At 64.8% G+C, this 57,671-nt stretch carries 50 protein-coding genes and 1 tRNA gene (1 of these 51 running past the window's edge); 49 read left to right on the forward strand and 2 right to left on the reverse strand.

Features of this window, described 5'->3' with window-relative positions:
* From RT697_RS09275 to RT697_RS09330, 12 genes are all read left to right on the forward strand, one after another.
* The coding region (locus RT697_RS09275; protein WP_313698339.1) for an FAD-dependent oxidoreductase at positions 1–368 on the forward strand (368 nt) is incomplete at its 5' end.
* A 4-nt stretch (positions 369–372) separates the two neighbouring features.
* Positions 373–1,713, forward strand: coding sequence for an extracellular solute-binding protein (locus tag RT697_RS09280; protein ID WP_313698341.1), 1,341 nt, complete (start codon positions 373–375; stop codon positions 1,711–1,713).
* Positions 1,714–1,918: 205 nt separating this feature from the next.
* Positions 1,919–2,824 (forward strand): TcpQ domain-containing protein, encoded by a 906-nt coding sequence (locus RT697_RS09285; protein WP_313698342.1) that lies wholly within the window; start codon positions 1,919–1,921, stop codon positions 2,822–2,824.
* Positions 2,825–2,934: 110 nt separating this feature from the next.
* A complete protein-coding gene (locus RT697_RS09290; protein ID WP_313698343.1) occupies positions 2,935–4,446 on the forward strand; it encodes a hypothetical protein in 1,512 nt (503 codons plus the stop codon).
* A 2-nt stretch (positions 4,447–4,448) separates the two neighbouring features.
* The gene (locus tag RT697_RS09295; protein WP_313698344.1) at positions 4,449–5,807 is read left to right on the forward strand and encodes a hypothetical protein; all 1,359 of its coding nucleotides are present in this window, start codon (positions 4,449–4,451) and stop codon (positions 5,805–5,807) included.
* Positions 5,794–6,288: a hypothetical protein gene (locus RT697_RS09300; protein WP_313698345.1), complete on the forward strand. Its 495-nt coding sequence runs from the start codon at positions 5,794–5,796 to the stop codon at positions 6,286–6,288. The genes RT697_RS09295 and RT697_RS09300 overlap by 14 nt, the downstream gene beginning before the upstream one ends.
* Positions 6,285–8,057 (forward strand): ATPase, T2SS/T4P/T4SS family, encoded by a 1,773-nt coding sequence (locus tag RT697_RS09305; protein ID WP_313698346.1) that lies wholly within the window; start codon positions 6,285–6,287, stop codon positions 8,055–8,057. Before RT697_RS09300 ends, RT697_RS09305 begins: the two co-directional genes overlap by 4 nt.
* Positions 8,050–9,186, forward strand: coding sequence for a hypothetical protein (locus RT697_RS09310; protein ID WP_313698347.1), 1,137 nt, complete (start codon positions 8,050–8,052; stop codon positions 9,184–9,186). Before RT697_RS09305 ends, RT697_RS09310 begins: the two co-directional genes overlap by 8 nt.
* A gap of 61 nt (positions 9,187–9,247) precedes the next feature.
* Complete coding sequence (locus RT697_RS09315; protein WP_313698348.1) at positions 9,248–9,865, forward strand: type 4 pilus major pilin; 618 nt, start codon at positions 9,248–9,250, stop codon at positions 9,863–9,865.
* Positions 9,862–10,938 carry a prepilin gene (locus RT697_RS09320; protein WP_313698350.1) on the forward strand — a complete coding sequence of 359 codons (1,077 nt, stop codon included), beginning with the start codon at positions 9,862–9,864 and terminating at the stop codon, positions 10,936–10,938. Before RT697_RS09315 ends, RT697_RS09320 begins: the two co-directional genes overlap by 4 nt.
* A gap of 79 nt (positions 10,939–11,017) precedes the next feature.
* Positions 11,018–13,642, forward strand: a complete 2,625-nt coding sequence (gene alaS, locus RT697_RS09325; RefSeq protein WP_313698352.1) for an alanine--tRNA ligase — start codon at positions 11,018–11,020, stop codon at positions 13,640–13,642.
* Positions 13,642–13,911 carry a sulfurtransferase TusA family protein gene (locus RT697_RS09330; protein ID WP_313698354.1) on the forward strand — a complete coding sequence of 90 codons (270 nt, stop codon included), beginning with the start codon at positions 13,642–13,644 and terminating at the stop codon, positions 13,909–13,911. The genes alaS and RT697_RS09330 overlap by 1 nt, the downstream gene beginning before the upstream one ends.
* Positions 13,912–13,987: 76 nt before the next feature.
* Here the strand turns inward: RT697_RS09330 and RT697_RS09335 are convergent, their stop codons facing one another.
* Complete coding sequence (locus tag RT697_RS09335; protein WP_313698356.1) at positions 13,988–14,569, reverse strand: hypothetical protein; 582 nt, start codon at positions 14,567–14,569, stop codon at positions 13,988–13,990.
* A gap of 482 nt (positions 14,570–15,051) precedes the next feature.
* Here RT697_RS09335 and rpsP point away from each other — a divergent pair, with 482 nt between their 5' ends.
* From rpsP to RT697_RS09375, 8 genes are all read left to right on the forward strand, one after another.
* A complete protein-coding gene (gene rpsP, locus RT697_RS09340) occupies positions 15,052–15,312 on the forward strand; it encodes a 30S ribosomal protein S16 (protein ID WP_008165084.1) in 261 nt (86 codons plus the stop codon).
* Between the two features lie 124 nt (positions 15,313–15,436).
* Entirely contained in the window at positions 15,437–16,054 is a 618-nt protein-coding gene (rimM, locus tag RT697_RS09345; RefSeq protein ID WP_312432303.1) for a ribosome maturation factor RimM, read from the forward strand.
* Positions 16,054–16,932 carry a tRNA (guanosine(37)-N1)-methyltransferase TrmD gene (gene trmD / locus RT697_RS09350; protein ID WP_313698358.1) on the forward strand — a complete coding sequence of 293 codons (879 nt, stop codon included), beginning with the start codon at positions 16,054–16,056 and terminating at the stop codon, positions 16,930–16,932. The genes rimM and trmD overlap by 1 nt, the downstream gene beginning before the upstream one ends.
* A 105-nt stretch (positions 16,933–17,037) precedes the next feature.
* On the forward strand, positions 17,038–17,709 hold the full coding sequence (locus RT697_RS09355; RefSeq protein WP_313698360.1) for a helix-turn-helix domain-containing protein: 672 nt from the start codon (positions 17,038–17,040) through the stop codon (positions 17,707–17,709).
* 96 nt (positions 17,710–17,805) lie between these two features.
* Positions 17,806–18,561 (forward strand): ABC transporter substrate-binding protein, encoded by a 756-nt coding sequence (locus RT697_RS09360; protein WP_313698362.1) that lies wholly within the window; start codon positions 17,806–17,808, stop codon positions 18,559–18,561.
* A 145-nt stretch (positions 18,562–18,706) separates the two neighbouring features.
* Positions 18,707–19,360: an amino acid ABC transporter permease gene (locus tag RT697_RS09365; RefSeq protein WP_313698364.1), complete on the forward strand. Its 654-nt coding sequence runs from the start codon at positions 18,707–18,709 to the stop codon at positions 19,358–19,360.
* The gene (locus tag RT697_RS09370) at positions 19,357–20,088 is read left to right on the forward strand and encodes an amino acid ABC transporter ATP-binding protein (RefSeq protein ID WP_313698365.1); all 732 of its coding nucleotides are present in this window, start codon (positions 19,357–19,359) and stop codon (positions 20,086–20,088) included. The genes RT697_RS09365 and RT697_RS09370 overlap by 4 nt, the downstream gene beginning before the upstream one ends.
* Positions 20,089–20,101: 13 nt before the next feature.
* The gene (locus tag RT697_RS09375; protein WP_313698366.1) at positions 20,102–21,391 is read left to right on the forward strand and encodes an FAD-binding oxidoreductase; all 1,290 of its coding nucleotides are present in this window, start codon (positions 20,102–20,104) and stop codon (positions 21,389–21,391) included.
* Positions 21,392–21,490: 99 nt separating this feature from the next.
* On the opposite strand, the gene RT697_RS09380 is transcribed toward RT697_RS09375, so the two are convergent.
* On the reverse strand, positions 21,491–24,385 hold the full coding sequence (locus RT697_RS09380) for a valine--tRNA ligase (RefSeq protein ID WP_313698368.1): 2,895 nt from the start codon (positions 24,383–24,385) through the stop codon (positions 21,491–21,493).
* A gap of 321 nt (positions 24,386–24,706) precedes the next feature.
* On the opposite strand from RT697_RS09380, the gene ndk reads away from it, so the two are divergent.
* The 29 genes from ndk to RT697_RS09525 form a co-directional block, all read left to right on the forward strand.
* A complete protein-coding gene (gene ndk, locus RT697_RS09385) occupies positions 24,707–25,132 on the forward strand; it encodes a nucleoside-diphosphate kinase (protein WP_312432319.1) in 426 nt (141 codons plus the stop codon).
* A 44-nt stretch (positions 25,133–25,176) separates the two neighbouring features.
* Positions 25,177–26,331: a 23S rRNA (adenine(2503)-C(2))-methyltransferase RlmN gene (gene rlmN, locus RT697_RS09390; RefSeq protein WP_175125037.1), complete on the forward strand. Its 1,155-nt coding sequence runs from the start codon at positions 25,177–25,179 to the stop codon at positions 26,329–26,331.
* A complete protein-coding gene (locus RT697_RS09395) occupies positions 26,328–26,822 on the forward strand; it encodes a helix-turn-helix domain-containing protein (RefSeq protein ID WP_313698369.1) in 495 nt (164 codons plus the stop codon). The genes rlmN and RT697_RS09395 overlap by 4 nt, the downstream gene beginning before the upstream one ends.
* Positions 26,823–26,836: 14 nt before the next feature.
* Positions 26,837–28,123 (forward strand): flavodoxin-dependent (E)-4-hydroxy-3-methylbut-2-enyl-diphosphate synthase, encoded by a 1,287-nt coding sequence (gene ispG / locus RT697_RS09400; RefSeq protein WP_313698370.1) that lies wholly within the window; start codon positions 26,837–26,839, stop codon positions 28,121–28,123.
* Positions 28,124–28,177: 54 nt separating this feature from the next.
* A complete protein-coding gene (hisS, locus tag RT697_RS09405; RefSeq protein WP_312432325.1) occupies positions 28,178–29,464 on the forward strand; it encodes a histidine--tRNA ligase in 1,287 nt (428 codons plus the stop codon).
* A gap of 3 nt (positions 29,465–29,467) precedes the next feature.
* Positions 29,468–30,106: a tetratricopeptide repeat protein gene (locus tag RT697_RS09410; protein ID WP_313698371.1), complete on the forward strand. Its 639-nt coding sequence runs from the start codon at positions 29,468–29,470 to the stop codon at positions 30,104–30,106.
* Between the two features lie 5 nt (positions 30,107–30,111).
* Entirely contained in the window at positions 30,112–31,269 is a 1,158-nt protein-coding gene (bamB, locus tag RT697_RS09415) for an outer membrane protein assembly factor BamB (protein ID WP_313698372.1), read from the forward strand.
* A gap of 25 nt (positions 31,270–31,294) precedes the next feature.
* Positions 31,295–32,647 carry a ribosome biogenesis GTPase Der gene (gene der, locus RT697_RS09420; RefSeq protein WP_313698374.1) on the forward strand — a complete coding sequence of 451 codons (1,353 nt, stop codon included), beginning with the start codon at positions 31,295–31,297 and terminating at the stop codon, positions 32,645–32,647.
* A gap of 3 nt (positions 32,648–32,650) precedes the next feature.
* Positions 32,651–33,724, forward strand: a complete 1,074-nt coding sequence (gene hisC, locus RT697_RS09425) for a histidinol-phosphate transaminase (RefSeq protein WP_313698375.1) — start codon at positions 32,651–32,653, stop codon at positions 33,722–33,724.
* A gap of 156 nt (positions 33,725–33,880) precedes the next feature.
* Positions 33,881–34,117: an RNA chaperone Hfq gene (gene hfq / locus RT697_RS09430; RefSeq protein WP_006218585.1), complete on the forward strand. Its 237-nt coding sequence runs from the start codon at positions 33,881–33,883 to the stop codon at positions 34,115–34,117.
* Positions 34,118–34,201: 84 nt separating this feature from the next.
* Positions 34,202–35,308 (forward strand): GTPase HflX, encoded by a 1,107-nt coding sequence (gene hflX, locus RT697_RS09435; protein ID WP_175125030.1) that lies wholly within the window; start codon positions 34,202–34,204, stop codon positions 35,306–35,308.
* A complete protein-coding gene (gene hflK, locus RT697_RS09440; protein ID WP_313698377.1) occupies positions 35,274–36,572 on the forward strand; it encodes an FtsH protease activity modulator HflK in 1,299 nt (432 codons plus the stop codon). Before hflX ends, hflK begins: the two co-directional genes overlap by 35 nt.
* Positions 36,573–36,590: 18 nt before the next feature.
* Positions 36,591–37,493 (forward strand): protease modulator HflC, encoded by a 903-nt coding sequence (hflC, locus tag RT697_RS09445; protein ID WP_313698379.1) that lies wholly within the window; start codon positions 36,591–36,593, stop codon positions 37,491–37,493.
* Positions 37,494–37,759: 266 nt separating this feature from the next.
* Positions 37,760–38,917: an ATP phosphoribosyltransferase regulatory subunit gene (locus tag RT697_RS09450; RefSeq protein ID WP_313698419.1), complete on the forward strand. Its 1,158-nt coding sequence runs from the start codon at positions 37,760–37,762 to the stop codon at positions 38,915–38,917.
* Between the two features lie 76 nt (positions 38,918–38,993).
* Entirely contained in the window at positions 38,994–40,289 is a 1,296-nt protein-coding gene (locus tag RT697_RS09455) for an adenylosuccinate synthase (protein WP_050446295.1), read from the forward strand.
* Positions 40,290–40,370: 81 nt separating this feature from the next.
* On the forward strand, positions 40,371–40,913 hold the full coding sequence (locus RT697_RS09460) for a phosphoribosyltransferase (RefSeq protein ID WP_056571405.1): 543 nt from the start codon (positions 40,371–40,373) through the stop codon (positions 40,911–40,913).
* A gap of 256 nt (positions 40,914–41,169) precedes the next feature.
* The gene (gene rpsU, locus RT697_RS09465) at positions 41,170–41,382 is read left to right on the forward strand and encodes a 30S ribosomal protein S21 (RefSeq protein WP_006218592.1); all 213 of its coding nucleotides are present in this window, start codon (positions 41,170–41,172) and stop codon (positions 41,380–41,382) included.
* Between the two features lie 19 nt (positions 41,383–41,401).
* On the forward strand, positions 41,402–43,483 hold the full coding sequence (gene dnaG / locus RT697_RS09470) for a DNA primase (RefSeq protein WP_313698381.1): 2,082 nt from the start codon (positions 41,402–41,404) through the stop codon (positions 43,481–43,483).
* A gap of 738 nt (positions 43,484–44,221) precedes the next feature.
* Positions 44,222–46,489: an RNA polymerase sigma factor RpoD gene (gene rpoD / locus RT697_RS09475; RefSeq protein ID WP_313698383.1), complete on the forward strand. Its 2,268-nt coding sequence runs from the start codon at positions 44,222–44,224 to the stop codon at positions 46,487–46,489.
* 7 nt (positions 46,490–46,496) lie between these two features.
* A tRNA-Ile gene (locus tag RT697_RS09480) sits at positions 46,497–46,575 on the forward strand.
* A 524-nt stretch (positions 46,576–47,099) separates the two neighbouring features.
* The gene (locus RT697_RS09485; RefSeq protein WP_313698385.1) at positions 47,100–48,215 is read left to right on the forward strand and encodes a glycosyltransferase; all 1,116 of its coding nucleotides are present in this window, start codon (positions 47,100–47,102) and stop codon (positions 48,213–48,215) included.
* A 129-nt stretch (positions 48,216–48,344) separates the two neighbouring features.
* Complete coding sequence (locus RT697_RS09490) at positions 48,345–50,906, forward strand: autotransporter outer membrane beta-barrel domain-containing protein (RefSeq protein WP_313698387.1); 2,562 nt, start codon at positions 48,345–48,347, stop codon at positions 50,904–50,906.
* Positions 50,907–51,203: 297 nt separating this feature from the next.
* Positions 51,204–51,470, forward strand: a complete 267-nt coding sequence (locus tag RT697_RS09495) for a hypothetical protein (RefSeq protein ID WP_313698389.1) — start codon at positions 51,204–51,206, stop codon at positions 51,468–51,470.
* Positions 51,471–51,484: 14 nt separating this feature from the next.
* Positions 51,485–52,885 (forward strand): pilus assembly protein TadG-related protein, encoded by a 1,401-nt coding sequence (locus RT697_RS09500; RefSeq protein ID WP_313698391.1) that lies wholly within the window; start codon positions 51,485–51,487, stop codon positions 52,883–52,885.
* A complete protein-coding gene (locus RT697_RS09505) occupies positions 52,882–53,499 on the forward strand; it encodes a pilus assembly protein (protein WP_313698393.1) in 618 nt (205 codons plus the stop codon). Before RT697_RS09500 ends, RT697_RS09505 begins: the two co-directional genes overlap by 4 nt.
* A 32-nt stretch (positions 53,500–53,531) precedes the next feature.
* Complete coding sequence (locus tag RT697_RS09510; RefSeq protein WP_313698395.1) at positions 53,532–54,200, forward strand: hypothetical protein; 669 nt, start codon at positions 53,532–53,534, stop codon at positions 54,198–54,200.
* On the forward strand, positions 54,197–55,000 hold the full coding sequence (gene cpaB, locus RT697_RS09515; RefSeq protein WP_313698397.1) for a Flp pilus assembly protein CpaB: 804 nt from the start codon (positions 54,197–54,199) through the stop codon (positions 54,998–55,000). The genes RT697_RS09510 and cpaB overlap by 4 nt, the downstream gene beginning before the upstream one ends.
* 17 nt (positions 55,001–55,017) lie before the next feature.
* Complete coding sequence (locus RT697_RS09520) at positions 55,018–56,376, forward strand: pilus assembly protein N-terminal domain-containing protein (RefSeq protein ID WP_313698399.1); 1,359 nt, start codon at positions 55,018–55,020, stop codon at positions 56,374–56,376.
* A protein-coding gene (locus RT697_RS09525; protein WP_313698402.1) for an ATPase, T2SS/T4P/T4SS family crosses the window boundary here: on the forward strand, positions 56,363–57,671 show its 5' portion. 383 nt of this gene lie beyond the right edge of the window; only the first 1,309 of its 1,692 coding nucleotides appear in the window; the start codon lies at positions 56,363–56,365; its stop codon lies off the right edge, out of view. The genes RT697_RS09520 and RT697_RS09525 overlap by 14 nt, the downstream gene beginning before the upstream one ends.

A 57,671-nucleotide genomic window follows, 5' to 3' on the forward strand; every position in this document is an offset into this window, starting at 1 on the left:
GTCTGACCGACAGCAGCCACAAGATCGTTTTCTCGCGGCTGGGCGACCGGCTGCGCATGGCGGGCACGGCGGAACTTTCCGGCTATTCGCGTAGCCTGAATACCGGCCGTTGCGAGGCGCTGACCCGCCTCGCCAAAGAACTCTTTCCCGACGCGCTCGATTTCGAGCGCGTCAGCTATTGGTCGGGCCTGCGCCCGTCCACTCCCTCGAACGTGCCCATCATCGGCCGCAGCCGTATTCCGAATTTGTATATCAATACCGGACACGGTACGCTTGGCTGGACGATGGGTGTTGGCTCGGGCCGGGCATTGGCCGATCTGCTCAGTGGACGGCGGCCAGAACCGGAATTCCCTTTTCTTGGTCTGTGAACCTATGAAGAAACTGCAATTGGCGGGCGTTGCCCGCGCGATGTTCGCCAGCCGGCGTGCATGGGTGTTTGGCGCCGCGATGGCGATGGCCGGCGTGGCAAACGCCGCACCCGTCGAAATCCAGGTCTGGCACACCCTGACAGATGCAAACAAGGCCGAGTTCGAAAAGCTCGCCAAGCAATACAACAAGGAACAGGACGACGTCAAAGTGACGCTGCGCGGCTTCGCGTCGCCGAGCGCCCTGGAGCAAGAGGCGGTGTCCGCGGTCAAGGCCAAGAAGGGCCCGAACCTGCTGCAACTGTCCGATAACCATTCTCCCGAAGTGGTTGCCCAGCACAAAGCCGTGCTGCCGCTCTACGAACTGCTGGCCAAGTATCCGATCAAGGACCTGAACTGGTTCGTGCCGGCCACCAGCAGCTTCACCCGCGACAGCAAGGGCCGCCTGCTGGCCTTCCCGTGGATGGCCGAAGTGCCGGTGATGTTCTACAACACCGCCGCCTACAAGAAGGCCGGTCTCGATCCCAACAAGCCGGCACGCACCTGGACCGCGCTGCAGGCCGAACTGCTGAAGCTGCGCGACGTGGCCGATATCGACTGCCCGTACGCGTCCAGCGACCAGGTCGCGGTTCACCTCGAGAACCTGGCGCCGATCAACAACCAGCTGTTCACCAGCAACAACAACGGCCTGGACGCGGTCACCAAGAAATCCGCCGCGCCCGCCATGCAGTTCGACACGCTGTACATGCGCCACATCTCGCTGATGGTCAGCTGGAAGCGCTCGCTGCTGTTTACGGCGTACTCCGGCGACAGCACCTCCGACAAGCTGTTCGCCAAGGGCGAATGCGCCGTGCTGACGGCCAATTCGGGCGCGCTCGGCCAGTTCCTCGCCACCAAGTCGCTGTCCTTCGGCGTCTCGCCGCTGCCTTACTACGAGCAAGCCACCAAAGAGGGCGGCAAGCCCTTCGTCAGCGGTTCGGCGCTGTGGGCACTCGAAGGCCATCCGCAGGCTCAGGAAAAGGCCACCGCGCAGTTCCTGGCCTGGCTGTCCAAGCCGGTCGTCGCCGCCGAATGGCATCAGCGCACGGGTTACCTGCCGCTGACCGAAGCCGCCTTCCGCGCCTCCGACGTGTCGTTCTACAGCAAGATCCCGGGCGCGCAGGCGTTCGTGGCTTCGATGAGCGCCAAGCCCGTCCAGAACGCCCGCGGCTTCCGCATGGCCAACTACGAGCGCATCGAACCTGTGCTGAACAAGGAACTCACCGACGCCTTCGATGGCAAGGTGCCGCCCGTTTCCGCGCTCAACAACGCTGCCGCGCAGGCGCGCACCATCGCCACGCAGCGCTGATCGCACCCAGCAGCGGCGCGCATAGCGCCGCACGGCAGGACAAAGCCTGGTCTTCGGACCGGGCTTTTTTTTTCCAGATTTGTTGCGAGCGAGGGGTGGATGAATCCGTCCGTCCGTACATGCCAGTCTGGCGGCGCCACCGGCGCTCGGCCACCATGCCGTTCAAGCGTGTCGCTTCCGATGCGCGCTTTGTTCGCGGTGAGGCATGGTACGAATTTTCTTCCTGGCGGCCGGGCTGTCTTGCCTTGGCGCATGCACGTGGTCGGGCCCAGGCCCGGGCGCATCTTCCTGGCAGGCGGCCAATCCGTCCTCGCAAGGGTTCCGTTTCGACTGGCAACTATCCGGCGATCCCGCCGTCGCGCCGCTGCAGGTCTTTGACGACGGGCGCGAGACCTGGCTCCAGTTCCTGCCGGGCCAACCGTTGCCGGCCATCTTCGGTGCAGGCGTTGGCAGCGAACACCCGTTGCCATACGTGCGGCGCGATCCCTACGTCGTGGTCGCCGGCGCATGGCAAGCACTGCGCTTTCGCGGCGGCAGGCTGACCGCCCGGGCGCAGCGCACGCATCTTGCGGCGGACCTTCCCGGGTCCTTGACTCAATCTGCCTCGGGCAGGTCGCAAACCCAAGCGGCAGCCGTAGACTCATCGCAGCGTCCGGGGGCGGACTCCACCGCGCACACCAGGCTCGTCGCTGACGCGGCCCCGCGCCCGGAAGGCGGCGTGCTGGCCGGCGTTCAAGCGCCGAGCCGTCATGCCGCGCCGTCCGCCGCGCACGCGGGCGCCCCGTCCACCGACATGCACGTTGCCGCGCAGGCCGCCCCGTTCCGTGCCGCGCCGCCCGACGCCACGTTGCGCGCCGTGCTGGCGCGCTGGGCCGGCGCGTCTGGCTGGACGTTCGAACCCCAGCATTGGGCGGTGGACGTCGATATCCCGCTGGCCGCCTCGGCCGAATTCTCCGGCGACTTCAAGACGGCCGTGCGCGGGCTGCTCGGCGCCACCGAACTGGCCGATCGCCCCTTGCAACCCTGCTTCTACGGCAACCGCGTCCTGCGCGTCGTGCCGCTTGCGCAATCGTGCTCACGCGCGGCCACGCCCAAAGGAGCCGCGGCATGACAAGCTTTCCGTTTGCGTGCGCCACGCGCCTCTCAACACCCAGATCGCTCGCCTGCGCCGCACTCTCGTGCGTTATCGCTGGCTGCTCAGTGTCCGAGCAGGTCACGAACATGCAACGCGCCGCCAGCGGCCGGCATGCCGTGGTCGCTACCCGCCATCAGGCATATGCCGACGGTTTGTCCGATCGCCAGGCGCGCATCGCCGCGCAGGAAGTCTCCACGCCCTGGCTGGCGGGCAAGCCGCAACCGCTTGCGCGCGAGGTCGCGCTGCCTCCGGCATTGCGCGAAAACGTCAAAACCACGCTCATGCTGGCTGACGATGCGGACCTTCCCACGCTGGCGCAGCGCCTGACCGCCGCCACCGGCATCGCGGTACGGGTGCGCCCCGATGCGCTGCTTCCCCCCGACCAATTCCTGCCGCGCCTTGCGGTCAGCGGCGCGGTGGCCCAGGCCATGCCGGCACGTATTGAAGTGCGCGCGGAACCTCAACCGCTCGCCGATCTGCTCGATGCGTTGGCCGCGCGCTTTTCGGTGCACTGGCGCTACGAACACAACGCGCTCGAGTTCTACCGCACCGAAACCCGCGTGTTCGATCTGCGCGCCCTTACGCTCGCCAGCAAGGTCGACGTGCGGCTCGGCCGCTCGGGCAGCGCGGAAGGCGAGGGCTTTGAAAGCACCTCCAACACGACGCTGTCCGCGGGCGAGCACAACGCGCTGGCCATCCTGCGCGCAAACGTTCTTCCGTTCCTCACACGATCCGGCGTCATTGCAGAGCCGGTGCAAGGCGCGGCCGCGCTGGTGGTCACCGATACGCCGGACGCCCTGGACCGCGTCGCCCGCTATCTGGAACGCGAGAACAAGGCGTTGACCCGCCGCGTTCGCCTGCTTTTCGAGGAAATCACGCTTATCGCCAACTCGGAAGCCGGGGGCGGCCTCGACTGGAATGCCCTCTACGCGGCGGCAGGCGCCACGGCGCGGCTGGCCGTGCCCGGCGTGCCGGCCACCGGCGCGGGGTTGCTGCAGGCCGCATCGGGTGCGGGGCCATTCCAGGGCTCGCAGGCCATCGTGTCCGCCCTGAGCGCGATGGGCGCGGTCGTGCGGCACAGCAAGATCCCGGTCCTCACCTTGAACCGGCGGCCAGTCTCGCATGCCGTCAGGACCACCTTCTCCTACATCGATCGCGTGCAAAGCACCGCCGTGCCCGGCATGACCGCGTCCGGCGCAAACGGGTCGCTGCCGGCGGTCTCCATCAGCCAGAAAGAAGAAACGGTCGGCTCGTTCCTCACCCTGGTGCCGGACATCCAGGAAGACGGGCAGATCCTGCTTTCCATCGCCTATGACAACGCGGTCGCGCAGCCCCTCAAGACAATCACCTTCGGCGAAAGCGCCAATCAGGTCCAGGTGCAGCAGATCACGGTCGACGGCAGCGGCACGGTGCAGCAGATCGAATTGCGGCCGGGGCAGCCCATGATCGTGGCGGGCTTTGACCGCACGCAGGACCAGCACGATCGCCAACGGCTGGCGCCCGGACTGCCGCTGCTTGCCGGCGGTCTGGATAACGCGGCCAGCGAACGCCACACGACGCTGATCCTCGTGACTGCCCAAGTCGAGGAAGGGTACTGATCGTGAACCGGGCTCCTCACCTCTTGCTGATCGAATGCCCGGGCGCCGAACGAACGCTGGCGTTCGGCCTGCGCTGGTTCGCGCTCATCGGATCCAACGTGCCCAAGCTTGCGCGGTCACGTGGACGACGCCTGCGGGCCACGCATTACGTGGTGGGCGGATCACCCGCCATGGTCGCGGGCTATGGGCGCGCCCGCGGCGGCATTCGCGGCGCGCGGTTCACCCGCCGCGTCGGCGCACCCGCAGCGACGCCGCAATCAGCCGCGCAATTGTTCGCCTTGCTGTACCCCGAGGGCGGCCATGCCCTGGTTCGGCTGCCGGACGGGCGTCACTGGCTTGTCGCCGCGCATGGCGGCGCGGTCCTGTCGCAGACCGACCGGGTGTTCGGATCGCTTGACGACGCGCAGCAGGAACAGCGGGCGCTGCTTGCGCAGCGTCCGTCCCTGACGGAGCACGCGTCGGATCAGGTGTGGTCGGCATTGGCACAGGCCGTGGATGCCGGCGCCGCGCTGACTGCGCTGCCCTCGCGTTGGGCCGAACTGCCCGCCGCATTGCGCCTCTTTTTGGCCTGCATCGGACTTGCCGCCGTGGCGCCGCCGCTGTGGAACGTCGGCGTCAGCGCTTTCTCGCGCCCGCAGGCAGCGCCGCCGGAGCCCGTCGCGGTCCGGGACCCGGTGGCCGACGCCTACGCGGCGATGCTGCGCGCAACCACCGTCCATCCGCCGCCTGCGCTGACGCGCCTGCTCGCGAGTGTGGCGGCGCTGCCCGTGCAGGTGCAGGGTTGGGCGCTGCGCCGCGCGCACTGCGACGCCGGCGCGCAGCAATGGGATTGCTCGGCCGTATACGCCCGGGTTCACCCGCTGGCCACGAACCACGGTTTGCACGCGTTGCTGCCAGCCGGCTGGCAGGTGTCGTTCAAGCCGCTCGAGGAAGCCACGCTGGCGTGGCGCGTGGGGGCCGCACCGGTCCCGGTGGGCGGCATGGCGTTGCCGTCGTCGTTGCACGTCGAAACGCGGGTGGCGGGCGGACTGCAAGGACTGCGCGCCGCCTTCGCTTCCGTTGCGCTGTCGCCTTCCGTGCCGCTGATGCCGCACCTGCCGCGCGGGGCAGTGATTCAGAAGTCGGCGGCAGGTCAGGCCAGCGCCGTGCAATCCAATCCGGCATCGTCGGGCATGCCCGTCGTCCGGCGGCGCAGCCTGATCCTGCATGGGCCATTGCGCTCCATGGCGTTGATGCCGGGGCCCGTCTCCGCGGCCCGCTGGTCGCGCCTTGTGGTGAACGTGCAATCGCAACCGCGTCCCAGCCTCGCCGCCAGTGCGCTTGTTGCCGAATTGCAGGGAGAACTTTATGAACAGGAATGAGCTTTGCATCTCGCGTGTGCGCGTGGCCGGACAACTGCTTGCCGCCATCGCCCTGAGCGCAGCGGGAGTATCGGCGGGCCACGCCCAGGGCGCGGAGCCGCCGTCCGCGCCGCAACCCTGGCCGGAGGTCGAGACGGTGCGCACGTTGCTGCGCGCGGATGCGGCCGCAGCGCTGTCGGACTGCCGGGTTCCGGGTCTTTGCGCGATGAACGAAGGGAAGGGTCCCGCGATGCCGGCCACCGGGCGTATGGTGGACAACATCCGCGTGACGGCGATATTCGGCACGGCGCGCAGCTTGAACGTGGACATCGTCGTTAACGGCACGTTGCAGCGCTACCGGGCCGGTCGCGCCGACCCCGTGGCAGGAGGCGCTCTGGCCGAGCCGTACCGGCTGTTGGCCATCGACGGCGCTTGCGTGCGCTTGCAGCGCGACGGCCGCGATCAGACCGCCTGCCTGGACGCCGGGGGCGGACATCCATGACGACGCAGATCCTTCCCGTCGCTAGCGCGCCTGCTGGTCCGCCCGAGCTGCATACGCCCGACGACGTCGCTGGCATGGACCCCCCGTTCGTGCGCACGCTGGGCCGCCAGTTCGATCTGGCGTCGCTGGCCGGGCGCTTGTGTCCGGTCCTGCTCGAAGGAGGCGAGGCCGCGATCTTCGCGGTCAGGGAATACACCGTCGGCGATCAGATCGACGAAGTCGAACGCATGGTGAAGGCGGCCGGCTATCGCATGGCCCGTCCCGCGCGATACGTCGTGCCTGCGCCGCTTTTGCTGATGATCGCGCGCGGTCAGTACACGGCGCCCGGTCCGGGACGCCTGGCGAGGGCCAACCCGGCCGAGCGCGCCTCGGCGCTGGCCGCGCTGTTTCTCGACATCGTCCGCTGGGGCGTGGTGCAGGGCGCCAGCGACGTCCACATCAACGTGGACCAGCGGCGCGACGCCGGCGACATTCGCTACACCATCCACGGCGAGTACGTCGGCTCCGACCGTTTCGCCGGCCTGTCCAGCGCCACGCTGCTCGAGGTCCTTGCCGTGGCGTGGATGGACGTGCGCGGCGGCAACGGCGCCGTGTTCGATCCGGCGCTCGAGCAGCAGGGGCGCATTGCGCTGACCGTGGACGCGGCGCCCATCGTGCTGCGCTGGGCGTCGCTGGCGGCGGACGCGGGGCCTTCCGTATGTCTGCGGATCCTGCGGCTGGACGCAACCGTCAACGGCGACCTCCTGGCGTTGGGATACCTGCCCGGGCAGGCCGAAACCTTGCTGCGGGCGCGCGAACGCGAGGGCGGGGCCATCGTGCTGGCCGGCGTGGTCGGTTCGGGCAAGTCCACCACCATCGCCGCGCTGATGCGCGGCATTGCGCCCACGCGCAAGGTCATCACGCTTGAAGACCCGGTGGAATACCACATCGGCAACGCACTGCAGAACACGCTGACGGGGGCGCTGGCGGACGCGGCGTGGCCCACGCTGGACGCCAAACTCAAGACCATCAAGCGCTCGGCAATGAACGACCTGCTGATCGGCGAGATCCGCGACTCCCAGACCGGCCGTGCATTCATGGATCTGGCCAGTTCCGGCGTCAGCCTGTACGCCACCACGCACGCCGGATCGGCCGCGATGATCCCCGAGCGCCTGGCGTCCGACGCCATCGGCGTGTCGCGCGAATTTCTTGCCTCGCCCGGCATCCTCAAGCTGCTCATCTATCAGACGCTGCTGCCACGTCTGTGCCCCGGCTGCGCGTTGCCCGTCGACAGCCTGTGGTCGGATGTTCACGCGGGGCATGCACAAGCATGGGACTGGCGCGGCTGGGTGCTGGGCATGCAGGATGCGTTCGATCTGCACGCTGAATCGCTCCGGGTCCGAAACGAAGCGGGCTGTCCCGCATGCCGGCGCGACCACATGCCGGAACTGAACGGAACTGCGGGGCGCAGCGTCGCCGCCGAAATGATCGAGCCCGATCGCGTGCCGGGCTTTCTCGAACAAGTGCGGCTGCGCGACAACCACGGACTGAAGCAGCAGTTCCAGCCTGCCACGCGCAGCGCATGGCGAGACGCCGCCACGCGCGGCGCGCGGGCGCTCGATTGCGCGCTGTATCGGACGAGCCTCGGAGAAATCGATCCGCGCACACTGTTGCGCCGGTTCGAACTGCCCGTCGTGCCGATCCTGCGCCCGGCATCGGCCGCACTGCGACAGCCCGCGACACTTGCGCAGACCGGCGCGGCCATCTCTGGTGGAACCCGCCATGGCTGATCTCGCGCCGCGCGCTTCGCACGGATCTCTGCAGTCAGCGGGCCTGCATCGGCTGCGCCTGGATGCGCTGCGCTTTCGGTCGCAGCGCGCGGATTACTACGAATACCTGGCGGACGTCGTCGAAGGCACGCAAGGCCGCAAGAGCCTGCGCGACATCTTCGACGACGACGCCAGCCGGTATGGGCCCGACACGGTTCGAGGCCGTCTTTGCCAGCACTGGGCAGCGGCATATCTGGGAGCGGGCGGTGACCTGGGCGTCGCATGGTCCGACACGCTGCCCCACAACGAATGCCTGCTGCTCAGTTGCGTACAGGAAGAGGGCGGCGACCTGGCCGCGGCGTTGCGCGATCTGGCGCGCGCCGTCAGGCTGGCCTCCGAGGCCTGGACGGCGTTGCTGTCTGCGGCTGCCACGGGTGTCGTTGCCGCCCTCGTGGCCTTCGCGTTGCTGTGCGCCATTCCGTTTTTCAGCGTGCCGCGGCTGCAGCAGGTCTTCCAGGCCGTGCCGGCAGAAGACTATGCGTCGCTCACCCGCGGTCTGTTCGCACTGGCGGGCGGCTTGAAGCAGTGGCTTGCGCTGTGGGTCGTCCTGATACTCGGCGCGGTCATGCTCGCTCTCTGGTCGCTGGCGAACTTCACCGGTGATCTTCGTGCCGTGCTGGACCGCTGGCTGCTCTGGCGGCTGTACCGCGATTTCCAGGCCATCCGCTTCCTGTCGCTGTTGGCCGTGCTCATCAGGCAGCACGGCGCCGCCGACACGCGTTTGCGCCGCGCGCTGTCCGTGCAGGCGCGCGACGCCTCGCCATGGCTGCTATCGCACCTGCAGACGATGCTTGGCCGCATCGACGGCGGCGCCAGCGGCGCGGAAATCTTTGGCACCGGGCTGCTGGACGCCCAAACGTGGTGGTACATGGCGGACCTGATGGATGCGCTCGGCGTCGAGCCGGGCCTGGCTCGCGTGCGCCAGCGCGTCGAGGTCCAACTGCTGGCCCGCGTTCGGCGCCAGGCGCTCGTGCTGCGCTGGTCCTTGCTGATCGTGTCCCTGGCCACGGTGCTGGGCATCACGCTGTGGCATTACGCAGTGATAGACGAGCTGCGCCACGCGCTGACCAATTTCTATGCCAGCCAGTAGTGGACCGCGGGCTGGCGGCAACGGCGCGGCTCGCCGCGCACTTTAATCAATGAGGATATTCATGAAAGCAGTCAGTCTGTCCCGATTCCTTGGCGGGAAACAGCGCGGGTTTTCGTTGATGGAAGTATCCATCGTCACGGCCATCGTCCTGCTCATCGCCATCGTAGGCATTCCGGCCATCGGCGGGTACGTCATCGAAAACAAGGTGCCGAAGGTCGGCGAGGAATTGCAGCGGTTCATCGCGAGCATGAAGATCAACGCGCAGGGCGGCGGCGTGACGCCCTACACCGGGCTGGACACCGGCGCGCTGGCCAATGCGTTGCGCGACTCCACGGTGCTCTCGGTGCAAGGCACTGGCGCTGCGGCAAGCGTGGCGCACGGACTGGGCGGCTCCGGCATCGGCGGCAGCGGCGTGGTGCAGGTCGAGCCTGCGTCCGTCGACGGCGCGGGAATGGGCTCGGCGTTCACGCTTACGCTTACCAGTGTCAGCCATGCCGCCTGCCCGGCACTCGCGTCAGTGCTGCAGCGGGTGTCGGAAATCATCTCCATCAGCGGCAGCAGCGGCGCCAGGGTCGTCAAGGATTCGATCACCAATCCCGCGACGCCATACCGCGCGGCGCAGGCCCAGGCGCAATGCAGCCAGGGCGACGTAAACACTTTCGTTTTCACCGCACGATGAGCCCGCACCCGAATGACCGGCGCCTCCGGGCGTGCCGCCAGCACCCGCTGGCGATCCCGCAGCAGGCAGGCTTCTCGCTCATCGGGCTGGCGCTGGCGTTGGCCATCACCACGGCCATTGCCATCTGGGCTTCCAACGAGGTCGTCCATGGCATCGAAGCCTCAGCCGCCCGCTCAACGGGCGTATGGATGACGCAGATCCGGCTGGCGGTGACGGATGTGCTGTCCCGGCATTCGGAGGCGCTGTCCAAAGGGGAGCCTCCTCGGGACAGCCAGGGCCAGCCGCTGTTCGGCGATGTCCTGCGGCCCACGCTTTCCGAGCTCCGCGCTCAAGGCCACCTGCCTGCCGACTTTCCCGATCAGTCGGCGCTGGGCTTTGGCGCGGACATCCGGCTCCTGCGCAGCCAGACCTGTCCCGACGAGCCTTGCCGGATCGACGGCGTTGTCTCCGCCGACAAACCGCTGCTGAAAAAGGGGACGCAATTGCCGGACGAGGTCGCCATGGCGTCGGTCATTGCGTCCGCGGGCGGCTATGGCGGGGCCGTGTGGCCGCAAGCGCCGACCCAGTTGCGCGGCGCCGCCTATGCGTTTTCCAATCCCCCGGCGGCCGACGCGCCCGCGTATCCGCCCGGCACGCTTGCCCTGTGGGCGGGCGCCGGGGCCGGGCAGCCTGATATGAGCGGCTTCGTGAAGATGCGCGACGCCCGCGATCCGGACCTGCAAGGCAAGCTCTCTGTTGCAGGCAACGTGGACGCGGGGGGATACGTCACCGTCGGGGCCCGGGAAATTCCTGGCCATGCGTGCAGCGTCTCGGGGGGAACGCTGGCCACGTCGGCCGCCGGTCAGCTGCTTTCGTGCGAATCCGGCGTCTGGATGCAGGCAAGCGGCGGGTTTGGGGGCGCCTACAGCACCAACTATCCGCTCGGCTGCTTCCATTTCTCGGGCTTGTCCACGGCCAATCCGCGCACGGGCCAGTGTTCGTGCCCGCCCGGTTACGCCGAGGTCATCGTGTCCGCGGGCGGCCTATGGACGAAAACCGAGGGCTGGACCACGGGTTTTGTCTGCGTCCGCTGATGGCCATCCCGCCCATTCCCGCGTATTCGCGCCAACCCTCTATAATTGGCGATTCGCCCTAAATTCTGCTTCATCCACGATGAAATCCTCCGAGATTCGCCAGCAGTTCCTGCAATTCTTCAAGTCCAAGGGACACACCATTGTTCCCTCGTCGTCGCTCGTCCCGGGCAACGACCCGACCCTGCTCTTCACCAATTCGGGCATGGTCCAGTTCAAGGACGTCTTCACGGGCAAGGAATCGCGGTCGTACACGCGTGCCACCTCGTCGCAGCGCAGCGTGCGCGCCGGGGGCAAGCACAACGATCTGGAGAACGTGGGCTACACCGCCCGCCACCACACGTTCTTCGAAATGCTGGGCAATTTCAGCTTCGGCGACTACTTCAAGCGCGATGCCATCCAGTACGCCTGGGAGCTGCTGACGCAGGTCTACAAGCTGCCGGCGGAAAAGCTCTGGGTGACGGTCTACCAGGAAGACGACGAGGCCTACGACATCTGGGCCAAGGAAGTGGGCGTGCCGACCGAGCGCATCATCCGCATCGGCGACAACAAGGGCGCGCGCTATGCGTCCGACAACTTCTGGCAGATGGCGGACACCGGCCCTTGCGGTCCGTGCTCCGAAATCTTCTTTGACCACGGTCCCGAGATCTGGGGTGGCCCCCCGGGGTCCCCCGAAGAAGACGGCGACCGCTACATCGAAATCTGGAACCTGGTGTTCATGCAGTTCGAACGCGACGCCGCCGGCAACATGCCGCGCCTGCCGCGTCCCTGTGTCGACACCGGCATGGGTCTGGAACGCATCGCCGCCGTCCTGCAGGGCGTGCATTCCAACTACGAAATCGATCTCTTCCAGCACCTGATCGCCGCCGCAGCGCGCGAAACCGGCATCAAGGACCTCGAAGACAATTCGCTCAAGGTCATCGCCGACCACATCCGCGCCTGCTCGTTCCTCATCGTCGACGGCGTGATCCCCAGCAACGAAGGCCGCGGCTACGTGCTGCGCCGCATCGTGCGCCGCGCACTGCGCCACGGCTACAAGCTCGGCCAGACCAAGCCGTTCTTCCATCGCCTGGTGCCGGATCTCGTCGCCGAAATGGGCGAGGCCTACCCGGAGCTGGCCGCCGCGGCCGACCGCGTGGCCCAGGTCCTCAAGCAGGAAGAAGAACGTTTCGGCGAAACCCTCGAACACGGCATGCGCATCCTGGACACCGCCCTGGCCAACGTGCCCAAGGGCGGCGTGCTGGACGGCACCACGCTGTTCACGCTGTACGACACCTACGGCTTCCCGGTCGACCTCACGGCCGACATCTGCCGCGAACGCGAAGTCGAAGTCGACATGGCCGGCTTCGAAGTCGCCATGGAGCGTCAGCGCGACCAGGCCCGCGCGGCCGGCAAGTTCAAGATGGCCGAAGGCCTCAGCTACGAAGGCGCCGAAACGCGTTTCGAAGGCTACGAAAAGCTTGAGCTGGACAACGTCAAGGTCACGGCCCTGTACGTGGACGGCACGCAAGTGCAGGAAGTCAAGGCCGGCCAGAGCGCCGTCGTCGTGCTGGACGCCACCCCGTTCTATGCGGAATCGGGCGGCCAGGTCGGCGACACCGGTCTGCTCGAAGCCGATGGCGTGCGCTTTGCCGTCGCCGACACGCTCAAGATCCAATCCGGCGTGTTCGGCCATCACGGCACGCTGGAATCCGGCTCGCTGGCCGTCGGCGACACGCTGCTGGCCCGCGTGGACGCCGTCCGCCGCGCCCGCACGGTGCGCAACCACTCGGCCACCCACCTGATGCACAAGGCACTGCGCCAGGTGCTGGGCGCGCACGTGCAGCAGCGCGGCTCGCTGGTTGATCCCGACAAGACCCGTTTCGACTTCGCGCAGGACGCGCCGCTGACGGCAGAGCAGATCGCCCGCGTCGAAGCGATCGTCAACGCCGAAGTCCTGGCCAACCATCCCACCGTTGCCCAGGTCATGGGCTACGACGATGCGGTCAAGGGCGGCGCCATGGCGCTGTTCGGCGAAAAGTACGGCGATACCGTGCGCGTGCTCGACATCGGCTTCTCGCGCGAACTCTGCGGCGGCACGCACGTCACCCGTACCGGCGACATCGGGCTGTTCAAGATCGTGTCTGAAGGCGGTGTGGCAGCAGGCGTGCGCCGTATCGAAGCCATCACCGGCGACAACGCGCTGGCGTGGGTGCAGAACCAGAACGCCTTGCTGACCCAGGTTGCCGGCATGCTGCGCAGCACGCCCGCCGATCTGCCGGCGCGCATCGCGCAGGTGCAGGACCAGGTCAAGTCGCTGGAAAAGGAACTGGAGCAGTCGCGCAACAAGCTCGCGGCCAGCGCCGGCAATGACCTGGCCTCCAGCGCCGCCGTTGACGTCAAGGGCATCAAGGTCCTCGCGGCCAGCATCGGCGACGTCGATCCCAAGGCGCTGCGCGGCATGGTCGACAACCTGAAGGATCGCTTGAAGCCTGCCGTCGTGCTGCTCGCCACCGGCTCGGCCGATGGCAAGATCAGCGTGGTCGGTGGTGTCACGGCCGACCTGACCGACCGTATCAAGGCTGGCGATCTGGTGGGCTTTGTCGCCAGCCAGGTGGGCGGCAAGGGCGGTGGCCGCCCCGACATGGCCATGGGCGGCGGCACGGATATCGCCGCGCTGCCCGCAGCTATCGCCGGCGTGCAGAAGTGGGTGGACGAGCGCCTCTGATGAGCGACGTCGATTCCCGTCTCGATGCCGGCGCCGAGGCGCCGGTGTTCGACCAAGACGTCGATGCCAGCGGGCTGACCTGCCCTTTGCCCATCCTGCGTGCCAAGAAGGCGCTCGCAACGATGGAAAGCGGGCAGGTCGTGCGTGTCATCACCACGGACCGCAACGCGATCCGCGATTTCCAGGCGTTTGCCCGACAGACCGGCAATAAGCTGGTCGCGCAGCAAGAGGCTGACGGACGCTGCGTGCATTTCCTGCGCCGGCGCTAGCCAGCCCTCGCATTCGCTCCATGCAAAAGGCCCGCTCGTGTGCAGCGGGCCTTTTTCTTTGCGTATCGCGGCGTGCCTACCGGTGAATGGCCGCGGCGACCGCCTGCGTGATCGTGAAGTCCACCAGATCGCCTACCTTCAGCTGTTGAAGTTTCTGGCGCAAGGCCGGGTCCTGAACCTGGATGGTGCGTCTGCCGCCCTGCGGTCCCTTCAGGATCACCAGGTTTGCGCTCCGGTTGATGTGCCAGATCTCGGCCGTGATCGTGGTCTGCCGGCCCACCGCGCCGCCGGGCATCGCCCCCTTGGCCGACCGGGTCGCGGCGGTCTCGGTCACGACTTCGGGGGCGCCGGAGCCGGCGGGACGCACGTCCACTGCCACCGACTCGTAATAATCCAGCGTCAATGTGTCGCCCGCCTTGATCTGGTTGAAATTGCGGATATCCGGTCCGGCGACGATGTCCACGGTATTGCCGTCGGCGCCGCGCAGGGTGACGGTCCGGCTTGCCTGGTCCACCGCCGTCACTTGACCAGAAGCCGTCGTCAGCGCCGCTCCGATCACCCGCGCGGGCGCTTCGGAGGGCAACGCCAGCGCTCCCGCCAGCAATCCCGCCATCGCCAGGCGCGCGACGGGTGCGAAGACTGATTTTTGGTTCTTCATGGTGTGCACACTCCAGTTAAACGACTTGTTGTGGGGAAAAAGCGGAGTCAGGCGGGAATGCGGCAACGCGGCCTGGATCGTCCGGGCGTTTGCGGCAAAGGCGGGGTATCAGGAGAACGCTGCCGCTTCAAAGCGGCCAGTAAGGGCAGGGCGTAGAGTTTTGCGCGGGTCGACATGAAATCCGATCGCTCCAATCAGATTGCTCTTCAGACGCACCAACTGCTCAAACGCATGACAACGGGGGAAGGCTGCAGGTGAAGACATCGGCACAATCGCGCATACAAATGCGAACGCAACAATGTCCGGGTCACCAGCAGATCGAGCCGCAGCAGGGCCGGGCTCGAGCTTGTAGAATACCCGGATGTGGTGTTTTGGGATACAAATCGCACCGCATCACAGATTCTTCGGCACTCGCATTTGCCAGCAGGCTCCTTTCAGTGCTAGAATTTCCCGTTTTTCACAACTAATTCAAGGGATTACCTATGGTGGTGATTCGCCTGGCCCGCGGTGGGTCCAAGAAGCGTCCGTTCTACAACCTGGTGGCCACCGATTCGCGTAACCGTCGCGACGGCCGTTTTATCGAGCGCGTGGGTTTTTACAACCCCGTGGCTAGCGAAGGCACGGAAAACCTGCGCATTGCGCTGGATCGCGTGCAGTACTGGACCGGCACCGGCGCGCAACTGTCGCCCGCCGTCGAGCGTCTGGTCAAGGAATACTCGGCCAAGGTTTCCGCCGCGGCCTAATTGCCCGCGACGCACATCCTTAGCTGAATTTTCGAGCAGCTAGTTTTCCGCGCTGAGAGCCTCGCGCTCGAAAGCGGATATTCCTAGCTGCTTCGCTATCCAAGCCTGATAAAGAGCACGATAAATGCCTGATGCCGCAACCTCAAACGCGGCGCCTACGGATTTGGTCGAGCTGGGCCGCATCACTGCAGCCTACGGTGTGAAAGGCTGGGTTAAAGTGCAGCCGCATTCGGCCAACGCCGAAGTGCTGCTCTCAGCGTCTCAATGGTGGTTGACTCGCCCTGTGCCTGAATTGGCGCGGGGCGCTGTCGCGTCTGCGCCTGTCGCATTCAAGATCTTGCAAGTCCGTTCGCAGGGAGCCACCGTGGTGGCGCAGCTGCAGGGCATCGCGGATCGCGATCAGGCCGAAGCGCTGCGGGGACATACCGTGCAAGCGCCGCGCGGATCATTTCCCGCGCCCGAGGAAGACGAATACTACTGGGTCGATCTCATTGGTTGTGCGCTGTACTCCAGCGCCAACGGCGAACCCACGCGAATCGGCGTGGTCAGCGAGGTCCTCGACAACGGTGCTCACGCCGTGTTGAAGGTCCTGCTGCAGAAGGGCGAAGGCGAAAGCCCCGAACCCGTCCTGGACGCCAAGGGCCGACCCGCCGAAATGCTTGTTCCGTTCGTACGCGCGCATATCCACGCCGTTGATCTGGCTGCCCGCCGCATCGACAGCGACTGGCCCGCGGATTTTTGATGCGTATCGACGTCGTTACGCTATTTCCCGAAATGTTCGGGGTGGTGCGCGACCTCGGCGTCACCGGCCGGGCTCACGCCCAGGGCCGGTGGCAGCTTCATGCCTGGAATCCACGTGATTTCACGCATGACGTACACCGCACCGTGGACGACCGCCCCTACGGCGGCGGCCCCGGCATGGTGATGATGCCGGGTCCTTTGGAAGCCGCCGTCAATGCCGCCCAGCAGGCGCGCGCCGCACAGGACCTGGGTCCCGCCCCGGTGGCGCTGCTTGCGCCGGTCGGCCGGCGCTATGACCAGGCTGGCGCCGAAGCGTTGGCCGCCAGCGATGGCCTCATTCTCATCTGCGGCCGTTACGAAGGTGTGGACCAGCGTTTCATTGATCGCTGCGTCACACAGGAAATCTCGCTGGGCGACTTCGTCCTCTCTGGTGGTGAAATCGCGGCGCTTGCCGTGATCGATGCCGCCGTGCGTCTATTGCCTGGCGTGCTCAACGACGGCGATTCCGCCCTGCAGGATTCCTTCAACGACACCTTGTCCGGCCTGCTGGACAGCCCGCACTTCACGCGCCCGGAAGTCTACGAAGGCGTGGCGGTGCCGGCGCCGTTGCTGAGCGGGCATCACGCCAACATTGCGCGCTGGCGGCGCGAGCGTTCGCTGGCATTGACCGCCGCACGCCGGCCCGAGCTCATCGAATCGGCGCGCGCAAAAGGTTGGCTGAACAAGCTGGACGAGCGCTATCTGGCCGAGCTGGCCGGTACGCCGTTGCCTGCGGAGCCGGGCACGAAGCGCCGCCGCCCGCGCAAACCCGTCGCCGATGCCGTGCCCACGGGGAAAAGCCTGCCCAATCCCAACACCGATCCGTCCGACGCCTCCTGACCGTAGCGCCGGCCCGCCACGCCCACAACGCTAGGGAAGTCCCTGGATTGTGGGCGTTTTTGCGGCTCCTTAGTATTGAAAATTACATGCACATGAAATTTTCATATGAGCCGCTCTGCCGCCGTTCGCCGTGCCAGCGCAGCACCCTCGTCGCCCGCCCATGCGGCACGACCGGAGTCGGCCGTCGATCTGTGGCTGGGTCAGCAGCTGCGTCAGTTGCGCAAGCAGCAGGGACGGTCGCTGGCTGACGTCGCGCGCGCCTGCGGCATGTCGCTTGGCCTCTTGAGCCAGATAGAAAGAGGCCTGAGTTCGGCCTCCGTCAAAGTCCTTCATCTCCTGGCGCGAGAGTTCCGCGTGTCGGTCAATGCGCTGTTGCGCAATGCCGAGCACACCGGCGGCGAAGAGGATGGGCGCGTGGCCCGCGCGGGCACGCACCGCCACATCGATCTGAAGGAAAAAGGCATCAGCAAAGAGATGTTCACGCCCGCGGCATGCCGCAGCATGGACCTGTGCCGCGCTTCGATCGCGCCCGGCGGGTCGACGGGCAATGAGCTGTTCGTGACGGGGCAGGGCGAGCAGATCGGTTTGGTGCTCAAGGGCGTACTCGAACTATGGGTGGGCGATCGCGTCATCCGCCTGCAGGCGGGCGACAGCTTTTGCTATGCCAGCAGCACGCCGCGCCGCTGGTGCAATCCGGGGTCCCAGACGACGGAGGTCATCTGGGCCATCTCAAACATCACTCAAGCCGCGGAGGACGACACGCCACAAGCGCTCTGAGCGCGCAGCACCCAGACGGCGGAGCGCGCGGGGAGCGTGCCGCCACCGGGCGCCCCACGTGCGGCCCGGCCTTCTTTGCCACGATGAGGATATGTCATGAAATTCAAGACTCTTGTTGTCTCTGTATTCGCAGCATTGTCCATGGCGGCGGGCGCCCAAGCCCAGACGGTATTGAAGGTGGGATCCACGCCCACCGGCAGCCCGTTCACGTTTCTCGATACCAAGACGAACAGCATCGAGGGCGTGATGGTCGACATCGTGAAAGCGGTGGGCAAGGAGGCCGGATTCTCGGTGCAGATCGAACCCATGGCGTTTTCCGCGCTAATCGGCTCGTTGACGTCCAAGCGCATCGACATCGTGTCGGCGGCGATGTTCATCACGCCGCAGCGCCAGCAGGTGGTGAGCTTTTCCGAGCCCGTCTATCGCTACGGCGAGGGCCTGATGGTCCTCAAGAGCGACAACAAGGAATACAAGTCCTTCGCCGACATGAAGGGCATGACCGTCGGCGTGCAGGTCGGCACCGCCTTTGTCGAACCCATCCAGAAGAGCGGCGTCTTCAAGGAAGTGAAGCTTTACGACAATCCGCCCGACATGATGCGCGACGCCAACGCCGGCCGGATCCAGGGCGGTTTCATGGACTATCCCATCGCCGCGTACGTCCTGTCGCAGGGCAACTATCCCAACCTGAAGATGGCGCAGTCGTACCAGCCGACGATCATGGGCAGCCTTGGCCTGGCCACGCGCAAGGACGACACCGAGCTGCTTGACCGCATCAACAAGGCGCTGGCCAAGCTGAAGGCCGACGGCGCCATCGACGCGATCCTGAAGAAGTGGGGCCTGGGTGGCGCGTGAAGCCGGCCGGGCTATCCCGGGTCAGGCATTCGCAACCTCCCGCCGGCGCGTTCGGTCGTGCCGGCGGACGCAGTGCATCCGCGGCGCTTCTGGGGCCGTTTCCCAAGCTGTCATCGCGGGCTGTCTTTTCGGAGTGGGTGGACTCATGACGGAATTCTTGAAAGACGCGGCAGAGTTCATGCCGATCCTGCTGGAGGGCGCCAAGCTCACCATTCTGGTGACGCTGGGTTCGCTTGCGCTGTCGACGGTGCTTGGCCTCGTGTGGGCGTTGATGCGGGTGTCGGGCAATAAATACCTGTCGGGCTTCAGCGCGGGTCTCGTCAATCTGCTGCGCGGCATTCCGATCATCGTGCTGCTCTTCTACATCTACTTCGTGATGCCGGACATGGGCGTATCGCTGAGCGCGATGCACGCGGCCATCATCGGCCTGGGCATCGCGTATTCGGCCTATCAGGCGGAGAACTTCCGCGCCGGCATCCAGGCGATCGACCGCGGCCAGATCGAGGCGGCGATGGCCATGGGCATGGGTTGGGGCCTGACGATGCGGCGCGTGGTGCTGCCGCAGGCCGTGAAGATCGTCCTGCCGCCCTACGGCAACATCATGATCATGATGCTGAAGGACTCGTCGCAGGCGTCCACCATCACCGTCGCCGAACTAGCGCTGCAAGGCAAGCTCATCGCCGTGTCCACATTCAAGAACGCCACGGTCTTCACGCTGGTGGCGCTGATGTACCTGGTGATGTGCGTGCCGCTGATTCTGCTGGTGCGGCATCTGGAAAAGCGGAGCGCAACCAAATGATCAGCCTGCAAGGCGTAAGGAAGAGCTTTGGCCCGCTCGAGGTCCTGAAGGGCATCGACGCCGAGGTCGAGCAGGGCGAGGTCGTGTGTGTGGTGGGGCCGTCCGGCTCGGGCAAGTCGACCATCCTGCGCTGCATCAACGGACTGGAACGCTACAACGCCGGGCGCATCACCGTGGACGGCGAGCTCGTCGATTGCGACGCGCCCTCCATCGTGTCGATCCGCACGCAGGTCGCGATGGTGTTCCAGCGCTTCAACCTGTTCCCGCACCGCACGGCGCTGGAAAACGTCATCGAAGGCCCGATCTTCGTGAAGAAGGAACCGCGCGCCCAGGCGGTGGAGCGCGGTCGTGAACTCCTGGCCAGCGTGGGGTTGGCGGACAAGGAACACGCGCATCCGAACCAGCTGTCCGGCGGCCAGCAGCAGCGCGTGGCGATCGCGCGGGCGCTCGCGATGCAACCCAAGGCGATCCTGTTCGACGAGCCCACCTCGGCGCTCGATCCCGAACTGGTTGGCGACGTGTTGAGCGTCATGCGCAAGCTGGCCGAGGCCGGCATGACGATGGTCGTCGTCACGCACGAAATGAGCTTTGCGCGCGAGGTCGCCGACCGCGTCATGTTCTTTGACGGCGGCGTCATGGTGGAGCAGGGCGCCGCCCGCGAAGTGCTGAATCATCCACAGCATCCGCGCACGCAGGACTTCCTGCGGCGCGTGCTGCATCCCATGTAAGGAAGGAAGCCCCATGCAGCCAGCGCCGTTTCCTCTTTCCCCGTCATTGTGGGCGGCCACCGCGGCGGCGGCGCCGCCTACCGCGCCACTCGACGCCTCGGCGCACGCGGACGTCGCCGTGATCGGCGGCGGCTACGCGGGTCTGTCCACCGCGTTGCATCTGGCCGAGCGCGGCGTCAAGGTCGTGCTGCTGGAAGCGCGTGAGATCGGCTTCGGCGGATCGGGCCGCAACGGCGGCCAGGTCATTCCCGGTTTGAAATACGACCCGGACGATCTGACTGCGATGTTCGGCGCCGAGCGTGGCGAACGGCTGACCCGGTTCGCCGGCGCGACGGCCGACGTCGTCTTTGATCTGATCGAGCGTCATGCGATGGACGTGCCGCGCGTGCGTGCGGGGTGGATCCAGGGCGCGCACACGCCGCAGGCGCTACGCATCGCGCAAGGCCGCGCGGCGCAGTGGGCGCGCCTTGGTGTGGACGCCCAGCCGCTGGACCGTGCGCAGGTCGCGCGTCTGATCGGCACGGACAAGTACCTGGGCGGATGGGTGGACCGGCGGGCGGGGGCGGTGCAGCCGCTGAGTTACGCGCGGGGCCTGGCGCGCGCCGCGCTGAATGCGGGCGCGACGCTGCACACCGACACGCCCGTCACCGGTCTGAGGCGTGACGGCGGCAAGTGGACTGTGTCCACCGCTCGCGGTCCCTCGGTCAGCGCCGATCGCGTGGTGATGTGCACCAATGCCTATGGCGGCGATCTGTGGCCCGGTCTCAAGCCGTCCATCATTGACGCCAACACGTTCCAGGTGGCAACCGTGCCGCTGCCGGACCGCATCCGCGCGGGCATATTCCCCGAGGGGCATGTCACGTCCGACACGCGCAACCTGCTGCTGTACTTCCGCCTGGATCACCAGGGCCGTTTGCTGATGGGCGGCCGCGGCCCGTTCCGCGAGCCCAAGGGCGAATCCGATTGGGCGCACCTTGAGCGCGTGATGGTGAAGATGTTCCCGCAGGTGGCGGGCACGCCCTTTGAATTCCGCTGGTGCGGCCGGGTCGCCGTCACGCGCGACTACCTGCCGCATCTGCACGAGCCGCAGCCCGGGCTGCTGGTGGACATCGGCTGCCAGGGCCGCGGCGTCGGTCTGCAGACCTGCATGGGCGCGGCGATGGCGGAATACGTCGCCACGGGCAATGCCAATGCGTTGCCCGTGCCGCTGTCGCCGATCGTGCCGTTTCCGCTGTATCCGCTGCGCCGGCTGTACGTCAACGCGGTGGTGAGCTGGTACCGGATGACGGACGGCGGCGTTTGAAGGCTGCCGCGTCCGCTACCCGATCCCGGCCATAAACCCTAAAACAAAAACCCCGGAGCGGTGTCCGGGGCTTCTGGGGCTTTACATCAGGCGCGTGGATCAGTCGCCCAGCTTGGCGCGCTGCTCCTGCACCTTCTGCAGGGTCTCGCTGAACTGCGCCATGCGGGCCTTTTCCTGTTCGACGACGGCGGCGGGCGCGCGTTCGACGAAGCTGGCGTTGGACAGCTTGCCCCGGGCCTTGGCGATTTCACCGGCCAGACGGGCGATTTCCTTGTCCAGGCGCACGCGCTCGGCGGCCACGTCGACTTCAACGTGCAGCATCAGGCGGCTGCTGCCGACAACCTGCACCGGCGCACCGGCGTCGGGCAGGACGTCCAGCACGTCGACCTGGCTCAGCTTGGCCAGCGCGGCCAGGTACGGCGCGTTGCGCGTCAGCTTCGGCGCGTCGCCTTGGGCGCACAGCGGCACCTTCTGGGCGGGCGACAGGCTCATCTCGCCGCGCAGCGCGCGCACGGCCTCGACCTGTGCCTTCAGTTCGGCCACGTCGGCTTCGGCGGCGGTGTCCACCGCATCCGGATTGGCCTTCGGGTAGGGCTGCACGCTGACGCTGTCGGCCACTCCTTCCTTGCGCTTGCCGGCCACGACGGACACCTTCTGCCACAGCTCTTCCGTAATGAACGGAATGATCGGGTGGGCCAGGCGCAGCACGCATTCCAGGACGCGGATCAGCGTGCGGCGGGTACCCAGTTGCTGGGCCGGCGTGCCGGTCTGGATCTGGACCTTGGCCAGTTCCAGGTACCAATCGCAGTATTCGTCCCACACGTAGCGGTAGATCGCGTTGGCGATGTTGTCGAAGCGGTAGTCGGCAAAACCGCGCGCCACGTCGGCTTCCAGCGTCTGCATCTGGCTGATGATCCAGCGGTCCACGAAGGACAGCTCGCCGGCATCGGGCACCGTCAGATCATGGCCTTCGGTGTTCATCAGCACGAAGCGCGTGGCGTTCCAGAGCTTGTTGCAGAAATTGCGGTAGCCCTCGCAACGCTTCAGGTCGAAGTTGATGTTGCGGCCCAGCGTGGCGTACGCGGCCATGGTGAAGCGCAGCGCGTCGGTGCCGTAGGCGGGGATGCCGTCCGGGTACTGGCGGCGCGTGGCCTTTTCGATGGCGCCCGCCTGCTTCGGATTCATCAGGCCGTAGGTGCGCTTGGCGACCAGGCCGTCCAGGTCGATGCCGTCGATCAGGTCGACGGGGTCCAGCGTGTTGCCCTTGGACTTGCTCATCTTCTGGCCGTCGGCGTCGCGGATGAGACCGTGCACGTAGACGTGCTTGAACGGAATCTGGCCGGTCAGGTGCGTGGTCAGCATGACCATACGCGCCACCCAGAAGAAGATGATGTCAAAGCCCGTGACCAGGACGCTCGAGGGCAGGTAGCGCTGCAGGTCCGGCGTGTTCTGCGGCCAGCCCAGCGTCGTGAAGGGCACCAGGCCCGACGAGAACCACGTGTCCAGCACGTCGGGATCGCGCGTGAGCGGACCCGTGACGCCAGCGGCGCGCGCCTGTTCGATGGCGCCGGCTTCGTCGTGGGCGACGAACACCTGGCCGTCTTCCGAGTACCAGGCCGGAATCTGGTGGCCCCACCAGAGCTGGCGCGAGATGCACCAGTCCTGGATGTTGTTGAGCCACTGGTTGTAGATGGTGGTCCAGTTGTCCGGGTAGAACTGGATGCGGCCATCGGCCACGACTTCCAGTGCGACCTCGGTGATGCTCTTGCCGGGATTCAGCGTGCCTTCGGGCGCCGGCTTGCTCATGGCGACGAACCACTGGTCGGTCAGCATGGGCTCGAGCACGACGCCGGTGCGGTCGCCCTTGGGCTGCATCATCTTGTGCGGCTCGACCTTGACCAGATAGCCCTCGGTCTCCAGTTGCGCGACGACAGCCTTGCGGGCCTCGTAGCGTTCCATGCCCTGGAACTGCTGGGGGCCGTTTTCGTTGATGTGCGCGTCCAGCGTGAAGATCACGATCAGCGGCAGATCGTGGCGCATCGCGCAGGCATAGTCGTTGAAGTCATGGGCGCCCGTGATCTTCACGCAGCCCGTGCCGAAATCGGGGTCGACGAAGTCGTCGGCAATGATGGGAATGTTGCGGTCGCAAAGCGGCAGCTCGACCTGCTTGCCCACCAGGTGCTTGTAGCGCGGGTCATCGGGGTGCACACACAGCGCGCCGTCGGCCAGCATGGTTTCCGGACGGGTCGTGGCGATGGTCATGCCGCGCAGGGTGACGGTCTGGCCATCCTTGTCGACGATGGTCTGCGGGCCGTCGACGAACGGGTACAGGATGTGCCACATGTGGCCATCGGTCTCTTCGGACTGCACTTCCAGGTCGGAAACGGCCGTCAGCAGTTTGGGATCCCAGTTGACCAGGCGCTTGCCACGATAGATCAGTCCCTGTTTATGCAGGCGGACAAAGGTCTCCACCACGCCGCGCGACATGCGGTCGTCCATGGTGAAGTATTCGCGCGGCCAGTCGGCCGACGCGCCCAGACGGCGCACCTGCCCGGTGATGGCGCTGCCCGACTTTTCCTTCCATTCCCACACTTTCTCGACGAACTTTTCGCGGCCCAGGTCGTGGCGCGAAACCTTTTGGGCGTCGAGCTGTCTTTCAACGACGATCTGCGTGGCGATGCCGGCGTGGTCGGTGCCGGGAATGAACACGGTGTCGTCGCCCGACATCCGGTGGTAGCGCACCAGCCCGTCCATGATGGTCTGGTTGAACGCGTGGCCCATGTGCAGGGTGCCCGTCACGTTGGGCGGCGGGAACTGGATGACGTAGGGCTGGCTTTCCGTCCCCGTTTTTACATGCTGGCCCGCGGCGAAGTACCCGCGCTTGTCCCACTCGGCATACCAGCGGGATTCCAGTTCGGAGGGTTCGAAGCTCTTCGAGAGTTCCGGGGTTTCGCCGGCGATGGGCGCGGCATTCGGGGGAGCAGCTTGAGTCATTACTAAGTTCCGGCAGACAGGGGCGCCCGGGTAGGAAGCGGGCAGCAAACCGCCCATTTTAAGATGTATTGCGGTCTTCTCGGCGTGTTAGAATGCCGGGTTACTGTAAACCTTTTAGAAGTCCCTGAATTCATTGAGGATTCCTTTGGAAATGCGCGCAAAATCATAAGATTGGCGTGCAACCGGAATCCCGCTGGCATTCCAGGATGCGTCCGACAGGTCGGCAGTGTCGAATCCTGTCTTGGCGGTGGTTCAGAACGGCCCGAACCCCGCCAAGCAATTAACTAGAAACCCGTCAGAAATCAGTTTTCGGAGTCCTTTATGTCCATTCAACGCACCCTCTCGATCATCAAGCCCGACGCCGTCGCCAAGAACGTGATCGGTCAGATCGTCGGCCGTTTCGAGCAAGCCGGCCTGAAGGTCATCGCCGCCCGCCTGACCCAACTGTCGCGCGCCGACGCCGAGCGTTTCTACGCCGTGCACGCCGCCCGTCCTTTCTTCAAGGACCTGGTCGACTTCATGATCTCGGGCCCCGTGTTCGTGCAAGTGCTGGAAGGCGAAGAAGCCATCCAGAAGAACCGCGACCTGATGGGCGCCACGGACCCCAAGAAGGCTGAAGCCGGCACCATCCGCGCCGATTTCGCCGACAGCATCGACGCCAACGCCGTTCACGGCTCCGACGCTCCGGAAACGGCCGCCGTCGAAGTGGCTTTCTTCTTCCCCGAAATCAACATCCACAGCCGTTAATTTTTGGCTTAAGTTGTTGAAAGCGCTTTAAGTTTTACCTGGTTATGGAATCCGTCGAACGAATCAATCTGCTGGGGCTGGACGGCTCCGCCCTGTCCGAACTGGTCGGGCAGTGGGGCGGCAAGCCGTTTCGTGCCCGCCAGTTGCAGCGCTGGATGCATCAGCGCGGCGCCGATTCGTTCGACGCCATGACCGACCTGGCCCGCGATTTCCGCAGCCAGCTTGCGTCGAATTGCCGCATCGAGGCATTGCCCGTCAACATCGAGCAGCGCTCGACCGACGGCACCCGCAAGTGGCTGTTCGACGTGGGGCAGGGCAATGCCATCGAAACCGTCTTCATCCCCGAAGACGACCGCGGCACGCTGTGCATTTCCAGCCAGGCTGGCTGCGTGGTGAACTGCCGTTTCTGCTCGACCGGGCACCAGGGCTTCAATCGCAACCTGAAGACCAGCGAAATCATCGGCCAGTTGTGGTGGGCCAAGCGCGTGCTGGAAGCCGACATCGGCACGGCCCGCCTTGAAAGCGCCCGCGCCACCGAAGACACGCGCGTCATCAGCAACGTCGTCATGATGGGCATGGGCGAACCCCTGCTCAACTACGATCAGGTCCTGCCCGCGCTGCGCCTCATGCTGGACGACAACGCGTACGGCCTCTCGCGCCGCCGCGTCACGGTGTCCACTTCTGGCGTCGTCCCCATGATGGACCGCCTGTCGCAAGACTGTCCCGTGGCACTGGCCGTTTCGCTGCACGCGCCCAACGACGCGCTGCGCGACGAACTCGTGCCGCTGAACAAGAAATACCCGCTGAAGGAGTTGCTGGCCGCCTGCGAACGCTATCTGGCGTTCGCTCCGCGCGACTTCATCACGTTTGAATACTGCATGCTGGACGGCATCAACGACACCGACCAGCACGCCAAGGAACTGATCCACATTGCACGCCAGGTGCGCTGCAAGCTGAACCTCATCCCGTTCAACCCATTCCCCGCGTCCGGCCTGAAGCGATCGGCCTCGGCGCGGGTGAAGGTGTTTGCCCAGCGTCTTATGGACGCCGGCATCATCACCACGGTCCGCAAGACCCGGGGCGACGACATCGATGCGGCTTGCGGCCAACTGGCCGGAGAGGTGCGGGACCGCACTCGGATCACCGAGCGCAATGCCGCACAGCGCCAGACCATACCAATTAAACAGGTGCACGCATGACGCAGGATTTCGCTTCTGCAGTTTCCGACTCGTCCGCCGGTTCGGTGGGCAGCGTGGGCGCCGCCTTGCGCGGCCTGCGCCAGTCCAAGGGCTGGTCGCTCGACGAGGTCTCCAGCCGCATCAAGTTTTCCACCAAGCAGATCGAAGCCCTTGAAAACGAACAGTGGGATCACCTGCCCACCGGCGTTTCCCTGCGTGGCCTCGTCCGCAACTACGCGCGCCTGCTTGGCGCCGACGCCGAGGCCATCGTCGATTCGCTCGACCCCAAGGCCCGCGTCACCGGCCCGGCCAAGCTCAGCCCCAGTTCGTTGCACTCGGCGCATTCCATCCCCCAATCCAGCGCCGATGACGACCGTTCGTCCACGACGTCCTGGGGCTGGCTGATCGCCATCGTGCTGGTGCTGGCCGCCGGCGTGGCATATGCCTTCTGGCAAGGTTGGCTGCCGCAGCAGTGGCTGCCGGCCGATTGGTTGCCGAAGTCGACCAAGTAACACGGTTCCACCCGATGCAAGATTCTTCTCTGCCTTGCCAGGACGCGCCGCCTCCCTCGGTGGGCGCCGCGCCGCGCCGCGCCACGCGTTCCGTCGCGGTCAAGTGGGGCGATCGCATCGTGACGGTGGGCGGAGACGCCCCGGTCGTGGTCCAGTCCATGACCAACACCGACACCGCGGACGCCATTGCCACCGCGATCCAGGTCAAGGAGCTGGCGCAGGCCGGCTCCGAGCTCGTTCGCATCACCGTGAATACGCCGGAAGCCGCCCGCGAGGTCGTCGCCATCCGCGAACAGCTCGACCGCATGGGCGTGAACGTGCCGCTGGTGGGCGACTTCCACTACAACGGCCACAAGCTGCTCACGCAATTCCCGGAATGCGCGCAGGCGCTGTCCAAGTACCGCATCAACCCCGGCAACATGGGGGGCGGCAAGCGCCGCGACGACAACTTCGCGCAGATGATCGAAGTCGCCTGCCGCTACGACAAGCCGGTGCGTATCGGCGTCAACTGGGGCAGTCTCGACCACGAACTCATGGCGCGCAAGATGGACGAAAACAGCCGGCGCGCCCAGCCCTGGGAAGCGCAGGCCGTCATGCGTGATGCGCTGGTCGTCTCGGCCATCAGCAATGCCCAGCGCGCCGAAGAACTCGGCCTGCGTCGCGACGCGATCATCCTGTCGTGCAAGGTCAGCCATGTTCAGGATCTCATCGCGGTCTACCGCGATCTGTCCGCCCGTTGCGACTATCCCCTGCATCTCGGTCTCACCGAGGCCGGCATGGGCAGCAAGGGCATCGTGGCCTCGACCGCCGCGCTGGCCGTGCTGATGCAGCAAGGCATCGGCGACACCATCCGCATTTCGCTCACGCCTGAACCCGGCGGAGAGCGCAGCCGCGAAGCCATCGTTGCGCAGGAAATCCTGCAGACCATGGGACTGCGCGCCTTCACGCCCATGGTCGTGGCCTGCCCGGGTTGCGGCCGCACCAGCAGCACGTTCTTCCAGGAACTCGCCGACAGCATCCAGTCGTTCCTGCGCCGGCAGATGCCGGTGTGGCGCGCGCAGTATCCCGGCGTCGAATCCATGAACGTCGCGGTGATGGGCTGTGTGGTCAATGGGCCGGGCGAAAGCCGTCATGCCGACATCGGCATCAGCCTGCCGGGTACCGGCGAAGTGCCGGCCGCGCCGGTGTTCGTGGACGGCGAGCGCACGGTGACGCTCAAGGGCGACCATATCGCCGAAGAGTTCCAGGCCATCGTTGAAGAATACGTGGCGCGCCGTTATGGCGCGCTCGCCTCTCACTAAAGTAAGGGTGTAGCTACTGGCGCGCTTCTCGGGCGCGCCAGCGGCATGATCAAGATGACTCAAGCTTTCCAGAAAGTCGCCGCCATACGCGGCATGAATGATCTGCTGCCGGGGGCAAGCGCCCGCTGGGAGCAATTCGAGGAAATCGTGCGCGGCTGGCTGCGCGGCTACGGCTATCGCAATGTGCGTACGCCCGTGCTTGAGCATACGCGCCTGTTCGCGCGCGGTATCGGCGAAGTCACCGACATCGTCGAAAAAGAGATGTACACGTTCACCGACGCGCTCAATGGCGAGTCGCTGACCATGCGCCCCGAAATGACCGCCGGCATCGTGCGCGCCTCCATCGAGCACAATCTGCTCTACGACCGCCCGCAACGCGTTTACTCCATCGGTCCCGTCTTCCGCCACGAGCGCCCGCAGCGCGGCCGCTATCGCCAGTTCCACCAGATCGACGTCGAAGCGCTTGGCTTTGCCGGTCCGGATGTGGACGCGGAACTCATCGTCATGCTGGCCCGCCTCTGGAAGCTGCTGGGCCTGAAGGACGTGCGCCTCGAACTGAATTCGCTTGGCCAGCCCGCTGAACGCGCCGCGCACCGCGCCGCCCTGATCCAGCATCTGGAAAAGCACCGCGACATCCTCGACGAGGACGGCCAGCGCCGCATGTACAGCAATCCGCTGCGCGTGCTCGACACCAAGAACCCCGCCATGCAGGAAATGGCCGACAGCGCGCCGCGCCTGTTCGACTTCCTGGGCGAAGAATCCCGCGCGCACTTCGAAGGCGTGTGCCAGCGTCTCACCGACGCCGGCATCGAGTACCGCCTGAACCCGCGCCTGGTCCGCGGCCTGGACTACTACAACCTCACCGTCTTCGAATGGGTCACGGACCGCCTGGGCTCCCAAGGCACGGTCTGCGGCGGCGGCCGCTACGACGGCCTGGTCGAACTGCTGGGCGGCAAGACCGCGCCGGCCGTGGGCTTTGCCATCGGCATGGAACGTCTGCTCGACCTGTGGGAACAAAGCGTTGAAATCGCGGCGCCGGCCGAGTGCGATGTCTACATCGTGCACCAGGGCGAAGACGCGCAGCGCCTGGCCGCCCGAGTCGGCGAAGACCTGCGCGATGCGGGCCTCTCGGTCATCGTGCATGCCGGATCGGCGGGCTTCAAGTCGCAATTCAAGCGCGCGGACGCCAGCGGCGCCCGCGTTGCGGTTATCCTTGGCGCCGACGAAGTGGCGTCGCAGACCGCCAGTGTCAAGTTCCTGCGCGCAGAAGAGCAGGGCGAGGCGGCGCAGCAACAGGTTCCGCTGGCGAAGCTGGCCGACGCATTGAACAACAAGGGTTAAGGCATGGCATACGATCTAGAAGAACAGGAAAAACTCGACGCGATCAAGGCGTGGTGGGCCCGCTACGGGACGCTGCTGCTGGCGCTGACGACGGTGGTGCTCCTGGCTTGGGGCGGCTGGTGGGGTTGGAAGGCGTACGAATCGCACCAGGCCAACCAGGCCATGGGTTACTTCGAGGCGCTGGAAGACGCCGCTCGCCTGGGCGGCGCCGATTCCTCGGCGCGCATCAAGACCGCCGCCTCGACGCTGCGCGACAAGTATGCCAACACCGGCTATGCCGCGCGTGGCGCTCTCGTGGCCGCGCAGGCCCTGCAGGCGCAGAAGGATGACGCCGGCGCCCGCGAACAACTCGAATGGCTGGCCGCCCAAGGCAAGAATCCCTCCATGCAGGCCGTGGCGCGCCTGCGCCTGGCCGGCATGATGCTGGACCAGAAGCAATACGACGCCGCGCTGGCGCAGCTGAACAATCCGCCGGCCGCCTTCGCCGCCTTGTTTGCTGACCGCCGCGGCGACGTGCTGGCGGCGCAAGGCAAGCGCGAGGAAGCGCGCGCGGCCTGGCAGAGCGCCATCGATGGCCTGGGCCTGGCCAATCCCCTGACCCAGGTTGTGCAACTGAAACTGGATGCCTTGAGCGGAGCGTGACTGTAATGCGTAAATTTGCACCTGGCCGTACGTGGCGCGGCGCCGTCCTGCTGGCAAGCCTGCTTGCCCTCGGCGGCTGCGGTATGTTTTCCCATGACGACGGCCGCTACGATCCGGCGCCCCTGACCGAATACAAGGCCGGCATGTCCGTGCGTCAGGTCTGGTCCACGTCCATCGGCAGCGGTTCCGGCCTGGGCTTCGCGCCCACCGTGCTCGGCGACGCCATCTATGCCGCGACGCCTGACGGCTCCGTCGGCAAGTTCGATCTGCAAAGCGGCCGCGTCATCTGGAAGGCCAAGACCGACACCAAGCTGTCGGCAGGCGCCGGCAGCGACGGCACCACCACCGCAGTGGCATCGCCCAACGGCGACGTCATCGCGTTCGACGACACCGGCAAGGTCAAGTGGAAGGTCCGTGCCACCAGCGACGTCGCCATCCCGCCGGTTGTCGGCTATGGCATCGTCGTCGTGCGCAGCGGCGACTATCGCATCCAGGCATTCGACGCCAACAGCGGCGAGCGCGTCTGGAGCGTGCAGCGTCCCGGCCCGTCGCTAGCCTTGCGCAGCGTCTCGCAGATGGTTCTGGCCGAAGGGCTGGTCATCACCGGCCTGCCGGGCGGCAAGCTCATGGCCATTGCCTCGAACAGCGGCAACGTGCAATGGGAAGGCACCGTGGCAACGCCGCGGGGCGCCAGCGACCTCGAACGCCTGACCGACGTGGTCGGCGCGCCTCGCATTGCGGGCAACCTGCTGTGCGCGGTGGCTTATCAGGGACGCATCGTTTGCTTCGACGTCACCGCCGGTGGCCGTCCGCTCTGGGCGAAGGACTTTTCCAGCGTCAGCGGCATGACGCTGGACGACCGCTTCGCCTATTCCGCCGACCAGAACAGCGTGGTCAACGCGTTTGCGCTGGATAATGGCGGTAATCTCTGGAAGCAGGCCGCCCTGAAGAACCGCCAGCTCACCGCTCCGGCTATGCTTGGCGGAGCGCTGGCTGTCGGCGATCTGGACGGATATGTGCATTTCCTGTCGCGCAGCGACGGCAGCCTGATGGCCCGCCTGTCGGTGGGCGGCGGCGCGGTCGTGTCACCGCCGCAGACGACGCCCCAAGGCGTGCTGGTCCAGACGGGCAATGGCAATCTCGTCCTGATCGGCACCAACTGAACCTTATAAAACAAAGCCTTTTACCGTGTCTTTCAAGCCTGTCGTTGCCCTGGTCGGCCGCCCCAATGTGGGGAAATCGACCCTTTTCAACCGCCTGACGCGATCGCGCGCCGCGCTGGTGGCCGACTATTCCGGCCTGACCCGCGATCGCCATTACGGCGAGGGCAGGGTGGGCGATATTCCGTTCATCGCCATCGATACCGGCGGCTTCGAGCCCGTGGCCAAGGACGGCATCCTGCTCGAGATGGCCCGCCAGACGCGGCAGGCCATCGCCGAGGCGGATGTCGTCGTGTTCCTCGTCGATGCGCGCGCAGGCATCAACGCGCACGATCACGAGATCGCGCAGTTGCTGCGCAAGTCCGGTCAGCAGCGCGTGCTGCTCGCGGTGAATAAGGCCGAAGGCATGGGCCTGGGTCCCGCCATCGCCGAATTCCACGAACTCGGCCTGGGCCAGCCCTATCCGATTTCGGCGGCGCACGGCGACGGCATCGTCGACCTGATCGAGCTCGCGCTCAAGGATCTGGCCGAACCGCCCGCCGAAGAAGAACCTGCTGAAGACGGCGAGCACGATCACCGCATCAAGCTGGCGATCGTGGGCCGCCCCAACGTGGGCAAGTCCACCCTCATCAACACGTTCATGGGCGAAGAGCGCGTGATCGCGTTCGACATGCCCGGCACGACGCGCGACGCCATCGAGATCGATTTCGACCGCGACGGCCGCCGCTACACGCTGATCGACACCGCCGGCCTGCGCAAGCGCGGCAAGGTGTTCGAGGCCGTCGAGAAGTTTTCCGTCATCAAGACCTTGCAGGCCATCGAGGCCAGCAACGTCGTGCTGCTGATGCTCGACGCGCAGACCGAAATCTCCGAGCAGGACGCGCACATCGCCGGGTTCGTGCTGGAAACCGGGCGTGCCGTGGTCGTGGCCGTCAACAAATGGGACGGCCTGGACGGCGAAGAAAAGGAACGCATCGAGCGCGAGTTCAACCGCAAGCTGCGTTTCCTGTCGTTCGCGCGCGTGCACACGATCTCGGCGCTGCGCGGGCAGGGCATCAAACCTCTGCTCAAGTCCATCAATGCCGCGCACGCTGCCGCGTTCGCCAAGCTGTCCACGCCCAAGCTCACGCGCGAACTGCAGGCGGCGGTCGAACAGCAGCAGCCGCCGCGCAAGGGCATCTTCCGTCCCAAGCTGCGCTATGCGCATCAGGGCGGACAGAACCCGCCGCTGGTCGTCATCCACGGCAATGCGCTGGACGCCATTCCCGACTCGTACCGCCGTTACCTCGAAACGCGTTTCCGCAATGCGTTCGACCTGGCCGGCACGCCGCTGCGTATCGAATTCAAGTCCTCGCACAACCCCTACACGCAGGAAAGCTGATCCATGAGCCGTTTCTGGAGTCCCGTTGTCGGGACGCTCAGTCCCTATGTGCCGGGCGAGCAGCCCAAACTTCAGAATCTGGTCAAGCTGAACACCAACGAGCATCCTTACGGGCCGTCGCCCAAGGTGCTCGATGCGATCCGCGCGGCCTGCGACGACACGCTCAAGCTCTATCCGGATCCGTCCTCGGACCGCCTGCGCGAGGCCATCGCCACAGCCGTCGGCGCGCAGCCACAGCAGGTGTTCGTGGGCAACGGATCCGACGAGGTTCTGGCGCACGCGTTTCTTGCGCTGCTCAAGCATGATCGCCCGCTGCGGTTTCCGGACATCACCTACAGCTTTTACCCGGTGTATTGCGGTCTGTACGGCATCGAGTTCGAAACGATGCCGCTCACCGCGGACTTCCGCATCGATGTCGAAGACTATCTGCCGGCGCGCCACGGGCAGGCCGGCGCCATCATCTTCCCGAACCCCAATGCCCCCACCGGCCGCGCGCTCAGCGCCGCCGACGTCGAACGCATCGTGGCGGGCAACCCGGACACGGTCGTCGTCGTGGACGAGGCGTACGTGGATTTCGGCGCCGAATCCGTGATCCCGCTGGTCTCGCGCTACGACAACCTGCTGGTGGTGCAGACGCTTTCCAAGTCGCGTTCGCTGGCCGGTTTGCGCGTGGGCTTTGCCGTTGGCAGCGCCGCACTCATCGATGGCTTGGAGCGGGTAAAGAACAGTTTCAACTCCTACCCCATCGATCGGCTGGCATCCGTCGGCGCAGTGGCGGCCCTGGAGGATACGGAGTATTTTGAGCAGACTCGCAATGCCGTGATCGAAACCCGGTCGCGCATGACGGCAGGGTTGGAGTCGCTGGGCTTCGAGGTGCTCCCGTCGGCGGCGAACTTCGTGTTCGCACGCCATCCGGAAAAAGACGCCGCGACGCTTGCCGCCGCCCTGCGTGAACGCAGCATCATCGTGCGCCATTTCCGTCATGCGCGGATCGACCAGTTCCTGCGCATTACGGTGGGTACCGAAGGCCAATGCGACATGCTTCTGCAAGCGCTCGACAAGATCCTGCAGGCGTGATTTCAAGGGCTTTTCAGCTGGAAAACTCTGGTCTCATTTTTGCTTCCCGGCCAAGTAGCACGGGCCGGGAAAACCCTGTAGAGTACGTGTTTCGGCGTGCTCCACCAGTACAAAAAGCGCGTCATCACTCAATAACAATCAAATGGAGCCTGGCCAATGAGCAATAAAGGGCAAACTCTGCAAGATCCGTTCCTCAACACGCTGCGCAAGGATCATGTGCCCGTGTCGATCTACCTCGTGAACGGCATCAAGCTTCAAGGGCAAATCGAATCCTTCGACCAATACGTGGTGCTGCTGCGCAATACGGTCACCCAAATGGTCTACAAGCACGCGATCTCGACCGTCGTCCCCGCGCGTGCCGTCAATTTTCAAGTGGAAGTCCCTGCTGAGTAATCTCGCTCCAGCTTTACCTTTTATTGCCCGCCAGACGGTTCCCGTCGGCGGGCATTTTCGCTTTGGCTCGAATATGGTGCATGTATGCGCGCTCTGATCATCAGTGTGGATCTCGGTGATCCGGACTTCACGGCGCACGCCGAGGAATTCGCCATGCTGGCCAAGGGCGCGGGCGCCGAAATCGTCGGCACCCTGACGGCTCGCCGCGATCGTCCCGACGCCAAGTTCTTCATCGGCTCCGGCAAGGCTGACGAGGGCGTCGCGATGGCGCAGGCGCTGCTAGCCGATATCGTTCTTTTCGATCAGCCCCTGTCGCCCGCCCAGCAACGCAACCTCGAACGCGCCTTCAACCTGCGTGTGGTGGATCGCGTCGCCCTCATCCTGGACATCTTCGCGCTGCGCGCAAAGAGCCACGAAGGCAAGCTGCAGGTCGAACTGGCCCAGCTTCAGCATCTGGCCACGCGCCTCACGCGCATGTGGAGCCACCTGGAGCGGCAGCGGGGCGGCATCGGGATGCGCGGCCCCGGCGAATCGCAGCTCGAAATGGACCGCCGCATGATCGGCGCCAAGGTCAAGACGCTGCGCGAACGGCTCGACAAGGTCGAGCGCCAGCGCATCACCCAGCGGCGCGCCCGCGCGCGGGGCGGTGCGCTGTCGGTGTCCCTGGTTGGCTACACCAACGCCGGCAAGTCGACGCTGTTCAATGCGCTGACCCGGGCCGACGCCTACGCCGCCGACCAGCTCTTCGCCACGCTGGACACGACCACGCGCCGCATCTGGATCGAAGGCGCCGGATCGGTGGTGGTGTCGGACACCGTGGGCTTCATCCGCGACCTGCCTCACAACCTGATCGCCGCCTTCCGGGCCACCCTCGAAGAAACCGTGCATGCCGACCTGCTCCTGCATGTGGTGGACTCGGCCAGCCCGCAGCGGGATGAGCAGATTTTTGAAGTGAACAAGGTCCTCGCCGAAATAGGCGCTGCCGCGATTCCAACCATTCTGGTATACAACAAGATCGACCGGGCGGGATTGGAACCGCGGGTGGAGCGCGATGCACATGGTACGATTGCGCGAGTATTTGTAAGCGCCACCGAGCGCGCCGGTTTGGATGCGTTGCGCGGGGCAATTGCGGAGACCGGACAGATTGTGGGAAACAATGCCGCGAATTATCAAACTCTTCAATCTGAATGACCCCGGCTGGGGTCGTGGAAACAACAATGGCTCCGAGCCGCCGCCTAAGCGGCCCCAAGGCAATGGAGACGGCCCTCCTGACCTGGACGAGGTCTGGCGCGATTTCAACAATCGCATCGGGAACCTGTTCGGGCGCAAGGGCGGTGGCGGCAATAACCGCCCCGGCAACCGTGGCGGCATGACGCCGCCATCCCCGCGCGGCACGCGCATCGGCCTGGGTGTCATCGCCTTGGTCGCTGCCGGCATCTGGCTGGCCAGCGGCTTCTACATCGTGCAAGAAGGCCAGGTCGCTGTCGTGACCCAGTTCGGCAAATACAAGAGCACGTCGCAAGCCGGTTTCCAGTGGCGCATGCCGTACCCCATTCAAAGCCATGAAATCGTCAACGTGTCGCAACTGCGCACGTTCGAAGTCGGTTTCCGTGGCGGCGCGCGCAACAAGGTCCTGCCTGAAGCGCTGATGCTCACGACGGACGAGAACATCGTCGATATGCAGTTCGTCGTCCAGTACCGCCTGAAGGCGGACGGCGCGCCCGACTATCTCTTCAAGACGCGCGACCCGGACGAGTCCGTGCGCCAGGCATCTGAAACCGCCATGCGCGAAGTCGTGGGCAAGCAGTCGATGGACTTCGTGTTGTACGAAGGCCGTACGACGGTGGCTTCCCAAGTCCAGACGCTGATGCAGCAGATCCTCGATCGCTACCAGACGGGCGTGCAGATCAGCACGGTCGCCATCCAGAACGTGCAGCCGCCCGAGCAGGTGCAGGCCGCGTTCGACGACGCCGTCAAGGCCGGTCAGGATCGCGAGCGCCAGATCAACGAAGGCCAAGCCTACGCCAATCAGGTCGTGCCGCTGGCCAGCGGTCAGGCATCGCGCATGACGGAGCAGGCTGAAGGTTACAAAGCCAAGGTCGTCGGCGATGCGCAAGGTAATACGTCGCGCTTCACCAGCATCCTGGGCGAATACGAAAAGTCTCCCCAAGTCATGCGCCAGCGCATGTACCTCGAAAGCATGCAGGACATCTTCACCCGCGCCAGCAAGGTCATGGTCGACACCAAGAGCAACAACAACATGTTGTATTTGCCCCTGGACAAGATCATGCATCTGGCCGCTCAGGACGCAGGCAAGTCGAACATCGGCAGCTCTGGCTCGCCCGTGTCCAATGCGCCTGTCCAGCAGCCTCCGCGCGGTACGGCCGCGCCGGTGCCGCAGTCTTCCGGCAGCAGCAATAGCAACACGCTGCCCCGCGACCGTATGTCGCGCTAATCCGGAGGAGTCCTGAAAATGAATCGTCTTATGCCCATCCTGGTCGGCCTGCTCATCGTGCTGGCCCTCCTTTCCTCCAGCGTTTTCGTGGTGCGCGAGCGCGACTATGCCTTGGTGTTCTCGCTGGGTGAGGTCCGCCGCGTCATCAGCGAACCTGGCCTGTACTTCAAGGTTCCGCCGCCTTTCCAGAATGTCGTCACGCTCGACAAGCGCATTCTGACCATCGAAACCAACGAAGCCGAGCGCATCCAGACTTCCGAAAAGAAGAACCTGCTGATCGACTCCTACGTCAAGTGGCGCATTGCGGATCCCCGCGTGTTCTACGTGACGTTCGGCGGCAACGAGCGCGCGGCGCAAGAGCGTCTGCAGGCTCAGATCCGCGACGCCCTGAACGCGTCGGTCAACGTGCGTACCGTGCGAGACGTGGTCTCGACCGAACGCGACAAGATCATGACGGAGATCCTGGAAAACGTCGCCAAGCGCGCCGAGCCCTTGGGCGTGCAGATCGTCGACGTGCGTCTGCGCCGCATCGAGTTCGCCCCGGAGATTTCCGAGTCGGTCTACCGCCGCATGGAAGCCGAGCGTACCCGCGTCGCCAACGAGCTGCGCTCCATCGGCGCGGCCGAAGGCGAGAAGATCCGCGCCGAAGCCGACCGCCAACGCGAGGTCATCGTGGCCCAGGCTTATGCCAAGGCTCAGGGCGTCATGGGTGAGGGCGATGCTGCCGCGGCAGCCATCTACGCCGAGGCCTACGGCAAGAACCCGGACTTCTACACGTACTACAAGAGCCTGGAAGCCTATCGCGCCTCGTTCTCGAAGCCGGGCGACGTGCTGGTCGTTGATCCCAGCTCCAGCTTCTTCCAGTTCATGAAGGATCCGGCGGGCGCTGCCCTGGCGCCGGTCACCGTGCCGGCCAAGTGATCCCCCTCGGCTAGCACGAACGAAAAGCCCCTCGGCTCTCCGAGGGGCTTTTCTGTTTCGGACGGGACGATTTCCGCCCGGTGGCGGGGACGAGGCCGGACAGCCCGGCACGCTCGCCCCGCGGGTGGCGCTCGCCGCTGAACCATGTACAATACCGCGTAAGCTAGAAAACATTCCGCAGCGGCTGAGCGGGCTTACGCCCCTCAGCCGCTTTTCGTTTGGGCGACGCCCACGCATCACTTGGCGTTATTCAGGTAAACACATTCATGGGTAACTGGCTGCTGCCCGAAAGCCTTGCCGACGTACTTCCGGCAGAGGCCCGGCGCATCGAGGAACTGCGCCGCGAACTTCTCGATCTCTACCGTACATACGGGTTCGAGCTGGTCGCGCCGCCCCTGGTCGAGTACATCGATTCATTGCTGTCGGGCACCGGCAGCGATCTGGATCTGCGCACCTGCAAGCTGGTCGACCAGCTTTCGGGCCGCACGCTGGGCGTGCGCGCGGACATGACTCCCCAGGTCACGCGCATCGACGCGCACTTGCTGAACCGCGCGGGCGTCACCCGCCTGTGTTACTGCGGCAACGTGCTGCATGCGCGTCCCTCGGACTTGCTGTCCAGCCGCGAACTGCTGCAGATCGGCGCTGAAATCTACGGCCATGCCGGATTCGAAGCCGACCTCCAAATCATCCAGCTCGTGCTGGAAACCGTGGCAATCGCTGGTGTTCGCAATCCGCGTCTGGATCTGTGTCACTCCGGTGTTCTGCGCGCCATCCTGAAATCGGATCCTGCTGCCGGCGAGCTGGCGCAGGACGCCATCCGGCTGATGCGCGACAAGGATGTCCCCGGCCTGGGCGAGCTGGCGGCGCGCGCGCCCGGCATCCGTCCGGAAACGCTGAAGGCGCTGCAGTTGCTGCCCACGCTGTACGGCAGTCCGGACGTGCTGAAGGTCGCCCGCCGTGACCTGCCGGCGCTGCCTGGTGTCGCCGAGGCCCTCGATGCCCTTCAGGCGGTGGTCGATGCCATGCCCAATGTGTCGTTCAGTGTGGATCTGGCCGACGTCGGGGGTTACGCTTACCACTCGGGCGTCAAGTTCGCGCTGTACGCCGAGGGCTGGCACGATGCACTGGTCAGCGGTGGCCGCTACGACGACGTCAGCCATGCATTTGGCCGCGCGCGTCCGGCCACGGGCTTCAGTCTGGATTTACGCAAGCTGGCGGCGGGTCTGCCGCCGGCGGAAAGGGCGCGAGCAGTTCGCGCGCCCTGGGGGCAGGCTCCCGCTCTGACCGAGGCGGTTCGCCGCTTGCGCCGGTCAGGGGAAATCGTCGTTCAGGTATTGCCCGGTCACGAGCAGGATCAGGACGAATTCGTTTGCGATCGCGAGCTGGCGCTGCAGGATGGCGTCTGGACGGTCAAAACGCTGTGACTAACTCCCTCTCGGAAACGAGGGGGCCGCGGGGAGATTTCCGGATTTCCCGAGAAACTCGAAATTGATTCGTATCATGAGCAAGAACGTAGTCGTAATCGGCACCCAATGGGGTGACGAGGGCAAGGGCAAGATCGTCGACTGGCTGGCGGAATCCGTCCAGGGCGTGGTCCGCTTCCAGGGCGGTCACAATGCCGGCCATACGCTGTGGATCAATGGCAAGAAGACGATTCTTCGCCTGATCCCGTCGGGCATCATGCACCCCGGTGTCACCTGCTTCATCGGCAATGGCGTCGTGCTGTCCCCGGAAGCCCTGCTCAAGGAAATCGAAGAGCTGGAGGCCGCCGGCCTGGACGTGCGTTCGCGCCTGCAGATCTCCGAGATCTGCCCGCTGATCCTGCCGTACCACGTTGCCATCGACAAGGCGCGTGAAGCGCGCAAGGGCGAGGGCAAGATCGGCACCACCGGCCGCGGCATCGGCCCGGCCTACGAAGACAAGGTCGCCCGCCGTGCCCTGCGCGTGCAAGATCTCTTCAATCCTTCGCTGTTCGACGAAAAGCTCGCCGAAGTGCTGGATTACCACAACTTCGTGCTGACCAAGTACCTGGGCGCCGAGGCCGTCTCGGCCAACGAAGTCCGCGATCAGGCCATGGCGCTCGCGCCGGCCATCGCCCCGATGGTCAAGGACGTCTCCAGCAACCTGTACGCCATGCAGCAGGAAGGCAAGCGCATCCTGTTCGAAGGTGCGCAAGGCGCGCTGCTGGACGTCGATCACGGCACGTACCCCTTCGTCACCAGCAGCAACTGCGTGGCGGGCGCGGCTTCGGCCGGCGCCGGCGTCGGTCCCCAGCAACTGGATTACGTCCTGGGCATCACCAAGGCGTACACCACGCGCGTCGGCTCCGGCCCGTTCCCCACGGAACTGGTCGACGAAATCGGCACGCGTCTGGCCACCATCGGCAAGGAATTCGGTTCGGTCACCGGCCGTCCGCGCCGCTGCGGCTGGTTCGACGGCGCTGCACTGAAGCGCTCGGTCCGTCTGAACGGCATCTCCGGCCTGTGCATCACCAAGCTGGACGTGCTGGACGGTCTGGAAACCATCCAGTTGGGCGTCGGCTACCGCGTCAACGGTGAATTCCGGGACGTGCTGCCCTATGGCGCGCACGCCGTGGCACAGGCGCAACCCGTCCTGGAAGAACTGCCCGGCTGGAGCGAGTCCACCGTCGGCATCACCGAATACGACAAGCTGCCTGCCGCGGCGCGCCGCTATCTCGAGCGCGTGGCGGAAGTCTGCGGTGTGCCGATCGACCTGGTGTCGACCGGTCCGGACCGCAACGAGACCATTGTTTTGCGTCATCCCCTGAAGGGCTGACATCGGGTTATTATTCCCAAGGCCGCCGCCGGTCATACCGGCGGCGGCCTTTTCGTATTTTTGTGCAGGAGATGCTTGCCTATGAGCACGCCGACCAGTGACGATAGCCATCTGTGGGTAACGTGGGACGATTACAACCGCTTGATCGAGCGCCTTACTTTGCAGGTGCACCAGTCGGGCTGGAAATTTGACAAGATTCTGTGCCTGGCACGCGGCGGTATGCGTGTGGGCGACGTCATGTCGCGTATTTTTGACGTGCCGCTGGGCATCCTTGCCACTAGCAGCTATCGCGAGGCGGCTGGCACCAAGCAAGGCGACATGGACATCGCCCAGTTCATCACCATCACCCGCGGCACGCTGTCCGGCCGGGTGTTGCTGGTGGACGACATGGTCGATACCGGCAAGACGTTCAACAAGGTGTTCGATCACCTGAAGAGCCAGTTCGCCGACATCACCGAATTGCGCAGTGCCGTGCTGTGGTGGAAGGGGCATTCCCAGGCAACACCCGACTACTATGTCGAGAAGCTGCCCACGAATCCCTGGATTCACCAGCCGTTCGAAGATTACGACAGCTTGCGTCCCCATCAGTTGGAAGCCTGGATCCGCAAGGGTTCGCAGAGCTGATGGCGGGTGGGGCAGGGCGGGGTGCTGGGCGCAGTCGGGCTCTGGCAGTAGTCAAACCGTCCTTACCCATGCTAGAATCGCTGGTTATCGCTAAACCGAACTTGGCTTGTTACTCTCTGGGTAGTCTTTGGGTAACGGAAACAGCCAGCTCAAACCCGGGCGAAAGCATGCCCGGGTTGCGCTTTCGAGGCGTTGCTGGAAAAGCAAGCCAGGTTTGTCATCAACTTTGTTACCCTACAAGCAGGCCAATTACTTTATGCCTATCGTTCGACTGAAGGAAAACGAACCGTTTGAAGCCGCTCTGCGCCGCTTCAAGCGCACCATCGAAAAGACCGGTTTGCTCACCGAACTGCGCTCGCGCGAGTTCTATGAGAAGCCCACCGCCGAGCGCAAGCGCAAGCATGCCGCCGCCGTGAAGCGCCACTACAAGCGCATCCGTAGCCAACAACTGCCCCCGCGCCTGTATTGATTTCTGATTCCCGAATCTATTGATTCCAGAATCATTCATCCAGGATTTGCTCGCCCGAGTCGACGTCGTCGACGTTGTCGGGCGATATGTGCAGTTGCGAAAGGGTGGGGCCAACTTGCTTGGCCTGTGCCCCTTTCATAACGAAAAAAGCCCCTCGTTCACTGTCAGCCCCACCAAGCAGTTCTATCACTGCTTCGGCTGTGGAGCACATGGCAGCGCCATCACCTTCCTGATGGAACACACGGGCGCCAGTTTCCCCGACGCCGTGCGCACGCTCGCGGCGTCGGCGGGAATGACGGTCCCCGAAGAAAACCGCAGTCCCCGCCAGCAGCAGGAATCCGCGCGCCGCAAGGCCGAGGAGTCCCGGCACACGCAGGTGCTCGATGCGGCCCAAGCCCATTACCTGAAACAGTTGCGAGCTTCGCCCGCCGCCGTCCGCTATTTGAAGCAGCGGGGCCTGACTGGCGAAATTGCCGCGCATTTCGGTTTGGGCTGGTCCGGCACCGACCGCCACGGCCTGTCCCAGGTATTTCCCAACTACGAAGACCCCACGTTGGTGGAGTCCGGGCTCGTCATCGAGTCCGAAGACGGACGTCGCTACGATCGTTTCCGCGAGCGGGTGATGTTTCCGATCCGCAACGCGCGGGGCAGCCTCATCGGATTCGGCGGCCGGATCATCGGTAAGGGTGAGCCGAAGTACCTGAACTCACCCGAGACGCCTCTGTTTTCAAAAGGGCAGGAGCTCTACGGCCTTTGGGAGGCGCGCCAAGCCATCCGCCAGGAAGGCCAGGTCATCGTCGTCGAAGGCTACATGGATGTGGTCGGGCTTGCGCAGCAGGGCATCGCCAACGCCGTCGCGACGCTGGGTACGGCCACTACCCCGGATCACGTCAAGAAGCTGCTGCGGTCCAGCGACAAGGTCATCTTCAGCTTCGACGGCGACAAGGCCGGACGGCGTGCCGCCTGGCGCGCGCTGCAGGCTTGTCTGCCGGTGCTCAGGGACGATATCGCGATCCGCTTCCTGTTCCTGCCGGCCGAGCATGATCCCGATTCGTATGTTCGCGAGTTGGGCGCCGAAGCGTTCCGCGCCTGTCTGGGCGACGCCGTGGCGCTATCCCGGTTCCTTCTGGACGAATTGGCATCGCATCACAACATGAACGAAGCCGAAGGCCGCGCCAGTTGCCTTCACGAGGCCAAGCCGCTGCTGGCGGCAATTCCCGAATGTGCGCTGCGCGTGCAGATCGAGCGGGAAATGGCCAAGCTGGTTCAACTGACGCCCGAGGAAATGGCGCAGGTCTTGGCGCAGCAACCCGCCAAACCGTTCGCACCCGGCCCGCGGCCAGCGCCGGGCGCGGTTGATACTGGAATGTCTTCGGGCAGCGAGCCAGGTCACGACGGCGGTCCACCGGACATGGGCTACGACTTCGGCAACCATGATTTCAGCGACATTCCGGCAGACGAGTCCGACGTCACCGATTACGGCCAGTACACCTCGCATGGCGACGAGCCGAGCGGCGGCGCGGGCGGCTGGCAGCAAGGCGGCAAGCAGGAATGGAAAGGCAAGAGCGACTGGAAAGGTAAGGGCGACTGGAAGGGCAAGGGCGATTGGAAAGGCGGCAAGGGCAACTGGAAAGGCCGGCGCGACAACGACGTCGGCGGTTTCGAGGGGCGCCGCACCATGCCGTCCCTGGCCAAGCGACTGTTGAGCCTGCTGCTCGCCCATCCCGAACTGGTTGACTCCATGGGCGACCAGCAGCTTGAAGTCATCGACCATGGCCCCCATCTAGGATTGGTAAGGGACCTGATCATGCTGGCGCAATCCAGCGGCGCGCGCCATGTCGGCGCCTTGCTGGAGGCCGCTGAGCCGGATTCGGACCTTGCCACTGTCTTGAAAGGGCTGCGGGCGGACATGCTCGCGCAGGAAGACCTGCCCGATCCGCAGACCGAATGGGATGACGCGTTGCGGCGGATCGAATTCGATTCGGCGAAAGTGGAAATGGCCAAGCTGGCTGCTTCGGGGCTTGCTTCGGAAGAGGCGCGCAAGCGCTATCTTGAGCTGTCTAGCCGCATGACGGTCTTGAAAGGTGCTGGGTTGCGCTAAATACGCTAAAATCAAAGGTTTTCCGCTAACGCGGGGTCACTTTGCGACAGGCAGATGGACGCAGACCGCCCTAGTGGCTTGCCGCCATTGCCAGTTGTACCCCGACTGTTGCATGATCGACAAAGATTCGAGTTCGGTATGGGTTGATTGTTTGCCATACCGATACAGCAGTAGCAGGAAAGTGAAATGTAGTTTGGCATCGGAATCTATTTCAGATGCTGGAATCTAATAATTATTGTGCCAATTTGACGAGATCGGCTTGCAGCTCGGATCGAGTTCCGCAAGCCGCTCGGGCACCCGGTAGTTGAATGCTTTAGAAAAACCGGGGACGCGTGCGTCAAAATTGTTACATGGTTAATTAATATAGTTGAGCGGTGGATCAAAAGCAGTTCAGCGGCGGTTATTCCGCGTGGCGTTAGTGGTTCGGGTGCTGTGTATACCTAGCTGCTTGGGGCAATGGCCCGATAAGCGAGCAAAGCCTATTTATAGGCAAGCAGCCCCCCCAACGTCCGGAACCCGCCGATGAATGAGGTCATGCACGTCTTGCGCCGGAACGGTAAAACACCCATTACGGCGCCAGAAGGGCTCGCAAGAGCCGGTGCTGCGAACAACGCAGCCGCGTGAACTCTGCCGATCCGCCAGATTTACCCGTATTCCAAGCCGCACCGGGTCCGTACCCGGCGCGGCGTTATGCGGTGCAACATGCCCAAACGGGTTGCGACGACCACGGAAGCGACTATGACCAAATCCACCGGCAAATCCACCTCTGCAATTGATGCGGCCGAAACCCAGGCTGTGGCGCCCAAGCGCGCCGTCAGCATGGCCGCGGAAAAAGCGCCCGCCAAGACGGCGGTGAAGGTCGCCAAGCCCGCTGTCAAGACGGCCGCCAAAAAGGCAGCCAAGACGGCCGTTGCCGCGGACAAGCCTGAAAAGGTGACGAAGGCCCGCGCCAAGAAGGCCGAAGACAAGCTTGCCGACCTGGTCGGCAGCGCGCGCCCCGCACCGAGCGGCCGCCGTCCGGGCCGCCCCGCCAAGAATGCCAACAACGACGCCGACGGTTTCGACGATCCGATGGACGGCGAAGGCGAAGTCCTGCCCGACCTGAAGCCGCCGAAGCGCGGCGGCAAGCGCGGCAAGGCCGATCCCAAGGATCTGATCGCCCGCGGTCCCGTCACGCCGGAAGAATACGAAGCGCGCCGCAATCGCCTGAAGCAGCTCATCAAGCTGGGCAAGGATCGCGGCTACCTGACGTACGGCGAAATCAACGACCATCTGCCCGACGATCTGGTCGACGCGGAAGCCATCGACGGCATCATCAGCACTTTCAGCGACATGGGTATCGCGGTCTATGACCAGGCGCCCGATGCCGAAACCCTGCTGATGAGCGAAAACGCGCCGGTAGCGTCCAACGACGACGACGTCGAAGACGAAGCCGAAGCCGCGCTCACCACCGTGGACTCCGATTTCGGCCGCACCACCGATCCGGTCCGCATGTACATGCGCGAAATGGGCTCGGTCGAGCTGCTGACCCGCGAAGGCGAAATCGAAATCGCCAAGCGCATCGAAGACGGCCTGAAGCACATGGTCATGGCCATTTCGGCCTGCCCGACCACCATCAACGAAATCCTGGCCCACATCACCCGCGTGCGTGAAGGTCAGGCGCAGATCGACGAAGTCGTCGACGGCCTGGTCGATCCGGAAGACGGCGAAGAATACGCTGGCGCCGGTGTCACCGCGGACGAAGACGAAAGCGACGACGGCCCCGCCGGCGGCATGTCCAGCAAGCAGCTGGAAGACCTGCGCGTCAAGGCCCTGGCCAAGTTCGACGAGGTGAACAAGCAGTTCGACAAGATGCGCCTGTCGTACGAGAAGGACGGCTACAAGTCGGACATCTACGTGCGCGCCCAGGAATCCATCCAGAACGAACTGATGGGCATCCGCTTCACCGCCAAGATGGTGGAAAAGCTGGCCGACACGCTGCGCAACCAGGTTGAAGAAGTCCGCCAGCTCGAGCGCGCTGTCCTGCATACGTGTGTGGACCGGGCCGGCATGCCGCGCCTGCACTTCATCAAGGTGTTCCCCGGCAACGAAACGAACCTGCAGTGGGTTGTCGACGAAGTGGCCGCCGGTCATCCGTACGCCGAAACGCTGGAGCGCCAGATTCCCGCCGTGCAGGAACTTCAGCAAAAGCTGATCGACCTGCAAACGCGCGTCGTGCTGCCGCTGAAGGACCTGAAGGACGTCAACAAGCGCATGGCCACCGGCGAAGCCAAGGCTCGCAAGGCCAAGCGCGAAATGACCGAGGCCAACCTGCGTCTGGTGATCTCGATCGCCAAGAAGTACACGAACCGTGGCCTGCAGTTCCTGGATCTGATCCAGGAGGGCAACATCGGCCTGATGAAGGCCGTGGACAAGTTCGAATACCGTCGCGGCTACAAGTTCTCGACCTACGCAACGTGGTGGATCCGCCAGGCCATCACGCGCTCCATCGCCGACCAGGCTCGCACCATCCGTATTCCGGTTCACATGATCGAAACGATCAACAAGATGAACCGCATCAGCCGCCAGATCCTGCAGGAAACCGGCGCTGAGCCGGATCCCGCGACCCTGGCGCAAAAGATGGACATGCCCGAGGACAAGATCCGCAAGATCCTGAAGATCGCCAAGGAACCGATCTCCATGGAAACGCCCATCGGTGACGACGACGATTCGCACCTGGGTGATTTCATCGAAGACACGTCCACGCTGGCGCCTTCGGACGCGGCGTTGCATGGTTCGATGCGCGACGTGGTCAAGGAAGTGCTAGACTCTCTGACCCCGCGTGAAGCCAAGGTCCTGCGCATGCGTTTCGGCATCGAAATGAGCACCGACCAGACCCTGGAAGAAGTGGGCAAGCAGTTCGACGTCACGCGCGAGCGCATCCGCCAAATAGAGGCTAAAGCGCTGCGCAAGCTGCGTCACCCCAGCCGGGCCGACAAGCTGAAGAGCTTCCTGGAAGGGCAGTAAATTTCCTGGGCCTCTAGCTCATGCCTGGTTAGAGCAGCGGACTCATAATCCGTTGGTGCCGAGTTCGACTCTCGGGGGGCCTACCAAAGAAATCCTGAGCAATCAGGTACCGCAGCCGCCAGCAATGGCGGCTGTTTTGTTTTTGGCAAATGCCGGCAGCCGAGCCTCTGCCCCGTGGATGAGCTAACACAGCGCCGGATCTGACGCCGATGCCTCTTTCGCCAAGCCGAATTCGGCAAGTGATGCGCTGCGGGTCTGCTAAGCCGGGTTTCGAAAAAGGGGGGTGGGTTGATGGGCGTCGAGGGCGTGTCACCAGTTTTGACCTTCTTGTCAGGAGATCCAAATATATTGGTACGATGTCAGATCATTCTCTCACCATCAACTGCCGCATGAGTTCAGATCTCATGGAAGCTTTCAGGTATAGCTATCGGGCGCCTGATCCTCAAAATTCAGTTTTTGTGGATGCAGCGTGGGTCGATGATATTCCTGAACATATCAAGAACTGCGGCCCACTCTGTTCCCTGGAATTGCTTGTGTCGGGGGGCGTATTGCGTCGCTTGCGTGCAGGCGGGTGGTCGTTTGGCGCCATCGTGACCCGCAGAGATGACGAATGAATGCGTTGACGTCAACTCGTTTGCGTATCGTTCATTCGGAAGCTGCTACTGGCTTTGGGGGGCAAGAACACCGGATCCTCAAGGAGATGCGTGGCATGCGCGACCGGGGCCATCATCTGGAAGCGATCTGTCAGCCGGGTAGCGGTCTTGCGGCGCGACTGTCGCAGGATGGGTTTCAGGTGCATGAGGTACCCATGGACGGCATGGTCAACTACAGCACCGGCATATGGCGCATTCGCCGAATTTTGCGCGATGGGCGATTCGATGTGCTGAACACGCATAGCCGACGAGATACCGTGATTGCTGCATTGGCGGCGCGTATAGTCCGGACTCCCCTTATTGTTCGCACGCGGCACCTGGCGAAGCCGCCGGGCTCCCTTTGGAGTTACACCGGCTTGCCTCACAAGGTGATTGCGATAAGCGGCTATGTTGCCCAGCAGCTTCTGGACCGGGGCGTGAGTCAGAATGATCTGGAGTTGGTCTTTACCGCCGTGCCTCCAATGGAGCGGGCGCCCAGCTCGACATTACGCGAAGAACTGAGGATTCCAGACGAAGCTGTTGTGGTGTGCTGCGTGGGGCACCTCAGACCTCAAAAGGGGCATGACTTGCTCCTGCCCGCCATTGCGCGACTGTTTGCGGGAGGAGCCGATGTTCACTTGGTCCTGGCGGGCGAAGGGTCGCAGCTGGCGAACTTGAAGCAAATGTCGGTCGCTCTGGGTTGCGAATCGCGCGTGCATTTTTTGGGTCGCCGAAACGACATAAACAACGTCCTTTCGGGCTCCGATATTTTCGCGCTTGCGACGGAATTCGAGGCGTTGGGAACGTCATTTATCGAGGCCTCGGCTTGTGGCCTCCCTGTCGTGGGCACCAACGTAGGCGGCGTGCCCGAAGTGATCAAACACGGGGAAACTGGGCTTTTGGTGCCCTTCGGAGACGTCAGTGCATTGGCGGATTCTCTCGGTAGGCTTATCGGAGATCAGGAGCTCAGGCGCCGTATGGGAGAGGCGGGCCGAGCGTACATCCATGGCGAAAGAAAGTTTACAGTGTCGGGTATGGCGACCGCGATGGAAGGGGCCTATCTGCGTTGGCTAGCCCAACTACGTCGCCGTTAGGTTCATCTAGCTGCTCCTTCCTCGCAGATGATCGAGGCACTCCCAATCGCCCTGGGCGATGAGACGGGAGCTGTCCGATCGCCGATGTTTCGCATGTGCTGATGCCGAATCCCAATCGGAGGAAGTTTCATGAAAAACAACCCTCTGCACGCTGGCGTGCTTTCTCGCTTGTCGCTCCTCTCCCTCCTGGCATTTCCTTGTTTTTCCGTCGCTCAGATAACCATCGAGGGCGGGCAGACGGTCACTGTCCCTGGAACACAGGCGTCTCCCTGGACCGTGAACGGCGAGCTCGCGGTGGGAAACGTGGGAGCCGGCACGCTGAACATCACGAATGGTGGCGTGGTTTCCAGTCCGGATGCCTACGTGGGGGGCATTGCGGGCGGAGCGGGCGTGGTTACGATTACCGGAGCTGGCGCACGATGGAATGTGTCTGCCAACAGCGCAAGCGTGTTGAATGTCGGCTGGAGCGCAGCGGGGACGTTGACGGTTGCCGGTGGTGGCATCGTGCAGAGTCAGCGCGCCATCATCGGGGAGTTTGATGACGGGATCGGCGTGGCCACCGTCAGCGGGGCAGGTTCGCAGTGGATCAACGCGCAACAGCTATTTGTCGGGGTATCCGGCAGCGGCACTTTGAGCATCTCGGATGGCGGATTCGTGTCGACGGCTTCCAGTTTTGTCGGGTTCTTTGAGGGATCTGGGGAGGTGACGGTTCGCGGGAGCAATTCGCAGTTTCTGTCCGCTTCGCCCATTCAGGTGGGCGCGTTGGGGACAGGGACGTTGATGATTGCCGAGGGGGGCAAAGTGTCCGCGCCAGGCGTGCTCCTGGCGACAGCTGCTACCGGAACCGGCGCGATCGTCATCGGCAGCGATGCAGGAACGGCTTTAGCCGCGCCTGGCACGTTGGAAACTGCCCGCATTTCATTGGGTCCGGGCGACAGCCGGATCCTTTTCAATCACACATCGCTCGATTACGTGTTTGACGCGTCCATTAACAACGGCGCCAACAATGCGGTGGGCTCCAATACCGGTTTGCTCGGAGGCGGCCGGATCGAGGCGATGGCGGGCCGCACCATTCTGAATGCGGACCACCAAGACTTTACCGGTGTTGCGCAGGTGGGCGGCACGGGCATTCTTCAGGTCAATCGTGATCTATCCGGAGCCGCGATGCAGGTGCTTGCCGGCGGCACGTTGGAAGGGAATGGACGGGTCGGCAGTGTCGTCAATGCCGGCACGGTTTCGCCCGGGGCTTCCTTGGGCGTGCTGACGATTTCTGGCAACTACGCGGGCAGCGGCGGCTCGCTGCTGCAGCTTCAGACGGCGCTCGGCGGTGACGCTTCACCCACGGACAAATTGATCGTCTTGGGAGACGTTGCGGGAAATACCGCCGTCAACGTCACCAATCTGAATGGCGCCGGCGCGCAGACGGTAAATGGCATTCGCGTCATTGAGGTCGGCGGCGCGTCGCCCGCCAACGCGTTCACGCTGAGGGGCGATTATCAGACCGAAGGCGGTCAGCAAGCCGTGATCGCGGGCGCGTATGCGTACACGCTTCAGCACGGCGGCTCGGCGTCGTCGCCTGACAAGAACTGGTATCTCGTGTCCGCGTTCACGGAATCCGAGACGACCCCGGAACCCGAGCCTGGACCTGCGCCCGAACCCGAACCGGGGCCCGGCGCGCCGGTGGAGGAGATTCCCGGCAGCCCCGAAGAAGGACCCCGGTATCAGCCCGGCGTACCGCTGTATGAACAATATCCCTTGGTGCTGGCTTCCCTGAATACCGTACCCACATTGCAGCAACGCGTCGGCAACCGGTTCTGGCGCGCGGACGGGCAATCCGCTGCGGTTGAAAACTTCGGCGGGTGGGGCCGCATTCAAGGCTCCATCAATTCAATGACTCCGCCGCAGTCGGCCACCAAGTCGAGCCGGGATGTGGATATTTGGAAACTGCAAACCGGCGTCGATGTCGTCGCAAATCGCCGGGCAGATGGGTCGATGCTGGTGGCAGGCCTCAATTTTTCTTATGGCAATGCGTCGGCCGATATCCGATCTCCTTACGGGCGCGGCAAGATCGACACGACAGGCACGGGGCTCGGCGCCAGCATCACGTGGTATAGCGCGAGCGGCTTCTACGTGGATGGACAGTTGCAGGCGATGTGGTTCGACAGCGATATCTCGTCGCGCACGATCGGCCGCCGTGAGGTCAAGGGCAACAACGGAAGCGGCGGCGCCGTTTCGGTGGAAACCGGATATCGCCATGCCATCGGGAACGGCTTTTCGCTGACGCCGCAGGCGCAACTGGTCAGGTCCCGCGTGGACTTCGACAGTTTCACGGATCCGTTCGGCGCGAAGGTGCGGCTGGACGACGGCGACAGTCTCGTTGGCCGCCTGGGCGTATCGCTTGACTATGAACCCGAGCCGGCTGCGGGGCAGGGCGCAGCAGGGCAAACGCATATGTATGCCATCGCCAACCTTTACAACGAGTTCATGAATGGGTCGAACGTCAATGTTGGAGGCGTCGCGTTCCGGAGCCGCGACGAACGGCTGTGGGCCGAGCTTGGCGTTGGCGGCACCTATCAATGGAACAAGGGGCGCTATGGGGTGTATGGCAACCTCAGCCTGGCCGGCGCCACCAGCAACATGAGCGACAACCATTCGGTTGGCGGCATGATCGGCTTTCGGGTGCAGTGGTGAGGGAGGCCGAATGGAAGAGCGCCCCAGCTCAAGGTGAGTCTGAGGCGCTCCTGCCCGGCTTCGCACGCGATGGGTGTCAGACAGCCCGGCAACTCAAATCTACTGCTGGCATCCTGGCCCGGCAATAGGGGAAACCCTCGCAATAAACGGGGTGGGATCGTGCGTTTCGCGTGGCTTTCGACGGGGAGCGCGCGTCAAGGGCCGGGGGCGAATTTGTCCGTCTCGGCATCCACGAATTGTCCGCCCGCCGCCCGCTGGCGACACTGGCCTCCACGTTCATTGCACGGGAGAGCAGGCATGTGGGGGCATCGAAAGCGCCAGTTGGGCCAAGGCATGACCGAATACATCGTCGTCGTGGCGCTGGTCGCCGTGGCCGCGATCGCGGTCTATCAGTATTTCGGACAGGTCGTGCGTTCGCAGACGTCGGCAATGGCCCGCGAGCTGGCCGGTGAAGATGGCAGCACGCAATCCAAAGCCGCGCAGCAGGCGGCCCAGAAGGCCGCTGCGCAGACCAAGGCGAGGTCGCTCAAGTCGTTTACCGGCAATGCCGAGATCGCGAATTGAGGGCGCATTCCATCATGTTCGCCGATCAACAGCGGGGCCAGGCTTTGGTCCTGGGTATTGTGATTGCGGCCGTCGGTGCGGCGTCGCTGGTGGTCCTGTACAACTTTGGCCAGACCGTGGAGGCGCGAAGCCGCCTCACTCACGCGACCGACGCGGCGGCCTACAGCGGGGCGCTCGTCCAGGCGCGCGCGCTCAATGCCATTGCCTACGTGAACCGCAGCCAGATCGCGCATCAGGTTGCCATGGCGCATCTGGTGACGCTGGGGGCATCGGCGCAGTACCTCGATGCGATGCAATCGCAACGCCGGCGGGGCAATCCGCCGGCCGGCCTGATCGCCATGCTTTTCGGACCCGACGCCGGGGCGGCCTATCTGGGGGCGCAGGCGCCACCCGATGGCGAAAGCCGGCTCGCCCGCGCTTTCGCGCAACACGATCGCGTCGTGCATCAGGTGCTGGAAATGGCGGCGCAAGAGATTGCCGGCGACCTCACGGCATCACGGGATCGTGCAATGCGCGAGGTGCTGGCTGCCAATTATCCGACGCTTGGAGAGGTCACGCCTGCCAATGCGTCGGGTGCTTCGCCACTGGGTCTGCGTCTGCTGTCTGACGGTTGGCCTGGCTACGCGGAGCGCCACGCCGCGACGCGCAAGGGGGGCCTGCGTCCTGCAACGGAAGTTGCGGTCGCCCGCTATGGTTTTTTGGATCGCCGCAACGCCACGCGCCGCAATCCCTGGGCTGTCAGTCCACGGTGTCCCTTGCATCGGCACGAGCTCAGGCGGCGCGGCTCGACCTGGCTGGGGCCGGACGGCCAATGGGGCGCGTTGGACACGCAGTCCTACCACGCGCTGCGCTCGAATCGCTGGATCGGCTGCTACTTCCGCGAGTACGCGATGGGTTGGGGAACCGTGCAGGGCGAAAAAAGCCGCGCTCCCGACGATGTGGAATTTGTCGAAGATCCGCCTGCGGACTTTTCGCAGGAGGACTTCTGGCGGTGGGTGGAACACGCGACCTCGTGGGACATATTCGGCGGGGCAACCAATCCCATGGCGAACTCTTACGCCATGGCCTCGGCGCGGCGCTGGCCGGGGCGCGGCTTGCCGGCCTATCGAGAGGTCGCGCCGAAGCGTCTTGCCGAGCCTTTGCGGTTCGCCGTGGCGGTCAGCCTGAATTCCGGCGTCGTGAAAACCACGGATGCCGACAGTGCCGTCGCCGCGCCAATCGGTCAATTCCGTTATGCCGCATTAGGTCGGACGGGCGCCGTCTCGGTCAGCACGGCGGCCGAGACTTACTTTGCACGGCCGGAACGGCGCGCCGACGGGCGGGAGGAACTGGCCACACTCTTTCGGCCCTATTGGCAGGCTCGCCTGTCCGCCGTCACGGCGCAGGAAGCGGTGCAGGCCAGGAGGCATCCATGATGAAGCGCGGGTCAAACGAACGCGGGCAGGCAGTTGTCGAGGCGTTGCTCATGTTGCCGCTCATGGCCGTGCTCCTCTGGGCGGTATCCGATATCGGCGTGATGCAGTTTTCGGCGCAGCGCACCACGCAGGCCAGCCGGCAGGCCGTCATGGCGGCGGCGTTGGGACAGCCGGTGGCAACGCTGCGTGCGCCTGTGGGGATGGACCTGGACGGCGCGGCCCGGAGTTGGCCGAGGACCGCCGTGGTCGGTCCGACTGCATTGCAGAACGAATGGTTCGGCGGGGCAATGCAGTTGATGTCCGTGCAGACCCGTTTACTGCCCCCTCAAGGCAACGCCCTGTTTGGATTGCCGATCTCGCGTCACATCAGCGTCGCAAGCGGAGCGGGCTACGCGCATGACGATGCCGACGCGCAACGCCGTGTCGGCGCATCGCCGACAGGGTGGTTGCAGGCCAGCCGGACGTCGCTGGCGGAGGCTGAGCGGATGCTGCGCCAGGTCAACAAGGTCGAGGCGCCATGGGGGCGGCCTACGTTGTCGCGGGATTGGCTTTCCGCGTGGGGTGACGTGGTGCCCGATGAGCGGCTTGGCAAGCGTGCGGAGGACAGAAGATGAAGCGGGATCGATCTGTGCCCAAGCGTTGGGACATGCTGCGCCGCATTGGCTCGCTTGTCCTCGGCGTTGGCCTTTGCGCAGCGTTCTTGCTGCTGCCGCAGCGCGCGGGTGCGTCAGCAGGCGTCTCCAGTCTTGAGAGTCTGCGATTGCCCGCGGGTGCTGTGCGTGAGCGCATGGCGGACCGGATGTGGCTGCACGGGATGCCTGCGCAGGTGTGGGTGTTCGACGTGCCACAAAGCGTGTCGGCTATTGCGAAAACGCTGGCCGCGCAGCAGCCTGCGTTGGCAGATCTGCACGTTCTGCCCGGACAACTCATCTTGTCCGGCCGCGTTGGCAATGACCGTTGGGTGGCGCAAATGGAAAGCGCCGGAGCGGATCGCACCGTCGGCAGCCTTTCGGCAATCAGTGTTCGTGCGGCGCCTACCGCACAGTTGCCCGGGTGGCTGCCGAAGGGCGCGCGCGTCAGATCGGACGTGGCCGTGATGGAAGGCGGCGTCAAGGTGTCGGACCGCATCTGGCAATACGCGGTGCCGCCACAAAAACTGACCGAACTCCTTGATGCCGGCCTGCGGCGGGCAGGCTGGGTTCGGCAGGGCGAGGACGCCGGTCAATGGTGGGCGCGCGAACGCGAGCGGATGAAGTTGTGGCTGATGCCTTTGGATGGCGGCAGCGGGCTGCGTGTCCTCGGGTGGGCGCCATGAATCCCTGGATCATTCGCGGCGCCGCGCGGCTGCGCCGGGCCGGTGTGTATGGATTGGCGGTGCTGGCGGGACTGGTGGCTGCCTGGGCTGTGCGGGAACACGTTCAGCAGCGTGTCCAGGCGCTGGAGGCCGAGGCGCACTTGCCGTTGGTCAGCCGCCTGGTGGCCGCCTACGACTTGCCGGCCGGCACGCTGCTCCAAGAAGTGCACCTGGCCGTGCGCGAGATCCCTCAACCCTGGGCCCCCAGCGCCAGCGTTGACCCCCTCGAGGTCGGCAGCGTGATTGGCGCCACGCTTCTCGCTGATGTCGCGCATGGCGAACCGCTGCTCAGAAGTTTCATGACTTTCGAAGCGCCGCAGCCTTCGCTGGCTTCGCGGCTCCGGGCGGGCCAGCGAGCGCTTACGGTTGCCGCTGCGGATCTCGGCGGGCTGGCGGACATGCTGAAGGGCGGTGATGCGATCGACATCTATGTGACGTTCAATCATCGCCAGCGGGAACTCACCGTGCCTGTGCTGCAGCGTATGCGCGTCCTGACCGTCGGGGGCGAGGACGGTGTGGGAAACATCACCTTGGCGGCAACGGCCGATGAAGCCATGCGGTTCATCGCCGCGCGGCAGGCCGGGGTGTTGACCGCGATGCTGCGCCATCGCGATGACGCCGCATCCGTGAACTCCGCCGCACAAAGCGATCTGGCCTCGCTCATCGGATTGGACGTTGAACCCAAGCCTGCGCCGGGCGTCGCCATTCTTTATGGCGATCGCCTGGACATGCAGGCAAACCTTGACGCGGAGCGGCCATGATACGAATCAAAGCCCTGATGGCCATCGTGCTTTGCCTGGTTTGCCTGCCGGCGTGGTCCACCACCGAGACGCTGGAACTGCAGGTTGGCGAGACGCGCGTGTTGCCACATCCGGGTGTGAGGCGAGTCGCCATCGGCAATAGCCAGGTGATCAGCGCGATGGCGGCGGAGGGACGCGAGGTCGTCGTGTTTGCGCGTGCGGAAGGTGTGTCGTCGGTGCATGTGTGGACAGGAAGCGATCGCATCGCGGCCTACGAGTTGCGCGTCGTGGCTGCTGGCACGCCGCGCTTGCGCGACGAGGTCCAGAGCCTGCTTTCGCGCATTCCAGGTGCGCGAAGCTCGAACGTCGGCGGGCGCATCTTGATCGAGGGCGATGACCTCTCCGATGACGACCGCTCGCGCATTGCGGCGCTGGCAGACCGGTATCCGGATGTCGTGGATTTCACGGGACAGGTCGGGTGGGACCGCATGGTGCTGCTGGACGTGCAGGTGGTCGAGATTCCCACGTCGCGGCTGCAGGAGTTGGGCGTGCGCTGGGATGGCATGACGCAAGGCGGCGTCAATACCGGCCTGGCATGGGATGGCGGCTCCCGGGGGCGCATGACCCGTCCCGGCGAGCAGATCATCGAGACGGCGGCGCCTATCTCATCCGCCGCGGGCTATTTCGGCGTCAATGCCCTGCTGTCGGCGCGTATCGCCGCGTTGGCGCAAACCGGGGAGGCGGTCATGCTGGCGCAACCGCAGCTTCTTGCACGAAGCGGCGCGAGCGCCACTTTTCTAGCGGGTGGCGAAGTGCCCTACGCCTCGACCGACTCGCGCGGCAACCCCACCACGCTCTTCAAACCCTATGGCGTTTCACTGAATATCACACCCCGGATCGATCGCAACGGCGTCATCCGCTCGCTGATCGAAGTCGAGGCCAGTTCGGTCGACACCTCGCTAAGCCTTCCCGGCGGCCCGGCGCTGCGGACACGCCGCGCGTCCACCGAGTTCAATGTGCGCTCCGGCAACACGCTCGTCATCGGCGGGTTTCTTTCGCGCGAGCAGGGCACTGACGTGAGCGGTTTGCCGGGACTTCGGAACATCCCGATCCTGGGCGCGCTGTTTTCATCCACCCGTTATCAACGCCGCGAGACTGAACTGGCGATCTTCGTGACGCCAAAGATCGTGTCGCAGAGCGAGCCCGCCATGGCGGATCGCGTTCGGCGCGGACGCGAGATTCTGGACGCGACTTTTCCCGATTCGCCGCGTCTCGGAACGGCCACTCCCTACGACGCGGCAAGCTGGGATCCCTACAGTGGCGCAGGGTCGCAATGGGTCGCACCGGCGGCGGATGTCAGCTGGACCTTGCCGGAGGGTCGCGATGCTCAACATTGAACTGACCTTCGAAGACGCGGCACAGCAACAGCACAAACTGCCCGCGCCGGTGCTGATTGGAAGGGGCGCCGACTGCGGGTTGCGGATTCCCACCTGGAGAATCGGTCGCCAGCATGCCCGGCTGCTGTGCGAAGCAGACATCGTCGTCCTGGAAGACCTGGGCACGCTGGCGGGCACGATGGTCAACGGCGTCAGGGTCGTGCGGCATTCGCCCGTGTTGCCTCACGACGAGATCCTTATCGGGCCTTGCAGGTTACGAATATCGAAGCCGAAGCCCGAGCCGGCTTCGCCCGAGGACGCCACGGATGCCGCGCCGCATGGTCCTGGGCGACTCGGTCAACCTTCTGCTGTTGATGATGCTGGCGTATCCGCGCTGGCGGCATCGCCATCCCACACGCAGCGGCTGCACGACCGGCGTCGTCTGCATGCGGCGCTGCTGAGTGCGCTGGACCTGCGCCGGCGCGATGTGGCCGGGATGAGCGACGGCATGCTTCGGGCCGAGGCCGAGCGTCTGCTGATGCAGATTGTGGCCACGGACACCGACCTTCCGGCGCAGGCCGACAAGGCGGCGCTCTGCCGCGAGGTGCTGGATGAATCGGTGGGTCTCGGGCCGCTGGAACCGTTGCTTGCGGCGCCGGACATTACGGAAATCATGGTCAATCGCTATGACGAAATCTACGTCGAGCGTGCAGGCCGCCTCTGGCGCGAACAGGCTGCATTCACCAGCGAGCAGTCGGTGCGCTGGGTGATCGAACGCATCGTCACCCCGTTGGGCCGCCGCATCGACGAAAGCTCGCCGATGGTGGATGCGCGACTGCCCGACGGCTCGCGCGTGCACGCCATCATTCCGCCCGTGGCGATGAAGGGCGCCAGCCTGACCATACGAAAATTCCCGCAGCGGCGGCCGCAGATGCCCGACCTGATTGCGTTGGGCGCGCTGAGCGACCCGATGGCGCAGTTTCTGGCGCTGTGCGTCAGGATGCGCAAGAACCTGGTCGTATCGGGCGGTACGGGCTCCGGCAAGACGACGCTGCTGAACATCCTGTCGAACGAGATTCCGGCCGGCGAGCGCGTGGTCACGATCGAAGACGCTGCGGAGCTGCGGCTGAACCATGCGCACTTGGTCGCGCTCGAGGCGCGGCCCGCGAATCAGGAAGGCAGGGGGCGAATCGACATCCGCGAGCTCGTGCGCAATGCGTTGCGCATGCGGCCGGACCGCATTGTCGTGGGCGAATGCCGGGGCGCCGAGGCGTTCGACATGCTGACGGCCATGAACACGGGCCATGAAGGTTCGC

It is taken from the genome of Achromobacter sp. (assembly GCF_032113835.1).
Taxonomy (GTDB): Bacteria; Pseudomonadota; Gammaproteobacteria; order Burkholderiales; family Burkholderiaceae_B; genus Achromobacter.

Bases quoted from the DNA above. Each gene is read 5' to 3' on its own strand.
- RT697_RS09280 (WP_313698341.1), top strand. From the start codon at position 373: ATGAAGAAACTGCAATTGGCGGGCGTTGCCCGCGCGATGTTCGCCAGC.
- RT697_RS09285 (WP_313698342.1), top strand. From the start codon at position 1,919: ATGGTACGAATTTTCTTCCTGGCGGCCGGGCTGTCTTGCCTTGGCGCA.
- RT697_RS09290 (WP_313698343.1), top strand. From the start codon at position 2,935: ATGCAACGCGCCGCCAGCGGCCGGCATGCCGTGGTCGCTACCCGCCAT.
- RT697_RS09300 (WP_313698345.1), top strand. From the start codon at position 5,794: ATGAACAGGAATGAGCTTTGCATCTCGCGTGTGCGCGTGGCCGGACAA.
- RT697_RS09305 (WP_313698346.1), top strand. From the start codon at position 6,285: ATGACGACGCAGATCCTTCCCGTCGCTAGCGCGCCTGCTGGTCCGCCC.
- RT697_RS09310 (WP_313698347.1), top strand. From the start codon at position 8,050: ATGGCTGATCTCGCGCCGCGCGCTTCGCACGGATCTCTGCAGTCAGCG.
- RT697_RS09315 (WP_313698348.1), top strand. From the start codon at position 9,248: ATGAAAGCAGTCAGTCTGTCCCGATTCCTTGGCGGGAAACAGCGCGGG.
- RT697_RS09320 (WP_313698350.1), top strand. From the start codon at position 9,862: ATGAGCCCGCACCCGAATGACCGGCGCCTCCGGGCGTGCCGCCAGCAC.
- alaS (WP_313698352.1), top strand. From the start codon at position 11,018: ATGAAATCCTCCGAGATTCGCCAGCAGTTCCTGCAATTCTTCAAGTCC.
- RT697_RS09330 (WP_313698354.1), top strand. From the start codon at position 13,642: ATGAGCGACGTCGATTCCCGTCTCGATGCCGGCGCCGAGGCGCCGGTG.
- RT697_RS09335 (WP_313698356.1), bottom strand. From the start codon at position 14,569: ATGAAGAACCAAAAATCAGTCTTCGCACCCGTCGCGCGCCTGGCGATG.
- rpsP (WP_008165084.1), top strand. From the start codon at position 15,052: ATGGTGGTGATTCGCCTGGCCCGCGGTGGGTCCAAGAAGCGTCCGTTC.
- rimM (WP_312432303.1), top strand. From the start codon at position 15,437: ATGCCTGATGCCGCAACCTCAAACGCGGCGCCTACGGATTTGGTCGAG.
- trmD (WP_313698358.1), top strand. From the start codon at position 16,054: ATGCGTATCGACGTCGTTACGCTATTTCCCGAAATGTTCGGGGTGGTG.
- RT697_RS09355 (WP_313698360.1), top strand. From the start codon at position 17,038: ATGAGCCGCTCTGCCGCCGTTCGCCGTGCCAGCGCAGCACCCTCGTCG.
- RT697_RS09360 (WP_313698362.1), top strand. From the start codon at position 17,806: ATGAAATTCAAGACTCTTGTTGTCTCTGTATTCGCAGCATTGTCCATG.
- RT697_RS09365 (WP_313698364.1), top strand. From the start codon at position 18,707: ATGACGGAATTCTTGAAAGACGCGGCAGAGTTCATGCCGATCCTGCTG.
- RT697_RS09370 (WP_313698365.1), top strand. From the start codon at position 19,357: ATGATCAGCCTGCAAGGCGTAAGGAAGAGCTTTGGCCCGCTCGAGGTC.
- RT697_RS09375 (WP_313698366.1), top strand. From the start codon at position 20,102: ATGCAGCCAGCGCCGTTTCCTCTTTCCCCGTCATTGTGGGCGGCCACC.
- RT697_RS09380 (WP_313698368.1), bottom strand. From the start codon at position 24,385: ATGACTCAAGCTGCTCCCCCGAATGCCGCGCCCATCGCCGGCGAAACC.
- ndk (WP_312432319.1), top strand. From the start codon at position 24,707: ATGTCCATTCAACGCACCCTCTCGATCATCAAGCCCGACGCCGTCGCC.
- rlmN (WP_175125037.1), top strand. From the start codon at position 25,177: ATGGAATCCGTCGAACGAATCAATCTGCTGGGGCTGGACGGCTCCGCC.
- RT697_RS09395 (WP_313698369.1), top strand. From the start codon at position 26,328: ATGACGCAGGATTTCGCTTCTGCAGTTTCCGACTCGTCCGCCGGTTCG.
- ispG (WP_313698370.1), top strand. From the start codon at position 26,837: ATGCAAGATTCTTCTCTGCCTTGCCAGGACGCGCCGCCTCCCTCGGTG.
- hisS (WP_312432325.1), top strand. From the start codon at position 28,178: ATGACTCAAGCTTTCCAGAAAGTCGCCGCCATACGCGGCATGAATGAT.
- RT697_RS09410 (WP_313698371.1), top strand. From the start codon at position 29,468: ATGGCATACGATCTAGAAGAACAGGAAAAACTCGACGCGATCAAGGCG.
- bamB (WP_313698372.1), top strand. From the start codon at position 30,112: ATGCGTAAATTTGCACCTGGCCGTACGTGGCGCGGCGCCGTCCTGCTG.
- hisC (WP_313698375.1), top strand. From the start codon at position 32,651: ATGAGCCGTTTCTGGAGTCCCGTTGTCGGGACGCTCAGTCCCTATGTG.
- hfq (WP_006218585.1), top strand. From the start codon at position 33,881: ATGAGCAATAAAGGGCAAACTCTGCAAGATCCGTTCCTCAACACGCTG.
- hflX (WP_175125030.1), top strand. From the start codon at position 34,202: ATGCGCGCTCTGATCATCAGTGTGGATCTCGGTGATCCGGACTTCACG.
- hflK (WP_313698377.1), top strand. From the start codon at position 35,274: ATGCCGCGAATTATCAAACTCTTCAATCTGAATGACCCCGGCTGGGGT.
- hflC (WP_313698379.1), top strand. From the start codon at position 36,591: ATGAATCGTCTTATGCCCATCCTGGTCGGCCTGCTCATCGTGCTGGCC.
- RT697_RS09450 (WP_313698419.1), top strand. From the start codon at position 37,760: ATGGGTAACTGGCTGCTGCCCGAAAGCCTTGCCGACGTACTTCCGGCA.
- RT697_RS09455 (WP_050446295.1), top strand. From the start codon at position 38,994: ATGAGCAAGAACGTAGTCGTAATCGGCACCCAATGGGGTGACGAGGGC.
- RT697_RS09460 (WP_056571405.1), top strand. From the start codon at position 40,371: ATGAGCACGCCGACCAGTGACGATAGCCATCTGTGGGTAACGTGGGAC.
- rpsU (WP_006218592.1), top strand. From the start codon at position 41,170: ATGCCTATCGTTCGACTGAAGGAAAACGAACCGTTTGAAGCCGCTCTG.
- rpoD (WP_313698383.1), top strand. From the start codon at position 44,222: ATGACCAAATCCACCGGCAAATCCACCTCTGCAATTGATGCGGCCGAA.
- RT697_RS09485 (WP_313698385.1), top strand. From the start codon at position 47,100: ATGAATGCGTTGACGTCAACTCGTTTGCGTATCGTTCATTCGGAAGCT.
- RT697_RS09490 (WP_313698387.1), top strand. From the start codon at position 48,345: ATGAAAAACAACCCTCTGCACGCTGGCGTGCTTTCTCGCTTGTCGCTC.
- RT697_RS09495 (WP_313698389.1), top strand. From the start codon at position 51,204: ATGTGGGGGCATCGAAAGCGCCAGTTGGGCCAAGGCATGACCGAATAC.
- RT697_RS09500 (WP_313698391.1), top strand. From the start codon at position 51,485: ATGTTCGCCGATCAACAGCGGGGCCAGGCTTTGGTCCTGGGTATTGTG.
- RT697_RS09505 (WP_313698393.1), top strand. From the start codon at position 52,882: ATGATGAAGCGCGGGTCAAACGAACGCGGGCAGGCAGTTGTCGAGGCG.
- RT697_RS09510 (WP_313698395.1), top strand. From the start codon at position 53,532: ATGCTGCGCCGCATTGGCTCGCTTGTCCTCGGCGTTGGCCTTTGCGCA.
- cpaB (WP_313698397.1), top strand. From the start codon at position 54,197: ATGAATCCCTGGATCATTCGCGGCGCCGCGCGGCTGCGCCGGGCCGGT.
- RT697_RS09520 (WP_313698399.1), top strand. From the start codon at position 55,018: ATGGCCATCGTGCTTTGCCTGGTTTGCCTGCCGGCGTGGTCCACCACC.